A 56,671-nucleotide genomic window follows, 5' to 3' on the forward strand; every position below is an offset into this window, starting at 1 on the left:
TGTGCATGATTTAAAATTTATACTAAGTAGGACTTCGTTGATATTTTACGTAATGAGTGGAGTGTTGCTTTGTTTTGATATGAAATTTGCGCTTTTGTCGTTTGTTGTTGCGGCACTTTGTTTTATACTAGAGGCTCTTTTGATACTTAAAAAGCGTGTAAGAAAGGCATTTGATTATTGGAATATTAATGTTTTTATATCGCTTGTAGCATTTGTGTTCTTTTGCGCTTTCATAAATTCTACGCGGATTGATATTGCGGTATTTTTTCTATTTTTTGGATTTTTGTATGCTTTTATAGTTGCGCATTTATATAAGATCGCTCCATTTTTGATCTGGTATCATTATATAGCACCGTTTGTCGGTAAAACAAAAGTCCCTTTATTGGACGATATGGTGGTTAAAAAACCTGCATATATTGCGATATTTTTTAATGTAGCAGCTTTGGTGGCATATGTGTTTGATATCAAATATATCGCACTTGTTTGTTTGCTAATTAGTACTACTTTGGTTGCGTTTAATGTAGTGCATATTTTTAAATTTATAAAATTTGGAGTAAACCATGAAAGATAAAATTTATAAAGAGCTTTCGACGATAGTTGATCCTGAGGTCGGGTTTAACATAGTTTCTTTGGGGTTGATATACGATGTTGTGGTGGATGAGGATAAAGCAAAAGTTATAATGACGCTTTCAACTCGCTCTTGTCCTCTTCATGAGCTTATACTTGGCTGGGTAAATGACGCAGTTCTTAGAGTAGATGGTATAAAAGAGTGCGACATAGATCTTGTATGGGAGCCCGTGTGGACGATACAGATGGCTAGCGACGAGGTCAAAAAGGCTTTAGGAGCTTAAGTTATTTACGAGTGTTTACTTCTATAGGCAAACAAGTTGGCAGTTGAAAATAAAATTAACTCCCAACTTTTCAATGCAAACCTTGTGTCTAGTTAGTATTTATTTTTATAAATTTCACTGATTTTGTATATTAATAAACTGCTTTGCGTGGTTGTCGAATATCTTAATAAATATAAATTTAAATAAAACTAACCCTAGTTACTTGCTATAAGTTTTGGCTATAACTACAAACGATGATCTAAGCATAAAAACAATATAAAGTAGAATGAAGCGATATAAAATGCGATTTTAAAAAATGGCGCTTGCTTGAGTGGGCTATATGAAATTTAAAAGGAGATAAACCCCTTTTAAATTTATTAAGAAGAATTTTATGTGTTTTTTAGTCCATTTGATGACGCATATATGATGGAACGTCAAGTTGCGCCATGTAGTCTTCGCTATTGTATCCGCCGCTTACTTTTTGAAGTCTTAGGATCCTCTCCTTTTTTATGGCTTCATTTAGGCTTTCGACTTCCTTTTTTTCTTCTATCTCTTCTTTGGCTGACTGAAAGCCTGTTGCAACTATTGTAACTTGGACTTTATTGTTTGCCGCATCTTCGTCAGTTGTAGTACCAAATACGATATCGGCATCTTCATCAGCCGCATCTTGTATGATAGCCATAGCTTCATGAATGTCGCTTAGAGGGCAAGTAGGATTGATCCTAAAGTGCACTAGAACACCCATGGCGCCGTTTATACTCATATTGTCAAGAAGAGGTGATTGGATAGCGTTTTTCATAGCCTCTTGAGCAGCATCTTCGCCCTCTGCCTCGCCTACGCCCATTAGCGCCATACCTCTATGGCTCATAACAGTTCTAACATCGGCAAAGTCAAGGTTGATATCGCTTTTGCCTGAGTCTAGGACTATGGTACTCATGCCACTAACGGCACGTGCTAACACGTTATCAACTATTTCAAAGCTTTCTTTTATGCCAGCTTTTTTATCTATCAAAGTTAGAAGTTTATCATTAGGTATAACAACTATCGAGTCGCTTTCTTTACGAAGTTCACTTAGTCCTATTTCGGCTAGTTTGCGACGCTTTTTGCCCTCAAACATAAAAGGTATAGTGACCACTGCTACCGTTAGAGCACCAACTTCTTTTGCGGCCTGTGCTACAATAGGAGCGGCTCCGGTTCCTGTACCGCCACCAAGACCAGAAGCAATAAAGACGATATCTGAAGTTTCAAGTGCGCTTTTTATCTCGTCGTAGCTCTCTTGAGCGGCTTCTTTGCCAACCTCAGGTCTCATGCCGGCTCCTAGCCCTTTTGTTTTTTTCTCGCCAAGCTGGATTGTAGTGTGTGCAGGAGAATTTTCAAGTGCTTGAGCGTCCGTATTTGCCACTATCAAATCAATATTTAAAGCGCTATTTTCTCTTATCATATGATTTATCATATTTCCGCCGCCGCCGCCTACACCTATAACTTTTATCTTAGCGCCATATATGCTTTTATTTTCTTCTACTGTAAAGCTGCTCATTTTAGAAATTCTCCTTAAAATAATTGTGTAAGTCGTTGCCAAAATTTGGTAAAGATATTTGGCTGTTTATCTTGTTTGCTTATATCAGCAATATTAGCAAGTTCGTTTTTAACAACTCTTTGCTCCAAATCCTTTTGTTCATTGCCGATTATTTCCACACCTTCATCTTCAAACGGATTAAAAGTTTTATTTCTTAAATTTATATCTTCTTTTACGTTTTCTTCTTCAAAAATTTTATTAAAGCTATTTTTTGGTTTTGAGATAATTTCCCCGTGGTATCTCATGCGCTTTTCAGAGTCTATCTCGTATGATGTAAATTCGCCAGCTCCATACATACAAAGACCTATAGCGCAAGAGTTGGCAGGCTCTCTAAGTATCTCATAGAGTCCTTCAGTCTCTTTTGGTTTTGCTATGCGAACAGGCATTTTGTCAAATATAGCAGACGCAAGATCTCTTAATCCTTCAAGTTTTGTCATACCGCCGGTGATAACTACTCCAGCACCTATAAGATCTTTATAGCCACTATCTTCTAAAATTTTAGCAAGTATCATAAGTGTCTCTTCGGCTCTTGCATAAATTACGTTTGATATGATATCAAGTGAAACCTCGTGAGTTTTACTTTCATCTCCAAGAATAGGAAGCTCGATAAGGTCTACGGATTTATTTATCAATGCGCCGTAATTTATCTTTATCTCCTCGGCTTTTGGTAAAGGAGTATGTAGCGCCATAGATAGGTCGTTTGTTATATTTGCTGAGCCCACACCTAAAAATTCATTATATCTAATAGAATTTCCAGAGTGAATAACCATGTTGCAAGTGGCACCACCCATGTCGATAAGCACCACCCCGAGCTCTTTTTCATCTTCGGTAAGTGTTGCAATGGCTGAAGCGTATCCTGATAAGACGATATTATCTATTTGAATTCCTGCAGAGCTGATTGCTTTTCTTAGGTTGCTTAGTGCTGATTTTTGCACGGTTACGATATGTGTTTGAGCTTCAAGTCTAGTTCCGTTCATACCTATTGGGTCTTCAATATGCTCTTGTCCGTCTACTTTAAAATTATAAGGCAAGACATGGAGTTTTTCGTATTCACTAGGTATATTTGCCGTATGGTCAGCCATTTGCATGGCTCTTTCTATCTCTCGTATGCCTATTTCATGATTTGGTACATTTACCACACCGCTACTATCTACGCTTTTAGTGTATGCACCAGATAGTGAAACTATAACTTTTTCATACTGTGTGCCGGCTACTCTTTGTGCTTCTTGAAGTGCATTTTTTATTGATTTTGATGCAAGTTCTATATTTGTAATGACGCCTTTTTTGATACCTTGTGTCTTTTCTGTGCCTATGCCTATAACCCGAATTCCGTTTTCATCATGCTGAGCTATAACAGCACATATCTGAAACGAGCCGACATCTATACCTAAAATTCTAGTACTCAAAACAATTACCTTTTGATGTATTCTTTAACTACATAACGCTTTTGCAGTTCGTTTGTCAAATCTTGCATAAGCTCACTATTTTTAAGATTCGCAATATTTTGTTCAACAAGCTGTTTGTAGTTGTTATTTATATCGTTAGTAAGCAACTTTTGTTCCAAAATCTCGTAAATAACAGCTTTATCATCTAATACAATGTAGCCTTTTTTGTTTGGCGACTCTAACAGTTGACTAACAAAAGCTTGTGCTTCATGTATCTCTAAACCATCTATAGTTTGGTTTAAATCTCTGCTAATAAAGCCAATATCTTTGCCTTTGAAATTTGCTAATGCTGCTTTTGTTTTGCTCTCAAGTATCTCTTTTGATTTGTCAAATTTATAAATTTCTAGCACTTGCTCTCTAGCTGCTTCAAAGCTCATAGGTTGAGGAGGCGTGATGCTTTTGATCTTTGTTATAAGGTAGCCGTTTTGATAGATAAAAGGCTTGATTGTCTCGCCAAGATTTGCCTCTTTGATCTCTTGCATATCAAAAGTTGCGTTATTTTCAGTTACATATATCTCGCTGTCTGTTGAAATTTCACCTTTTTTTACGGCAATGTATTTTTCTAGCGCTTGTGTTTTGTTTTTTTCTAGGCTGTAGTCTTTCAAAACTTGCTCTTTTGCATTTTCAAAAGCGATGATTTTGTCATCACTATCTTTGTATTTATCTTTGTTATCGTTATAGTAAGCTGTTAGTTCTGTTGCATTTACATCAATGTCATTTGACTCGATATATAGAGTTTGTAAGCCGTAAAGAGTGTCGGTCATATAGTTGTTTTTGTTATTTTCCCACAGTTGTTTTAGCTCATTTTCATTGACTGTGATTTCATTTTTGTCAGATTTGATTATCTCAACGGCAACTCTGTCTTGCATAAAAAACGCTGCATTCATAAGTTCGATATCTTTTTGTGTTGCTGTTGTTTTTAGTATGAAATTTATCTTATCCATTAGTATTTGGCGTTTTAAATTCTTTTCATAGTCGTTTGGATTAATCCTTGCACGCCTTAATACATCGTAGTATAAATTTTTATTAAATGCTCCGTCTGTTTGAAAAGATGGATCAGCAACGATGTATTTTAAAACATTTTCATCGCTAACACTAAGGCCAATATCATCGGCAAAATTTAGTAGCAAGTTATCTTGTATGACAGCTTGCATAGCTATATTTTCAAGACCTATCTCTTCGGCTTTTTCTTGAGTAAATTGACCGTCAAATATGTTGCTGTAATAGTTATAAATTTGATTATACTTTTGTTGAAGTTCTTGAACGCTAATGTTTCTATGGCCAACGGTTGCCACTGATGTCGCTCTGTTGTTGTTTAGGTCGTAAGCACCCCAGCCTACAAAGCCTGCTCCGACAAAAGCGATAACGCTTATCCATATTGTTACAACTAAATATTTTTTATTTTTTTGCATCCAAGTTATCATGAATTTTAATCCTTTTTAATCACTAACGAAAATTATGTGCTATTTTACTAAAAATAGTCTTAAGTAACCTTAAAAACGAGCTTTTAATGCGGTTTATATTGCCAAAAATTACTAACATTTTCAAAGAGTGTTAGTATAATTCGTTTGAAAATTTTTCGTAGTAATTTGACAAATATAAAAGTTTGCAGCTATTTTCTAGTATCGCTATTTCTTTTGCTAGCTGCTGTGGTGTGCGACTAAAAGCGTAAATTCCATATCCTTTTATAACTACGATGTTTGTATTTTTTTCAAGCATGTAACGATAAATTTCGGTTTCTGCTCGTTCATACCAGTCTTCAAATTGCTTTGGCGCATAAACATGAATTTGATGAAATTTCATATACCCAAAATAGTCTTTTGGCTCGATTTTGTCATGTTTCATGGCATAGGCTGTTGTGTAAGGAGGCATAGCGTAGCATATAAATTTTGCTTCGTTTATGTTTTTATATATGTTTAGATGTATATATGCATCCATGCTTGCTTCATTCCAACGATAGTCCTTCTTTGAAAATAGTAGCGTCAAATCACTATCTTTAATGTCGTCAAATATTGCATTTTGTTTATTGATAAGAAATTGATTTCTCTCTACTCTTGCCGAGATAGAGCCATGAAAAACGCCTAGGAAATTTTTTCTAAACATCGAAAGTGAAATCTTTTTTAGCTCATTTATGGAGTGCTGGAGTTCCATTTTTATCCTTTTTTGGCTTAATTATAATAAAACTACATAAAATTTTACATAAAATTACTTTTTAAGTAAAGATTAGATAAATTTATAATTAAATTTAAAGGAAGAAAATATTTTGCAAAGCCCACATGTTAGCGTTTTACTAGGAGAAGTTTTGGATGTTTTTAAGGATACTAAAGGTAATTTTATAGATTGCACTTTAGGATATGGAGGACATTCGTCGGCACTACTAAAAGCAAATTCAAATTTAAACCTTATAGCTTGCGATAGAGATGATGAGGCGATAGAATTTTCCAAAAAAAAACTATCTGAATTTGGTGAGCGAGTTAGAATTTATAAGAGTAAATTTTCTGAATTAATTCAAATTCTTGATCAAAATGACAAAAAAAATGTTAAAGGACTGCTTGCTGATATAGGAGTTAGCTCTCTTCAGCTTGATAAAAACGATCGAGGCTTTAGTATAAATTCCGACACTCTTGATATGCGCATGAATCAATCTGACGGACTAAGTGCATATGATGTTATAAATAGTTATGATAAAGAAAAACTAGCTGAAATTTTATACAAATACGCAGAGCTTACAAATGCAAATTTTATAGCCCAAAAAATCATTGAAGCTAGAAAAACAAAAGCCATAACAAGCGCAAAAGAGTTGGCCGGTATAGTTGGCACAAGACCGATAAAAGGAAGAAGCGTAAGCCCTGCTATACTTGTTTGTCAAGCAATTAGGATAGAGGTAAATAACGAGCTAGGTGAGCTTGAAATGCTTCTTGAAAGCATTAAAAACGCTAAGTTTAATGGTTGCAAAGTAGCGATAATTAGCTTTCATTCTCTTGAAGATAGGATTGTAAAAAATACATTTAAAGAGTGGGCAAAGGAGTGCATATGTCCATCTTTTGCTATAAGATGTGAGTGTGGGGGCAACCATGCTTTGGGTAAAATTTTAACCAAAAAAGCCATAACGCCAAGCAAGGAAGAGATAGCTGTTAATTCTCGTAGTAGTTGTGCTAAAATGCGTGTTTTTGAGTTTAAAGGGTAGATAATGGATGAAAAAGTAGAACTACTTGAGCTTCATGACGAAGAGCAAAAGCACGAACAAAATTTAAGCTTTAAAACACTAGTAATGGTCTATCTTGCGATGTTTGTTGCACTTGGATTGTTGTTACCTAAAATTTATATAGCAAATCAAATTTATTATTTGAGTCGCGATATAGCCGAGATAAGCGGAAAACGCGATGTTTTATTAGAAGAGTATAAGGCTTTAAATACCAGGCTTGAAAACCTTCGCTACAAAAATCAAATTCTAAACCCACTGCAAGATCCGCAATGGAAGTAGTTATTCGGCGCTTTCCTTTTGTAAGATAAGTTTTTCAAGAACGTATTGCTCAAGCTCTTTTTTAGGTATGTCATTTTTTATCGCTTCGTTATAAATTTCTTCTACTTTTGTTGAGTATTTCTCATAAGTAAAGTATGGAAAATGCACCGCCCAAGCTTTTTTGATAAGTTCGCGGCTTTTTTCTTTTCTCGCCCAAACCTTAAACATATCAAAACCTATAAAAACAACGGATGTAACCGCAACGGTAACTAAAATAGAAATATGCGTATCGATATTTGATAAAAAATGATGGGTTAACACAAGTAATGGGAAAAGAAACAATATGCATATGAGTGCATAAATTTTATATGTTTTAGAGTGTCTGAATTTGAAATTTAGTTTTGCGCCGTCTACTAACATGCCTTCGTTAAAAAGGCAGTTTGCTTCAAGTAAATCCCTAAAAAGAACTGGTTGTTTTGATACGACAAAGATGCTATCTAGTATGTATTTTTTTAAATTTTCTTTCATTTTGTTCCAATATTTTATTAAAATTTAACGCAATTATATCAAAAAACCCTAAAATGGAGTAAAATTTGCTACAATTTTACTAAAATTTAAAGGAGCAAAGATGGCGGGAAGTAACATGGAAATAGTTTTTTTAAATGGAGAATTTTGCAAAGCATCGGAAGCTAAAGTAAGTGCTTTTGACAGAGGTTTTGTCTTTGGAGACGGGATTTACGAGGTAGTTCCTGTTATAAATTCTCGTCTTGTTGATAGAGAGGATTTCTGGCTTAGGTTCGAACGAAGCCTTAAAGAGATAGAGCTAAAACTTCCTTATAATAAGGAAAAATTTGAAGAAATTTTATATGAAATAATCACAAAAAACAACCTAAAAGAGGGCGGTGTATATATGCAGATTACGCGTGGCGCCGCTCCTAGGGATTTTTATTTTATCGAGAATTTAACTCCAAGTGTGTTTGTTTTTTGCTATGAAGCAGAAATTTTAAGTAATCCGCTAGCAACAACAGGCATAGAAGTAGCAAGTGTAGATGACATACGTTGGAAACGACGCGACATCAAGTCTATATCGCTTTTGGCTCAGTGCTATGCGAAAAATGAAGCCCATAAAAAGGGCGCACATGAGGGATTTATGGTTGAAGATGGCTTCGTGACAGAGGGTTGTAGTTCAAGTGCATTTATCATAAAAGATGGTGTTTTAATAACAAAACCACTTTCAAATGAAATTTTGCCAGGAATTCGCCGTAAGCGTCTTTTGAGATTAGCCGATCAGGCAGGATTAAAAGTTGAGCAGAGAAAATTTAGCATGAGTGAAGTTTATGAGGCGGACGAGGTGTTTATATCGGCTGCTACGCTTATATTACTTCCTGTGATAAAGGCTGACGGAAGAGCTATAAACGGCGGAAAGATAGGTAAATTTTCAATGGCTTTAAGAGAACTTTATGTGCAGGAATTTTTAAAAGAGGCGCTTAAATAAAGTGGAAAAAATCCTAATCAGCGCTTGCCTGCTTGGGCAAAATTGCAAATACGACGGCACAAATAATAGTAGTGATGCTTTAAATTTAAAATTAGCAAAACTTGCACAAAAATACGAGCTTATAAAAATTTGTCCCGAAGAGCTTGGAGGACTTAAAACTCCGCGTGAGGCGGCTGAAATTTTAAACGATAGAGTTGTGACTAAATTTTCTGGCTTAGATGTTACGGATGAGTTTATTTTTGGTGCTAGAGTTTGTTTAGACTTGGCTAGGTTAAACGAATGTAAGATCGCCGTATTAAAAGCAAGAAGCCCAAGTTGTAGGAGTGATGAAATTTATGATGGAAATTTTACAAAAACCTTGATAAAAGGCGATGGCGTATGCGCAAAAGAGCTTAAAAGTGGCGGTATCAAAATATATAGCGAAGAAAATTTTGATCAGCTTTTAGATGATTAGATCGTTTAAAATCTGCTATAAAATCAGGTGGAATTTTTATAATTTTTGTTAAAATCTCGGCTCAATCTATAATGTAAGGAAAATTTTTGAAAAATAAAATTTTATCGGTTTTTTTTCTTTTGTTTTTACTTGGTTGTTCTCAAAAAGTGCCTCAAGTTAGTTTAGACCAAACTTTTAAAGGTCGTATCACGCTTTTGGATTTTGAATTACCTCAAGATGCAAATTTTCTTCCACAGAGCATGCTTAGCGCTAGTTTTAGTGGTGACGATCTTTTGAAAAATCGCTTTAGTGTCTATGATATAAATGTTAAAAATGTAAAACAGGATGAGGCGTTTTGGGCATTTAACACATATAAATTTTCAGAGAAAAAAAGCTATTTTGGATCAAATTTTAGACCGGTAAAAAAGGCTTGGTTTGACAAGCAAAGACAAAATGCAAATTTTAATGAATTTGGCAAATTATCAGCACATGCCATAACTACCGCAAATACTGCTCTAAGAAATTTCCCAAGCAGCGACCCTCTTTTTTACAACCCACAACTTCCGGGAGAAGGTTATCCTTTTGACTATGCTCAGTCTTCTACCTTAAGCATAGCTCATCCACTTTTTGTATCGCATTTTTCACTTGATAAAGCTTGGGTATTCGTTAAGGATGATACGGTTTGGGGCTGGATAAAGTCAGAAGATATAAAAATTTTAACCAAACAAGAAAGCAGTAAGTATAAAAAGCAAAATTTCTTAGCTGTAAAGATAGATAATACGCCTGTTTATGACCTAGAGGGCGGGTTTTTATTTTATGCAAGAGTAGGGGTGCTGCTTGGTTTCAACGCCGAGGATAAAGAGAATTTTTATGGAGAAGTGATAACAAGAGCAGGGGTTAGAAAATATAAAATTTCAAAGCATGTTTCCGGTAAATTTCCCCTTGCTTTTGATGATGAAAATATAAGAATTTTATCCCAGTCTCTACTAAATCAGCCTTATGGCTGGGGTGGGGTAAACAACCTTCGCGACTGCTCATTATTTTTAAAAGATCTCATGAGTAGCTTTGGCTTTTGGCTTCCTAGAAATTCTGGCGCGCAGGCTAAAATGGGAAAAAAGATAGAGCTGCAAAATTTAAATGCTAAAGAAAAGATCAAGCTCATAAAAGAGCAGGGCGTGCCGTATATGACACTTTTTCATCTTCCAGGTCACATTATGCTTTATGTGGGAACTAGCAACGAAGGAGTGCTTGCTTTGCATGATGCGTGGGGTGTTAGGACAAAAGATAACGGACGTGCTCTTATGGGCGGCGTGGTGCTAACAACGCTTGAGATAGGCAAAGGTAGAGGTGATATAGATGATAAGAATTTGCTACTTTCAAAGGTGATTTCTATGAATATCTTGCAAACCCCAAGTGGCAAAAAACCTGAAATTTTGCCTTTAAATTCCAAAATAGATATGAAAGAAAAGATATCAAAACTACAAGATGCTTATGGGGTTAGGATCGAGGATAATTTAGTTTATTTTAGCGATGAAAGTCATATAGTGTTTAATGATTTTATAAAAAAAGACTCCGAGTGTAGTGTTGGCGCTGATGTGCAAGATATGAACGCTTTGCCGTATGCCGCTCTTATGCCCTTAAATGCGCCCTTAAACGATAGTGGACGATGTAGGAACTACGAGCTTTTGGGTAAAATTTACGGAGATAACAAAGAGGCTGTAAGAGAAAATTTAACAGACGTTGTGTGGCTTAAGGATTTTTTAGGTTTAAAGCTAAAATTTAACTCAAAAAACGGTGCAGCTAAGGCTTTAAATGCCGTTAGTCAGGAGCTAAACGAGCTTGTTAAACAAGACCCGTCTTTGCTTGAGTTTCTAAAAGATCCCGCTGGGACTTTTAATTGGCGTGTTATAGCTGGCACAAATAGACCGAGTGCACATAGTTACGGTATCGCAATAGATGTAAATGTTAAACAAAGCCACTACTGGCGCTGGCATAAAGTGTATAAAAATCAAATTCCAGAAGCTATAGTTCATACCTTTGAGAAGCATAAATTTATCTGGGGCGGTAGATGGGAACATTTTGACACTATACACTTTGAGTATCGTCCGGAGATGTTTTGATAGATGTTAGAGCAAATTTTAAAACTGCTTGAAAACTCAAATATCTTTTTAACAGGAGGCGGAGGGGTTGGCAAGAGCTACCTTACGCAAGCTGTTATCAAGCACTACCGAAGCAACCTTAAAAATGTCGTCATACTAGGCTCAACGGGCATAAGCGCCGTCGGGATCGGTGGTGTGAGTGTGCATAGTTTTTTTAAATTTGGAATTTGTAAAAACTATGAAGAGTTAAGGCTTCTTGATAGGCGTCAAAAGAGTAAATTAAACTCATTAAGAGCCATGCTTGATAGTTGTGATTTGCTTGTGATCGATGAAATTTCAATGATAAGCTCTGATCTTATGGAGATGATAAGGTATCGCTTGCAAGCTTCTAAATTTAACGGGAGGTTACTTTTTGTTGGTGACTTTTATCAACTTCCGCCTGTGCAAAAAGAGCAAGGCAAAAATGACCTTTTTAGCTTTACATACGCTTTTAGTTCGCATGCATGGAGTGAATTTAAACTAAAAAACATTGAGCTTCTCATTTCAAAACGCACACAGGATTTACAATTTTACAAAATTTTATCTCATCTTAGAGTTGGCGAGCTAAATGATGAAGTTATAGACTATATAAATTCGCTTAGAAGCGATAAATTTGAGATAAATGACGATATGAGTGTGCTTTACGGCACTAACCGCGAAGCTGATGTCTTAAATGAAAGATGCTTAAAAGAGCTACAAACTCCGCTTGAAGTTTGCACGGCGGATATTAAAATTTTTGATGAAAAGCTACATGAAAAAACTCTTGAAAGTTGGATAAACGCACTAAATTCTCCATTAAATTTAAACATGAAAATCGGAGCAAAGATAATATTTACCACAAATAAATGGGGCGAGTATTATAACGGAGAACAGGGCAAAATCGTTCAGATTTTAAAAGAAAATGGCGAATACTCCGGTGTTATTGTCCAAAAAAACGACGGCGAGATAATAGAAGTAGTCAAAAATTCCTTTGAGCTTAGTGAATTTGTTTCAGAAGACGGCGAGATAGCACAAAAAAGCATGGCTAGTTTTTTACAGTTTCCATTTAAGCTAGCTTATGCGCTAACGATACACAAATCACAAGGCATGAGCATAAATTTTTTAATGTGCAACCTTAATCAAATTTTTGCTAACGGTCAGCTTTATGTTGCGCTTTCTCGTGCTAAAAATCCAAAAAATTTAAAGCTTTTTTATGATAGAGGGGTTGATTTTAGGCAGTATTTAAGAAAAGTCGTTAAAATTGACAATGAAGTTAAAAAATTTTATAGTGAAAATATTTTTGAGAACATTAAGGAGATAGAGATATGAAGGAGCTGTTTTTGATTATGATTTTTTCGGCATTTGCCTTTTGTGATGTTTTAAGGGTAAGCGACTTTCAAACTGACATTTACTCAAAATCCGGAGTAAATATAACTAAAAAAATAAACTTAAATTTAGAAGTGGTTGGGCGCGATATGAATGACAATGAGTCTTATGTGCTTGACGCTTTAAATATCATAATCGGAAGCTTTTATGTTGAAGATATCTTAACTTCAATGGGAAAAGAAAAATTTAAAGAGACTTTTATCAAATACGCCGCTAAAAAACATACTCTTGATATTGATGATGTGCTTATTTTAAATATCAAAGTTATAAACAACCTAGAACTTAACGAGATCATAAATGCTATAAAATCACAAAATTTATGTCAAAGTCCACTGCCTCAAGATGCCCTTGAGAATAGACGAAAGAAAACAAACGAGATCGTTATAGCGCCTGACTCAAATACAATAAACCAACGACCGATCGACTTAAATAGCATTCAAGGTTTTGGCAAGGATTTTGAGTAATTTTATCAAATTTATTGGTTGATTATATCGTATCCTTGCGGTATAACCGGTGTTAAAATTTCCTCTGAAATTTGTTTGTTTGCGACTTGATTTTTTAATGTGATTTTTATTTTATTATCAAGTCTGTCTTTATAGTCAATCATCGTTGGAAGATCGTTTTTGACGGTGATAAAATACTCCACACCGTCATAAATGGCCTTATAAAGTGTTGGTTGGATTTGCATTGCATGGGTTAAAATTTGAGTTAAATTCGGAGTTTCGTCAAGTCTTGAAATAATGGCTTGTTCTAACTCGTCCTCTACGATAACAACTCGTTGCTTGTCAAAATATATCTTTTTTGGTGTGGGTGACTCATATATCCAAAGCGCGACATTATCATTTCTCGCATAAAATTTACCGCTATAAGATATGCTTTGGTTTTGACTGTTTACCGTTTGCGCAAAGTCGCTTTGTAGACTTTTGAAATTTAACCCCGCACAAAAACCAGGCAATGCTAGTAAAAAAACAATTAGAATTTTTCTCATCTACTCCCCTTTTTTTACGCTATTCTAGCCCAGTTTAAATAAATAAATAGTAAAACTATGATAGAATGAGAACTTTTAAAATTTAAGGAAGGCACAAGTATGGTTTCAGCGGTATTTAGAAAAATTTTTGGAACAAAAAATGACCGAGAGATAAAACAATACGCAAAAAGAGTAAAATTTATAAATGCGCTTGAAGACAAATATCAGGCAATGAGCGACGACGAGCTTAAGGCTGCTTTTGAAGCTTTAAGAGTGCAAGTCAAGGAGCAAAAAGTAAGTCTTGACGATATTTTAAACGATGTCTTTGCCATCGTTAGGGAGGCTAGTAAGAGAACGCTTGGCATGCGTCATTTTGATGTTCAGCTTATCGGCGGCATGGTGCTTCATGAGGGCAGGATCGCCGAGATGAAAACAGGTGAAGGTAAAACATTGGTTGCTACTCTTCCTGTTGTTTTAAACGCGATGAGCGGTAAAGGCGTGCATGTAGTTACAGTCAATGACTATTTGGCAAAACGTGACGCAACTCAGATGGGCGAGCTTTATAAATTTTTAGGCTTTAGCGTAGACGTTATACTAAGTGGAGTTTATGATGATAGTGTAAGACAGGCTGCATATAATGCCGATATAACTTACGGAACAAACTCTGAATTTGGCTTTGACTATCTTAGGGACAATATGAAATTTGACGCAAAAGATAAAGTTCAAAGAGAGCATAACTTTGTTATAGTGGACGAAGTGGATAGTATCTTGATAGATGAGGCAAGAACTCCGCTTATCATCTCAGGACCTACTAATCGCACTCTTGACGGCTACATAAAGGCGAATGAGGTAGCTCAAAAGCTAACTCGCGGGGAAGCTGCAGACCCTAATATCCCAAATTCAAAGCCTAGCGGCGACTTTGTCGTAGATGAGAAAAACCGCACGATAATGATAACCGAAGAGGGTATAAATAAAGCAGAAAAGTTATTTGGTGTTGAGAATTTATACAACCTAGAAAACGCCATCCTTAGCCATCATTTGGATCAGGCATTAAAGGCACATAACCTTTTTGAGAAAGATGTTCATTATGTGGTGCGAGATAACGAGATAGTTATCGTTGATGAATTTACGGGCAGACTAAGTGAAGGCAGACGCTTTAGCGAAGGGCTTCATCAAGCTCTTGAAGCTAAAGAGAAGGTAAAAATTCAAGAAGAGAGTCAAACTCTAGCCGATACAACCTATCAAAACTACTTTAGGATGTATGACAAACTAGCAGGCATGACGGGAACTGCGCAAACAGAAGCTACGGAGTTTTCTCAAATTTATAAGCTAGATGTTATTAGTATACCTACAAATGTTGCGGTTAAAAGAATTGACGGCAACGACCTGATCTATAAAACTCAAGAAGAAAAATTTAAGGCAGTTATTGAAGAGATAAAAAAGGCTCACGACAAAGGTCAGCCGGTACTTGTCGGTACTGCAAGTATCGAGCGTAGCGAAAAGCTACACGAGATGCTTGTAAAGGCTAAAATTCCTCACTCTGTGTTAAATGCTAAAAATCACGAAAAAGAGGCGCAGATTATCGCTGAAGCCGGCGCAAAAGGTGCAGTAACTATAGCTACAAATATGGCTGGTCGTGGTGTTGATATAAGAATAAATGATGAAGTTAGAAGTCTTGGTGGACTTTATATAATCGGCACTGAAAGACACGAAAGCCGCAGGATAGACAACCAATTGCGCGGGCGTGCAGGACGTCAAGGTGACCCTGGTCAGAGTAGGTTTTACTTAAGCCTTGAAGATAACTTGCTTAGAATTTTTGGCTCTGATAGGATAAAGGCGATAATGGATCGTCTTGGTATAGAAGAGGGCGAAAGCATAGAGAGCCGAATGGTAACAAGAGCCGTAGAAAACGCACAAAAAAAGGTTGAAAGTCTACACTTTGAAGCTAGAAAGCATCTTCTTGAGTATGACGATGTGGCAAATGAGCAAAGAAAGACGATATATAACTACCGTAATGAGCTACTTGATAAAGAATTTGACATGAGCGAGAAGATACTGCAAAACAGACAAGAGTATGTTGCAAGCATGCTTGAAAATGCGGAAATCTTCCATGGTGGTCTTAAAGATGATTATGATATCGCAAATTTATGCAAGATCATAGCAAACGACTGTGGTGAGCTGATAGATGAAAGCGGCCTTGCTGGACTTGAATATGATGAAATTTTGCAAAAAGCAACTCAAATTTTAACCGATAGATACGAAGAGCGCATGAGCGTGCTTCAAAGCGAGCAAAAGCATGATATAGAAAAGGTTCTTTACTTGCAAGTGCTTGATAATGCGTGGAGAGAGCATTTGTATCAAATGGATATATTAAAAACAGGTATCGGACTTCGCGGATATAACCAAAAAGACCCTCTAACTGAGTATAAAAAAGAGAGTTACAATCTTTTCATGGAGCTTGTTGTTCGTTTAAAGACCGAAAGTATAAAAATGCTTCAGAACTTGCGCCTAAGAAATCGTGACGAAGAAGAAGAGCAGGCTGCAGCTATGCGTGAACGTATGCAGCAAGATCAAGATAGAAGCTTAAATTTCAACCAAGATCAAGCTCAAACATCTACTAAAAAAATACCTCGCAACTCACCGTGCCCTTGCGGAAGCGGTAAAAAATACAAAGAGTGTTGCGGCAAAAGCGGTCCTAAAAAGGGCATTTTCGCTTAAATTTATCCTCAAAATAAGCCTTGTGGTTTATCCATAAGGCTTTGCTAATACTAAAAGGAAATCAATGACAAGTCTTCCTAAATACTTGCTTTTTAAATACCTTAGATTTGACAAATCACAGCCATTTATAACCCTAAGTGCGGTTCTTGCCTTCTTGGGAGTTAGTATCGGACTTATGGTACTTATAGTTGCCATGGCGATAATGAACGGTTTTGATAAAGAATTTGAGCGTAAGCTTTTTACTATGAACTATCCAATAACGATAATGAGTGCTTTTAAAGCTGATATAGACGACACTTTAACTTCACAGCTTAAAGAAAAATTTCCGGAGCTAAAATTTAGTCCGTTTATAAGCTCTCAAGTCATCTATCGCGGGTCAAATTCTTTAGAGGGCGGCATACTTTTTGGGGTAAATTCAGCTGATGAAAAGCAAATTAATTCGATTGTAAATGAAGGACTGAAAGAAAAAGAGCTTAATGGATATGATATCTTGATCGGCAAAGGGATAAAAGACCAGTTTAGGCTAAATGAAAACGACAAGATAACGCTCATATTTACAAAGGCGGATCCTGGAGGATTTTCGCTTATACCAAAAATGAAAAGGTTTGATGTTGCTTCTAGTTTTGAGTCAGGACTTGTAGCTTACGATAAAGCTTATGCATACACGTCAGCCGAGGCTTTGCGTAAAATTTTAGAGTATCCTGACGGCGTTTATGATGGGGTGCATGTGTATTCTTTGAAGCCATTTGATGATATAAAGCGCATACAAGAGGCACTTCCTGTTGGGCTAAAAGCGATAGGCTGGTGGCAACAAAACGGAAATTTCTTCTCTGCTTTGGCGCTTGAAAAACGTGCTCTTTTTATAGTCTTGATGCTTATTATACTTGTTGCTTCACTAAACATCGTAAGCTCTCTTTTAATGACTGTTATGAATCGTCGCCAAGAGATAGCGCTTTTGTTGGCGCTTGGAGCTAGTAAAAATGAGATAAAAAAGAGTTTTTTTTACCAAGGTTTGGTTATCGGTGGTGGTGGGATAGTTTTTGGTCTTATTTTGGGGCTTTTTGGAATTTGGCTACTTGGAAATTTCAACATTATAAATTTACCGGCAGATGTTTATGGTAGCTCAAAACTTCCTATGGAGCTTTCGCTTTTTGATTTTGGTATGATTATCGTTGGAGCGATCATTATAGTAGCGATCTCATCGTATTATCCGGCTAAAAAAGCCACCCAGATAGACGTTTTACAAACTCTTAGAAACGAGTAAATTTAAGATAGCCATGCTTGTGCTATCTTAAATTCTTGCCGCATCTTTATCTATCTTGCACAAAAGAGCCTCATGCACTAAAGTCCTAGCAACGGCTCTTTCTTCTCTTACTAAATGAAAGTTGTTACCAAGGTCCGAAAATAGATCCTTTTCGTCATGTCCGTTAAATCTTATGACGGTTTGTATGGTTGGATTATAGTTTTTGATATTTTGCGCGATAAGCTCAAGTCGTTGTTCGTTGCTAACAGTTATGATAACCGCAGCCGCACTGCTGATACAAGCGTTGTCATAAGTTTGCTTTTTTAAGACGTTTCCTAAAAATACATTTTCACCGCGACTTCTACCAAGCTCAACCAAGCTTAGATCGCTCTCAAGCGCAAGGTGGAGAATTTTTTGCTCTTTTAAGCGCAAAACAACCTCTTGTCCAAGTCTTCCATATCCAAAGATAACTATATGGTTTTTGATCTTTTGTGGTTTTATCATCTCGTTTGGCTCTACTGCAACCTCTTTTTGCACTAAATTTGCTAGGCGATTTAAATTTTTAAGGATAAAAGGCGTGACAAACATCGAAACCACGGCAACGGCTATGAAAATTTGAGCTGTTTGGTTTGAGATCAAACCTCTTGAACTCATAAGTCCAAAGACAGCGAGTGCAAATTCGCCTATCTGACATAAGCTAAGGGCTGTTTTTATAGCAACTCTTCGCTTTGCATAAAGTAAGAGCATGCCAAAAACGACAAGGGCTTTTATGAACATGGTTGCTATAATTAAGAATGCTATAATAAATATATTATCAAATACAATACTAAAATTTATCTGCATACCGACAGTTATAAAAAACAGTCCAAGAAGTAGGTCTCTAAATGGTATGAGGTCTGATTCTATCTGGTGCTTATACTGCGTTTCAGCCATCATCATGCCAGCTAAAAATGCTCCAAGCGAGTAAGAAAATCCAAACGAATAAGCAAGCTCGCTAGAGCCGATAACTAAAAGCAGTATCATGGCGATAAAAATTTCTTGCGAATTTGTTTGCACGACTTTATAAAATATCCAGTTTATAGTGTATTTGCCTATTAAATAGATCGTTATGATAAGTATTATCGCACTAATAAATGTTTGAATTAAAAGCTCGTCAATAGAGCTGTTTGCCGAGCTAAATATATCAATCATAAGCAAAATAGGGATAACTGCTATATCTTGAAATAGTAAAATTCCAAGAGCTTTTCTTCCGTAAATTTGAGATATATCGCCAGTGTCATTTAGGGTTTTTAATACTATCGCAGTTGATGAAAGTGCAAGGGCTAGACCGATGATGATAGCGCTCTTATCAACCACATTCATGGTGTAAAGAACTAAAATTCCAAGTATAAACCCCGAGATGCTAACCTGAAAAGTTCCGTTTAAAAATACCTCTCTTTTCATTGTCATGAGGTGTTTAAAGCTAAATTCAAGCCCTATGGTAAACATCAAAAACACAATGCCAAATTCGGCTAGGTGCATTATCTCTTCGTTGCTTTTTATGTTCATAAATCCGGATATTATCGTGCCTGTGACGATATATCCGATGATTGTAGGTATGGCAAATTTTTTAAAAACGACATTTAAGACTATGGAGAGTGCGGTTGCTAGTAGGAATGCTAAGAGAATTTTTTCCATTTATTTTAATTTTTCATCATAAAATATAATATCAAAACTATTTTTGCGTTTAACTAGGGATTTTTTGGCCGGTATGCCACCTTTTTTGAATTCATCAAGCTCATCTCGTAGCTGGTCGATAGTTGTTTCAAATTCGTCCATTTTTTCTTTAAGTTGCAAGATAACATCAACTCCTGCTAAATTTACTCCAAGATCTCTGGTTAGTCTAAGTATCATTTTGACCTTATCAACATCACGTTGCGAGTAAAGTCTCATCCTTCCATCAGTTCTTGAAGGCTCTATAAGACCTTCGCGTTCGTATTGGCGAAGCGTTTGAGGATGTATGCTAAGCACTTTTGCCACAACGCTAATTAAAAATAGCGGTTCATCATAATCTTTCATGTCTTACTCCGGTAAATTTTCTTTTAAAGTTTTAACAAATTTCGCATCGAGGCTGTTTATATCAGGAAGTTTCACTCTTGCTCTTAGGTATAAATCGCCGTAAATTCCGCTTTTTCTGTTTTGAACACCATAGCCTTTTAGACGAATTTTAGTTCCTGTTTTTGAGTTTTCGGCGATCTTTATCGTAACGTCTTTTTTAAATGTGCTAACCTCTATCTTGCCGCCAAACATCATTGTTTTTAAAGGGATTTCGATATCTTTATAAAGATCATCACCGTCTCTTTCGTATTCGCTACTTGGCTCGATATTTACGGTTAATATAAGGTCGCCAACCTGTCTTGATGCACTTTTTCCTTTGCCTTTTATACGCAACTTTTCGCCGTTATTTATGCCGCTTGGAATTTTTATCTTAAGGCTATCACCGTTAAGGTTTATCCTATGCTCTCCTCCGATAACGGCTACTTCAAACGGGATATTGACTTTTGCGTTTATATCAAGATCTAAGCCACCAAATCCGCCAAATCCATCACTTGAAAATCCGCCAAATCCACCACTAAAGCTAGATCCGCCAAATCCTCCGGAGAAGATATTCTTTAAAATTTCGTTTAGATCCGCACTATTTGCCGAACCTCTAGCAAAGTCGTGGAAATTTTGTCCGCCAAACATACTGTCGCCGTATTGGTCGTATTGAGCGCGTTTTTTATCATCACTTAAAATTTCATAAGCAGCATTTATCTCTTTAAATTTATCTTCTGCACCAGGATCTTTGTTTATGTCCGGGTGGTATTTTCTAGCTAGTCTTCTGTATGATTTTTTAATTTCATCACTAGATGCATTTTTAGAAACACCTAGTGTCTCGTATAAGCTCTCACTCATTGCATTACCTCTTTATTTTTTGATAGATATTGTAGCATAAAACTTTAGTCTAAGTCAATCAAGTTTTATCTCATTTACTTATATCTTGGAAGTATTAAAATTTTATTATTAAGTAGAATTTATAATACTCAAAATTAATCATAAGGAGTATTGATGAAAAAAATGATATTTATTTCCCTTGTGGCAGCGACTTCTATCTTTGCAAGCAATATTGCATTTAATGAAGCACAGACAGAGGTTAGCAGAATTTCGCCATTGCAAGAGGGTAAAAATATAATACTTTCATACCATGACTCGATATCAGGTGCTAAAAAATCAGTCGTAAATATCTCTACAACAAAGATTATAACAGTGCAAAATGGCGTTGAGCAGATGTTTAATGATCCGTTTTTTAAAGAATTTTTTGGTTTTAACTTTGGTATCCCAAAAGATCGCGAAAAAAGCACATCTTTAGGCTCCGGAGTTATCATCTCTCAAGATGGTTACATAGTGACAAACAACCACGTCATAGAAGATAGTGATCAGATCGTAGTCACCATGACAAAAGGCGGAAAAGAGTATAAAGCAAAAGTCGTAGGCAGCGATCCTAAGACTGACCTTGCTGTTATAAAGATAGAGGCAACCGATCTTGATGCGATATATTTTGCAGACTCCTCAAAACTGCTTGACGGGGATATCGTCTTTGCTATAGGTAATCCCTTTGGTGTTGGAGAGAGTGTGACAAAGGGTATAATTTCCGCTTTAAATAAAGACAATATCGGCTTAAATCAATACGAGAATTTTATCCAAACAGACGCTTCGATAAATCCAGGCAACTCAGGTGGTGCGTTGGTTGATAGTAGAGGCGCGCTTGTCGGCATCAACTCAGCCATACTTTCACGTGGTGGAGATAGCAGTGGTATAGGGTTTGCGATACCTTCAAATATGGTAAAAGAGATAGCTAAAAAGCTAATTACCGACGGTAAAATAGAACGTGGATACATCGGCGTGATGATAGCAAATTTAACTGATGATCAAAAAGAAATTTATAAAAATAAATCAGGCGCATTAATCAGCAGTGTAGAAAAAGGACTACCGGCTGACGAGGCTGGGCTAAAGCGAGGCGACTTAGTTATAGAAGCCGATGGGAAACCTATAACTAATGCAAATGATCTTAAAAATTTCATCGGTTCGCTCGCTCCAAACAGCACATTAAAATTAACTTACGAGCGCTCAGGTAAACTATCAAGCGTTCAGATCAAGCTTACAAATATGGACATAAGCGTAAAAGCCCATAATGATAATTCTGTGATTGAAGGGCTTGGGGTTACAAATTTAACTGATGATGCAAGATATAAATTTAAACTCGGTGCAGATAGCATGGGAGTTTTGGTAAGTAGTGTAAAGCAAGGCTCAAAGGCTGAAGAATTTGGCTTTGAAAGAGGCGATATCATAGTGCAAGTCGGCGAAGAGATAATTAAAGACGTCGCGTCGTTTGTGCAGATAATGAAACAAAATAGCGGCAAAAAGACGCTTGTGTGGGTTAATAGAAAAGGTATCATGCAGGGATTGGTTGTAAAATAATAAGGCTTTAGCCCGTATTTACGGGCTTTATCGTTTTAAATTTTAAAATTTTTGATATAATGAATATCACAAAGATTTAAAAAAGGGCTTTTTATGATACGAATTCTTATGATTGAAGATGATTTTGAATTAGCTGAAATTTTAAGCGAATATTTACATAATTACGACATGGAAGTTACGATAGCCGAAGAGCCTTATATCGGACTTTCCACTCTTAATACAAATTCCTTTGACCTTGTTATACTTGATCTTACTCTGCCCGGACTTGACGGACTTGAAGTTTGCAAAGAGATAAGAAAACAACATAATATCCCGATCATAATCTCAAGCGCTCGCCATGATATAACAGATAAAGTCAATGCGCTAGATAACGGAGCGGATGATTATTTGCCAAAGCCTTATGATCCGCAAGAGCTACTTGCCCGCATAAAAAGTCATCTTAGAAGACAAAATGCTAGTTTAAATGAAGAAAACAACAAAGAGACACCAAAAGATCTTGTTCTAAAAGAGTATGAGCATGAGATATTATTTAAGGGAAGTGTTGTAAATTTAACAGCTGCCGAGTATGATATCTTGAGATATTTGATGTTAAAAGAGGGTGGTGCGGTTACTAGAGAAGAGCTGATTTATAACTGTGAAAGCATCAATGAAGATAGCACTAACAAAAGTATAGACGTTATAATCGGACGCATACGTGCAAAAATTGGCGAAAATCCAAAAGAGCCAAGATATATACATGCTATACGTGGCGTCGGATACAAGTTAACTTTATGATGCCTCGTTCTTCTGTTTTTATCACGATTACTTTTATATTTGCTCTTGCGCTTAGTTCGATATTTCTTGCTTTTTTATGGTTGATGGAATATGACAAACAAAACTATACAAGAGAGCTAAATACTAAATACTCAAATGTGGCTAGAACAAATTTATTTTACATGAGTGGTATTATCGACAAGGATGAATTTGATAGACAACTTAGTAATGTTGATATGCCTGAGATAGTAAATGAAAATTTAAAGTCGCAAATTTTATCTCAAGCAAGTGTGATTGAAGAAATTTCTGATGACATCGGTTCGAGTGCGATCTTGCTTTATGAAAAACACCACTATCTTATGATGCGACATCTTGATGAAACCAAACTTTTGATGGACAAGGAATTTCAGCCATATAGATATCAGGTTATAAAGGCTGTTTTTATCGTTGTTGCTATGATTTTGCTTGGCGCTTATATATTTGTTATTTACAAGATAAAACCGCTAAGAAAGCTAAAACGACAAATAACAAAATTTGCCGCCGGAGATCTCAGCGCTGTGCAAAATGTTAGTAGCGGAAATGATGAAATTTCAGAAGTTTCAGAAGCATTTTATAATGCAGTTAGTCAGATAAAAGCTCTAAATGACTCAAGGCATTTGTTTTTAAGAAATATCATGCACGAGCTAAAAACCCCTATAACCAAAGGTTTAATCGCTGCTCAAATGATAGAAAAAGGTAAAAATCAAGATCGCTTGATCTCGGTTTTTCATAAGCTAGAAAGTCTTATAAACGAACTAGCCGCGATCGAACAGACGACCTCTAAAATAGCACTTACAAATAAAAATGTCTGCTTGATGCAAGATCTTATCGACGAGGCTTTAGATATAGCGATGGTTGAAAAAGATAGCGTTAGTATAAATTTTATTGATGATGTAAGGCTTGTGGTTGACTTTAAGCTTTTTTCGGTTGCTATAAAAAATATGGTCGATAACGGGCTTAAATACTCTCCCGAAAAGCACGTAAATATCGTTGTTAGTAAAGAGCATATCAAATTTATCACAAAAGGTGAAGCTTTAAAAAATGATCTAAATTTTTATATCCAGCCTTTTATAAAAGGCGAAAATGCTCAAAAAAGTTTTGGTCTTGGGCTTTATATAGTTAGCAATATCCTTGAGGCACATGGGTTAAAACTACACTACGAACATAAAAATGGATTAAATATTTTCTCATTTGAGAATTTAAAAGATATAATTAACTAAAAGAAAATAAATTTTAAAGGACACGGTATGGCGGCTAAAGAATTCGCCTCTATAGATATACTTTCGCTTGTTGATCTTGAGATCGCCATTATAGAAAGATATAACGACACCATGAATGGGTCAAATCAACTTTCCATTATATATTTTTGCATACCAAACGGTTATGAATACGGTGAAATTTTTGAAAAAATTTTAAGAAGAACAGATGTTGTCATAAAAGAGGGTGATCACTATATTGCAGTGCTTTATCATACTGACAAAAATGGTGCAGCTGTGGTTTTAAGCGGTATACAAGAATTTTTAAACTCAGAGCCAATTGACGTGATAATCACTTATCCAAAAGATGGCAAGACTGGCAAAGAGTTGATCGCTAAGCTTCAAGATGAGATAAAAGATAACTACGGGGTTATTTTAAAATGCCTAAATACCGAAGAGGCATTTGATATATTTGAAGAGAGATTATAAAATTTAAAGTCGGAGCGTAAATGGAAAATTTATTGTTATTTTTTGCGATCTTGCTGCTAGCAAGTATACTTATAAGTAAAATTTCTGATAAATTTGGCATACCCGCTCTTTTGGTTTTTTTAGGTGTCGGCATGCTTGCAGGTTCCGAAGGTTTGCTTGGTGTGCATTTTGATAATCAAATCATAGCCCAAAACGTAGGCATGCTTGCTCTTATATTTATACTTTATGCAGGAGGGCTTGATACAAATTTTTCCTCTATAAAGCCGGTATTTTCAAGAGGACTTACTCTTGCTACGATTGGTGTCATACTTACTGCTTTTGCAGTAGCGCCGATGGCTAAAATTCTGCTTGGATTTAGTTGGTTTGAGTCTCTTTTGCTGGGAGCCGTCATATCATCAACTGACGCAGCTGCGGTGTTTGCTATACTTCGTGCAAAGAAAATTTCACTTAAAAATAACCTGGCACCTCTTATAGAATTTGAGTCTGGTTCAAACGATCCGATGGCGATATTTTTAACGATGAACATTATCCAGATAATATCCATTTCACAAATTCCTTCTCCGGTTGATTGGTTAAGTGTTTTGGGTATGCAGTTTGGTATAGGTATAGCTCTTGGGTATTTGTTCGGACTAGCGTTACCTTCGATATTTAACAGACTGAGACTAAGCAACTGGGGTATGTATCCGGTATTTTCGATGGCTTGGATACTGCTTTTGTATACGCTTTGCTTTAAGATAGGCGGCAATGGTTACTTGGCGGTTTATATCGCGGGTATTTTTATAAACAAAAGGGATTTTGTCCATAAGAAAAATTTGATCGGTTTTCATGACGGTATAGCGTGGGCTATGCAGATAGTGGTATTTTTAACACTAGGTCTTCTTGTATTTCCTTCGCAGCTTCCAGAAATAGCGCTTATGGCGTTTGTGCTATCTTTATGGCTGACTTTTATAGCTCGTCCGGTAGGTGTTTTTGTATCGCTTATCGGCTCTAAATTTAACTTTAATGAAAAGCTTTTTGTTTCATGGGTGGGGCTTAGAGGAGTTGTGCCTATCATCCTTGCTACATACACATATGTAGAAAATATCCCTAATGCAAACATTATATTTAACATCGTCTTTTTTATGGTGCTTACTTCTATTTGTATGCAAGGTATGTCCATAGGCTACGCTGCGACTAAATTTAATGTTAGGCTAGATGAGGCTCAAGAAGAAAACGCCAAAGTAGAAAACTCGCCTATCTTAACTTACGCACTTCGTCAATACACTATAAATTTAGGGGCAAAAGTTATAGGTAAAAACTTGGCGGAGGTTAGTTTGCCAAGTGAATTTTTGATCATCCTTGTTAAGCGTAAAAATGAGTATTTAAAGCCTACTGGTTCTTATATATTTAACGAGGGGGATTTGTTGTTGGTTCAGTGTGAAAATCACGCTTTATATCAAGACACCATAAAGTCTCTTGTCGGATAAGGGTCAAAAAGACCCTTTGAAATTTATGCGTTACCTAAGGCCTGCTTTAGATCTTCTATTAAGTCATTGGCATCTTCTATGCCTATGCTTAGGCGTATACTTCCTGCTCCTACACCTACTTTTTCAAGCTCCTCCTCGCTAAGTTGCGAGTGTGTAGTGCTTGCTGGGTGGGTGATTAGTGATTTAGTATCGCCGATATTTACGACTATACTAAAAATTTTGGTGCTGTTTATAACGCGAGTGGCAGCTTCTTTACTGCTAAGGTCAAAGCTTATAAGACCGCTTGCAAGCCCGTCTTTTAGATATCTTTGTGCTTTATCGTAAAACGGATCATTTTTAAGACCAGGGTAATTTACTGACTTTACTTTTGGATGTGTATTTAAAAATTCTGCGATCTTTTGTGCATTTTGACAGTGTTTTTGCATTCTTATGCTTAACGTTTCAAGACCTTGTATAAGCCCGTAAGCGCTACTTGGTGAAAGTGTTGCTCCGATATCTCTCATCAATGAAAGCCTAATACGTAATGTAAAAATATCAAAATTTGCAGCCAATGTGCCATAAACAAGACCATGATAGCTTTCGTCCGGTTCGTTAAAGTGCGGGTATCTTGGATTGTTTACAAGTAGGCTATTTAGCTCTTTTGAACTAACTATCATGCCGCCCATTACATTTCCTTGACCACCTATGTATTTTGTGGTGCTATAAAGTGTCACGTCTACGCCATGCTTGAAAGCTTCAAATAAAACCGGAGTGGCAACCGTATTATCGGCAATGGTTACGATTTTGTGTTTTTTTGCGATTTTTGTTATTTTCTCGATATCTGGTATGGCTATTTGTGGGTTTGAAAGACTTTCAAAAAATATAGCTCTAGTATTTTCGTCTATTAAACTTTCAAGTTCGTCTGCGTTATCAGAGTCAAAAAGTCTAGCGTTTATACCAAAGCGTTTCATCGTATGAGTGATAAGTGTGCTTGAGCCACCATAGATCTTTTTTGCTACTATGACGTTATCTCCAACTTGTGCTAAATTTGCTAATGCAAAAAAAGTAGCCGCTTGTCCGCTTGAGGTGCTAATGGCAGCCGCTCCCTTATCAAGAGTAGCAAAACGTGTCTCTAGTATATCAAGAGTAGGGTTTGTAAGACGCGAATAAATGGGTCCAAGCTCCGCTAGACAAAAACGATTTGCCGCGGTTTGAGCCGTGCCAAAGTCAAATGCCGTAGCTGAATATATCGGTACTGACATAGCTCCAACGCCTGTTTTTGTATCATATCCCGCATGTATAGCAATGGTTTCTTGATTCATTGACTCTCCTTTTTGATTTAATTTTGTCGATTTTATAAGACAATAATAAATAAAATAGTAATAAAGTAAACATTGTATAAATTTTATAAAATTTTTGCAAAAACCTTGCTATAATCACACAAATTTAAAGAGGAAATATGAATTTTATAGATGAAAAAGCAAAGCGTGTAAAATATCTGCGAGCATTGGAGAAATTTGCTAAATTTGCAACATCTTCATTAAAAAGAGATGATTTTGATGAAGAAGCCTTTCGTGCTAGAGTGGCTAAAAATGCCGAGATTATCTCAAAAGTTGAGAGTGTTTATCTTGATCAGCCATACACAAAAGCGCTTGAAGAATTTATAAATTTACTTATAACAAATGCAAAAAAAGATGAACTTCTAAAAAGTGCAAATGCTCTTGATAGGCTTAGAAAGTCAAAAACATATAAAAAAGATAAACATAAAAATAAATTTAAGGATGAGGATTGAAGACGATAATATTTGATATGGACGGCACGATAATAGACAGCTCTATCGCCATAGAAAAAACAGTAAACGAAGTAAGAGAGCAGATGAATTTGGCGCCTCTTGAAGCAGACTTTATTATAAAAGCCATAAATGAACCAGGTAGAAATTTAGGACTTGATTTTTACGGCATAGATAGACCAAGTGCGAGTTTAAAAGAGGGATTTGAGGAGAAATTTAAAAAGTATTACGACCTTTATGCGGTCTGTTACAATGGCATAGACGAGCTTTTAAATTTATGTAAGAATGAAAATTTTAAAGTTGTTCTAGCGTCTAATGCACCTCAAAATACTCTTGAAGCCATCCTTAAAAAATGTGAAATTTATGAAATTTTTGATGAAATTATAGGGGCTAGTGAGTATATACCGCAAAAGCCTGACCCTACTATGCTTCTTCTTGCTTGCGAGCGCGTTGGTGCTAGTCGTGCGATGTTTGTCGGCGATAGCATGAAAGATGAACTTGCCGCAAAAAACGCTAAAATGCCATACATGCAAGTTAGCTGGGGATTTGGTAAAAAAAGTCAAAGCGCAGAATTTAATGCTTCAAGCATAAAAGAGGCATGGGCGCTTATATCGGAGTTTTAAGCGTATTAATCAAATTTTTTTTAGCTTTATTTGGCTATAATTAAGTATTTTAAATAGAAAGAAGTGTATGCAAGATATATTTAATGGTTCTTTGAGAGATAAATTTTTTGAAATTTTATTTTATGCTGATAAAAATATTGTTTCAAATGAACTTGATAAAATTTTTGAAGAGTTGATCGCTATGCGTGAAATTTGCGAACAAAAAGGTATCTCAAACACTGAAATTCTATCTTTCAAATCAACAAATCCACAAGGCTTGCAAGATGGATTAAATGACCTTTATATCGGGTTAAGTGGAGAAATTTTAAGTCAAAATGAATAAAATTTTTCTTGGATTGTTTGTTTTTATAAATTTTGCTTTTGCCGGTGTTGCGAATTTTAACCCAACTTATGAATTTGAACTCAAAAAAGATCAGTGGGCACGTGTTTTTATAACAGAAAAAGCCACTCAAAAAAGAGATAGTTTTGACTTTCGTTGGACTCTTTTTGATAGCACAAATATCATCGTGCAAAGCTTTTTTCGAAGATATCCGCGTCATATGACGATGTCGCTTAGGCACGGACATGATACATATATGCAGCGCATTATACCTGACTTTACAAGACCGACGAATGATAGTGTAAAGCTGTATCTTTCGTTTATAAAATTTGAAAATAAAAAAGCAACGTTTAAAGTAAACATACTTGATGAAGAGAAGCGCATAGATGTCGAATTTATCGACCCTTTGCAATCACAACAATAAGGCGAATAATGGATAAAATAGATAAAATAATGGCAGAATTTATACAAGAGCTGGGATACGAAAAGGCTATGGAGATGTTTAAATGTGTCAGCTCTGGCAAAAAACTCCGCTCCAAGTTACTTTTAAAGATAGCAAACGAAGATGAAAATGTCTTAAAACTTTGTGCAATAATTGAACTTATTCACCTTGCTAGTTTACTACATGATGACGTTATAGACGATGCGGATACAAGACGCGGTAAACCAAGTATAAATTCGCTTTTTGGAGTTAAAAATTCAATAATGCTAGGCGATATATTTTACTCAAAAGGCTTTTACGAGCTTAGCAATTTTAGTCCCAACATTGCCAAAGAAGTTTCATTTGCTGTAAGCAGACTAAGTATAGGTGAGCTTATGGATGTTGAACTTGGCGGTAAATTTAACTTTGAAAAACAAAAATACATGGATATGATTTACTATAAAACCGCTGTTTTGATAGAAGCGACTGCAGCTTGCGGGGCGATGATGGCTGGTCTTAATGTGGATAAATTTAGAATTTACGGCAAAAATTTAGGTCTTGCCTTTCAGATAATAGACGACGTGCTTGATATAACACAAGATAGCGCCACACTCGGCAAGCCCGCTATGAATGACTATAAAGAGGGTAAAACTACGCTACCTTATATTTATCTTTACGAAAATTTAAATAGCCAAGATAAAGAGTATCTAAAGTCGCTTCACGGCAAGGATTTGAATGAAAAAGAAAATTCTTGGATAAAAGATAAATTTAACGAATTTGGCTGTATAAAACGTGCCATAGATGAGGCTAAAACACTCTGTCAAGAGGCACTCGAAGCGATCAGTGAGTATAAAAATTTCGAGCTTGAAGGTATTATAAAAAGTATGATAGATAGGGAATTTTGATGCATTATTTAAGTATAAGCTTTACACATAAAAATACCGATATCGAAGTTAGAGAGAAGTTAGCCTTTGATAATGACGAGAAAAAAGAGCAAATTTTAAGACTTATAAAATCAAGCAAAGATATCGATGAGTGCATGGTCTTAAGCACATGTAATAGGGTTGAGGCACTAGCTTATGTAACTGATACAAAAACCGCAACAAACCACATCATAAGATGTATAGCCGTATTTTCGGGTGTTTTTGAAGATGAGCTTTTTGAAAGAGCCGATATTTATGAAGATAGTGGCGCGATACATCATCTTTTTTCAGTTGCTAGTTCGCTTGATAGCCTGGTTGTTGGTGAAACACAGATAGTAGGTCAGCTAAAAGCTGCCTTTAAATTCGCCGTTGATAAACAAATGTGCTCAAACGGTATAAGCAAGGCGATACATTATGCTTGTAAATGCGCGGCAAAAGTTAGAAATGAAACACAAATTTCTAAAAATCCAATATCAGTTTCATCGGTCGCCGTCGCTAAAGCAAAGGAAATTTTTACAACACTAGAAGGCAAAACCGCTATAGTCGTTGGCGCAGGAGAGATGGGAGAGCTTGCCGCAAAACATCTTATAGCAAATGGTGCAAATGTTATAATCATAAACCGCAGTACCGAGCGTGTAGAGGAGCTTGTTGATGAGCTTGGTGATAAGGCTAGTTGGGATAGCATACTAAAACTAAAAGAGTATATAAACAAATACGACCTGATCTTTTCAAGCACTTCGGCGCCACATGCGGTCATAACGGGTGCTCTTATCGAGCCTTGTGAATTTAGAAGATATTTCTTTGATATAGCCGTTCCCAGAGATATAGATCTGGTAAATACCGACAAGATAAATGTCTACACGGTTGATAACCTAGAAGAGATCGTGATGAAAAATTTAGCTCTTCGTGAAGAGCAAGCGCAACTTGCTTACTCTATCGTTGGGCAAAGCACAAATGAATTTTTAAAATTTCTAAAAGATAACATAAGCATACCTGTTATCAAAGCTGTGCGCGAGCAAGCAAAAAATTGTGCTAAAAACGAGCTTGAAAAGGCGATAAAAAAAGGCTATTTGAAAAATAGCGATCACGATGAAGCACAACGCCTTATACATCAAGTATTTAAGGCGTTTTTGCATCTGCCTACAGTAAATTTAAAAACGATTTCAACCAGAAAAGACGCTCAAGATATTGCCGATGCTATGAAATTTGTCTTTGGTATCACTTCTGACGAGAACGAAAGTTTAAAAATAGATATGGAGAAAAATAATGAGATTTTCTAAATTTTATGCACCAACTACCAAAGAAGCGCCAAAAGACGCCAGCTTGCCAAGCCATGTATTTTTAGTTCGCGGTGGATTTGTCGAGCAAAATGGAGCAGGGCTTTACAACTATCTTCCTTTGGCACAACGTGTACTTAAGAAGATCGAATATGTAGTAAGAGAAGAGATGGATGCGGCAGGTGCATTAGAGATGACTTTTAGTGCAGTTACTAATGCCGAGCTTTGGAAGCAAAGCGGAAGATATGCAGTTTATGGCAAAGAGCTTTTGCGTTTTAAAGACAGAAAGGACAATGACTTTGTTATAAGTCCTACAAACGAAGAATCAGCCGTAGCAACAATGCGTGGAAAGCTAAACAGCTATAAAGACATGCCAAAAAATATCTATCAGATAAATACCAAATTTCGCGATGAAGCACGTCCTAGATTTGGAATTTTAAGAGGACGCGAATTTATAATGAAAGATGCGTATAGTTTTCATGCCGATACGCAAGATCTAAAGCGCGAATTTGACCTGATGGAGCGCACTTATTCTAAAATTTTTACCAGACTTGGTTTAAATTTCCGTGCAGTAGATGCCGATAGTGGCGCGATAGGTGGTAGCGGCAGTAAAGAATTTATGGTGCTTGCAAAAAACGGCGAGGATGATATACTTTGTTGTAAAGAGTGCTCTTATGCCGCAAACGTTGAGGCTGCGACTCGTGCACCAAAAACAACAAAAGCACACTTGCCGCAAGCTGATGCCGATAAATTTTATACTCCTGATACAAAAACCATAAAAGATATAGCGGAATTTTTTAAAGTAGATGAGTTTTATACGATAAAAGCAGTCATAAAAAAGGCTGTATATGAAGATAACTCAAAAATTGTCGTGTTTTTTATACGTGGCAATGACGAACTTCAGGATGTAAAGGCTCAAAACGCTTGTGGCGCACTTGAGATAGTTGACGCAAATGAAGACGAGATAGCCAATGCGGGTATTGTAGCTGGCTTTTGCGGACCTGTTGGCCTAAAAAATGTAGACTTTTACATAGATAATGAGCTTAGAGATAACACGCAGATGATTTGTGGTGCAAACGAAAAAGACTACCATTTTATAGGTGTTAGTGTTAGTAGCTTTAACGAAGATAGATTTAAAGACCTAGCAAGTGTTAGTGCAGGAGATAGATGTCCTCATTGTGGTGGTGAGCTTGAGCTTAGCAAAGGCATAGAGGTAGGACATATATTTCAACTAGGGGATAAGTACTCAAGCGCTATGAATGCTACATTTTTAGATCCTAATGGTAAAGCAAAGCCTTATGTTATGGGTTGCTATGGTATAGGCGTATCAAGACTCATGGCTGTAATGATAGAGCAAAGCCATGATGATAGGGGTTGTGTTTGGAAGAAAGAATGCGCTCCTTTTGATGCTGTTATAGTGCTTTCAAATTTTAAAGACGAAAGAGCTAGCCAGTATGCGAATGAGCTTTATGAAAGCGCTAAAAATGCAGGTATAGACGTTCTTTTTGATGATAGAAATGAGCGTTTTGGTGTTAAAATGAACGATTATGAGCTTATAGGTTGCCCGTTTGCGATAGTTGTTGGTAAAGGGCTTGAAAACGGAAAAGTAGAATTTATAGAGCGTAATGAACTTATTAAAACAGAGATAGAAGCCAAAGACGCGCTTGGGATGTTAAAAGAAAGATTATGCTAAGGATTACTTTTTTACCGTATTTGATAATAGAGCTTATTTTGGCTTATCTTTTTATCATTGCTTATGGTTTCTTTGCATTTTTTAGTGAGGTTATGATAAGTGGATTTATCGGGATATTGCTGATGTTTAGACTAGGCTTTGGCAATATCTTTTCTCAAAACAATATGCAAGATATGTTTGGCGGGTTAAAAATTTTTAACGCCATTAGTTTGGGGCTTGGCGGACTTTTGCTGTTTTTGCCGGGTCTTTTGACAGACGCGATAGGAATTTGTGTTATTATAGCCTCCTTTTTCTTTAAATCAAAGGTAGATAATACACAAAATTTTACGCATAATTATACGTATTATGAATTTAGTACCAAAAGCGAAGATAAAAATAACAGTGAAATAATTGATGTTGAAGTTGTTGACGAGCCTAAGTCTGTTCGCTAATCTTGCATTTGCAAGTGAAGCTTTGGAATTTATAAAGGCAAACTATCAGGCAAATGATAAAATTTTCGTAAAGTCAGTAAAAACGGCAAAGATTATAGAGCTTAGGGGTGGTTTTGAGGCTCATGTTTTTAATGTAAAATTCGAGTTTATACCGCTTAAAAAAGAGATGGAAAAAAGAGAAATTTTATTTATAAAAGATGGAATTTTTACGACAGATATTATAAATTTAAATACAAAAACAAGTATGAGAGACGAACTTTTGGGAGAAAAAGTAAGCATAACATACGAAAGGTTAAAAGATGAAAACACTCAAGATTGCAACTAGAAAAAGCATCCTTGCGATGTGGCAAAGCGAGCATATCAAAGACAGGTTAACTACGCAACATAAAGACTTAAACGTAGAGCTTGTCGGAATGAAAACAAAAGGTGACGTGATACTTGATACCCCGCTTGCTAAGATAGGCGGCAAAGGGCTTTTTACAAAAGAGCTTGAGGAGAGCATGTTACGTGGCGAGAGTGATATAGCTGTTCATAGCCTAAAAGATGTTCCGGTTGAATTTCCACAAGGTCTTGTTTTGGCGGCGATTTGTTCGCGTGAAGACGTAAGAGATGCGATGATAAGTGAAAAATACGCTACTTTCGATGAGCTTCCAAAAGGTGCAAAAGTCGGTACGACAAGCCTTCGCCGTCGCATGCAACTTCTTATAATGCGTCCTGATTTAGAGATCATTTCGCTTCGTGGAAACGTGCAAACAAGACTTAGAAAGCTAAAAGAGGGCGAATTTGATGCGATTATTTTGGCGATGGCGGGGATAAATCGCCTAAATATAAAAGACGAAGTAAAACATATCTATCCGTTTAGTTTATCTCAAATGATACCTGCCATGGGTCAAGGTGCACTAGGTATCGAGAGTGTGGAGAAAGATGAAATTTTAAAAGAGATAGAATTTTTAAACGATAAAAATTCTGTAATAGAAACAACTATCGAGCGTGCTTTTGTAGCTAGACTAAATGGTGGTTGTCAAGCTCCTATAGGCATTAGCGCAAAACTAAAAAATGATGAAATTTTTATAGAAGCTATCCTTGGAATGCCTGATGGAAGCGAGTTTTTAAGAGAAAAAATAGTCGTTAATAAAGATGAATACAAAAGCGTAGGAGAAAATTTTGCAAACGAATTTATAAAGCGTGGCGCAAAAGAGCTTCTAATGCGTGCTGAGGCTATGGCAAACGCCTTATAAATTTAAGTAAAGGGCTATCATGGAGAGTAATTACATTGAAATTTTAAGAAAAAACGACCTTTTAAGAGAGATAAGTGATTCTGTGGATATTGATCTTGAGATAGCGCATATTAGCTATATAGAGGTTAAAAAGCCAGACAGTAAAGCACTTCTTTTTACAAATGTAACTGATAAAAATGGCAAAAAATACCCACCGGTGCTTACAAATATCTTTGGCTCAAAGCGTGCGGTAGAGCTTATCTTAAAAGCACATCCGGATGCGATAGCAGATGAAATTTCAGCCCTTTTAAAACCCAAAAAACCAAAGAATTTTATGGAGAAGATTGACTTCATGAGTTATCTTTTTGGTTTAAGAAATGTCTTTACTAAAAGACTAAAAGAGCGCGGAGAGTGTCAAGATGTAGCGTATTTTGACGATGCGGTAAATTTAAATGATCTACCGGCTTTAAAGACTTGGGAGCTTGATGGCGGTGCTTTTATAACCATGGGACAGGTTTATACTCAAAGCTTAGACGGAGAGCTTCAAAATTTGGGTATGTATCGCTTGCAAGTTTATGATAAAAATCGTCTTGGTATGCACTGGCAGATACATAAAGACGGTGCAAATTTTTTTAATGAGTATAAGCGTGCCGGACGCAAAATGCCTGTATCTATAGCGATCGGAGGCGATCCTCTTTATATATGGTGCGGTCAGGCGCCGCTTCCAAAGGGGATCTTTGAGCTACTTCTTTACGGTTTTATCCGTAAAAGTCCCGCAAGACTAGTCAAAAGCCTGACAAATGAAATTTATGTCCCACACGATGCAGATTTTGTGATCGAAGGGTTTGTGGATACGGATAAATTTGAGCTTGAAGGGCCTTTTGGCGACCATACGGGTTTTTACACACCGATCGAGCCATTTCCGGTGATGGATGTAACAGCGATAACGCACAAAAAAGAGCCTGTATTTCACGCAACGGTTGTTGGTAAGCCACCTTTGGAAGATAAGTATATGGGCTGGGCGACCGAGCGTATATTTTTACCGCTTTTGCGCACGACAGTTCCTGAGCTCATAGACTATAACATGCCTGAAAATGGTGTTTTTCATAATCTTATCTTAGCAAAACTTAATGCGATATATCCAGGACATGCCAAACAAGCTATGCACGCTTTTTGGGGAGTGGGACAGATGAGCTTTGTAAAGCATGCTATTTTTGTGGATCAAAACGCGCCCGGACTTGGAGATTATGAAGCGATTAGTGATCTTGTGTTAAACCGTTTTGGAGTAAAAAGCATTCTTATAAGCGAGGGAGTTTGCGACCAGCTTGATCACGCCTCACCAAATTCGTGCTATGGTGGAAAGCTTGGCATAGATGCGACAGTTGATTGTAGTGCTAACGCTCCAGTACTTTTAAGCGATAAAGAACTTTTGGATAAATTTCAAAGCGTGAGTAAGAAAATTTTAGAGCTAAAACAGTATAAAACAAACACTAAAAATCCGATCTGCGTTATAAAATTTGGTAAAAACGAGAACGTTTCGTCTATTTTCGAAAAGCTGCTTAAATTTAAAGAAAACTTTAGAATCCTTATCTTTGTTGGGGTTGAAAATCGCATAGAAAATGCCTATATGTTACTTTGGCGCGTTGTTAACAATATCGATGCCATGCGTGATATTTATATCAAAGATGGTGTTTTTTGTGTTGATGCAACAAGTAAAAATGAGCTTGAAGGCTATACAAGAGAGTGGCCAAAGCAGACGGATTGCACCAAAGATATTGTTTATGATCTTATAAAACGTGGCGTGATCAAGGATGAGCCGGAGTTATTTGAGAAATTTGAAATTTTTGGCTAAATTCTTTAAGTATGAATAAAGAGCAAGCGATAATCGATAAATTTACCAATTCCTATCTTGGTGATGACGGCGCTGTGGTCGGCAAATGGGTGTATAGTAAGGATTTGTTCGTAGAGGGCTCGCATTTTAAACGTGGTTGGCTAGAACTTGACGAAATAGCCTATAAAGCAATGATCGCAAATATCTCGGACGCTGTTGTCATGAATGCCGTGCCAAAGTTCGCACTTATCGGACTTGGTGTCCCAAAGAGCCTAAAAATGGAGCAAATTTCGCTTTTAAGGGACGGCTTTAAAAGAGCGTGCGATGGGTTTGGAGTAACGATAATCGGCGGCGATACGATAAGCTCGGATAAGATCATCATAAGCGTTACGATTATCTCGGAGTTAAACCCTCGGGCAGTGCTGCGAAGCGGCGCTAAAGCGGGCGATCTGCTTGCATTTACGGGTAAGCTTGGAGATAGCCTAAAGGGGCTAAAAGCCTTACTAAGAGGCGGGAGCGTGGCTAGGAATTCTCGCTTTAAAAAGCCTGTTTTAAAAGATAGGTTTTTTTATCGCTCGGCTAAGTTTTTAAGTGCCGCGATGGATATCTCAGACGGGCTTGGCACCGATCTAGCTAAGCTTTGTAAAGCAAGTGGGCTTGGCGTGAAATTTAGCAAAAAGCTAAGCAAAAATGAGCTAAAAAGCGGGGAAGAGTATGAAATTTTATTCGCATTTGCCGCTAAAAATCGCAAAAAGATAGAAAATCTAGCCAAAAAGAGCCGAACTAAGATAACGATTTTTGCAAAAACAACAAAAGGAAGATATAAAAACAATGCAAGAGAACACCATTTTTAAGCCACTTTATGCGCTTACACATACGCCGATAAATGCCTATTTTAGCAAGAATTCAGATGATTTTGTCGTGCGTGAAATTCCACTTTATGACTTTAGCGGCGAGGGTGAACATCTAGTCATCGAAATCTCTAAAAAAGATATGACGACACAAGAAGCCCTGCGTGCGCTTAGCGACTTTTCGGGTGTAAAAATCAGGGAATTTGGCTATGCGGGGCTAAAGGATAAACAAGGAATGACTACGCAGTTTATCAGCCTACCACGTAAATTTGAGGAAAAAATCTCAAATTTTAGCCATGAAAAGATGAAAATTTTAAGCGCAAACGCACATAATAATAAGCTTAGAATTGGGCATTTAAAAGGCAATAGTTTTTTCATAAGGCTTAAAAAAGTTATGCCAAGCGAGGCGTCTAAGCTTGCTCAAGTGATAGATGCGATAGATAAAATGGGCTATGCGAACTACTTTGGCTATCAGCGTTTTGGCAAATTTGGCGATAATGCGGCGGGTGGGCTTGAGCTACTAAAGCACGGCACACTGGAGGGCAAGAAGTTAAAAAATCCAAAGATGAGCGATTTTTTGATCTCAGCTTTTCAAAGTGATCTTTTTAACCGCTGGCTTAGCAAACGTGTTGAAATTTCAAGGTTTGTGCAGGATTTTAGTCTAAAGGAGTTGGCTGAAATATATAAATTTATGAACGTGGATGAGTTAAAAAGTCTAAAAGAGCAAAAGCAATTTTTTAAGCTAATAAAGGGTGAGGTTTTAGGACATTATCCATTTGGCAAGTGCTTTTTGTGTGAGGATTTAGAGGCTGAGACGGTTAGGTTTAACGCAAGAGATATTACAAGCTGCGGGCTGATAATCGGGCAAAAAGCCTATAAAAGCGAAGGCATGGCTAAAACTATCGAAGATGAAATCTTTGGCGAAGCGATGGAATTTGAAAACAAAATGAGCGGATCAAGGCGCTTTGCGTGGAGTTATTTAGAAAATGTAAGCCATAGATATAATGAAGAGAAGGCGCACTATACGATAGATTTTACTTTGCAAAAAGGGTCGTATGCGACAGTGGTGTTAGAAGAAATTCTTCATAAAAATATCTTTGAGTGATAATGGCTTGTTTTGTGAGTATTTTTCTTGTTTTTCAGACTCTGTAAAAAATGAGTTTGAATTTTTTGCTCTGTAACAGGCTACTTGCCTAGTCTTGATGTAAAAATTTTTGCATTTCTGCTTTTTGTCATGAGTGTAGCAAAGCGGAGCATTTAAAGCTATCTCACGATACTTTATCGTTTATTTTTTTATTCATGCCTGCTAAATTTATGTCAACCATACGCGATCCATCTTAAAAGGTTGCTGTAGATATATGTTTATAAAATTTGCCAAGCCTTATTGCTGGCTTTTATCTAGTGTTTTAAATTTATCAACATTAAAATCATGCTTTAACTCTTGTTGGCTACATAAGTAGAGCGCTGGTTTTAGAGTATAAATTTATCGATCGTATTTTGCGTCAAGATAAAATTTATATTTATGTTATAAAATTTAACTGTCAGTCAAAACAGTTTGCGCTTAACTTTTAGCATAAATTTGCAAATGACAAAACCAAATAATAATTTTTTAAAGCCTTTTGGTTATAATTTCGCTTGGCACGGTAAGCGATCGCTTGTAAAAGAGGAAAGTCCGAGCTGCAATAAGACAGAGTTCCATCTAACGGATGGCTAGGGTAACCTAAGGGAAAGTGTAACAGAGAGCAGACTTCCGCGAAAGCGGTAAAGGTGAAACGGCGGAGTAAGAGCCCACCGGTACGCTTGGCAACTTGCGTAGCCATATAAACCCAACTCGCAGCAAGAAGGGGTGGTTTTGGTCTTATGATAAAACCCTTCGCTAGAGCTTGTATGTAAATGCAAGATGAGATAAATGATCGCTCAAGACAGAACTCGGCTTATCACCGTGCCTCTATCTATCGCTTATGTATTTTTGTGCATTTTTTAGTTTTGAGATCTCATTTTTGATATGAACGGCTTTTTTGTTAAAAATTTCTTTTGCTTGTAAGATAAGTGCTTCAACCTCTTGTAGTTCACTTAAATTTTTAAAATTTTGCTCATTAAATTTTTGAGATAACTTCTCTAGTTTTGATGCGTCTTGGTTTACTAGAGCTGATTTATACTGGTTTATCCACTCGTTCATTACGCTGTTACCTCTCGCCAAGCTTCAGATAGCTGTTTTACGACATTTGTTACTTCGTTTAGTGCATTTATATCGTTATTGATATTTGCTATGGCTAGAAGTTGTATCTGTCTCGCGTATAGTCCGCTAAGGTAGTGTGCAACCTCTCCTTGTGAGTAGTCAAGCGAATTTAACAATTCAACAAATATTGCATTAGCTCTATTTATATAATATACCTTTTTTTCTACGTCGCCGACTTCTATGGCTTTTTTGGTGCGAAATATAAATTTTAAAATTCCGTCATAAAGCATCTCTATAAGCTTAGTCGGAGACTCTATGCCTCCAAAGCTTGACTGTGCGTATGCGTTATATGCTGCTGAGTTATTCATGTTCTTCTCTTACTTGTTTTTATTAAGTTCTGCTTCGATCATGTTTTTGATCGTAGAGAGTTGATTTTCAAGCTCTGCTAGGATCTTGTTATACTGTAAAAATCTCTCTTCCATTATAGAGTATTTTGAGTCCAAACTCTCTTGTGTTCTTGTTTTTTCATCAGTTAGCGACTTGCCTTCGTTTTGAAGTCTTGTTGCAAGCGTGGTTAATGAGCCGTTAGTTCCGATAAAAGTTTGGATCCTATCTGTTAAATTTGTAAACAAACCGCTTGTTGTTATGCTGCTAGGATTTATTGTCGTTGCGCTCATGCCAAGTTTAGCTAAGACATCGCTATCTCCGCCTATGCTTATTTCAGAGCCGTCATTTCTTTTTAGAACGATCCTTTCTTCGCTTGGATCAAGACTGGCTGTAAGACCACTTATGCCGGCGTTATTTATGGCTTCCATTAGAGCGGTTGCATTTTGTTTTGCGGTTGCATTTTCGTCAGTACTAAATGATATGGCTGTGCCATTTATGTTGATATCTCCTACCTTGACTTCAAGCTTACTTGCACTGATGCTTGAATTTCCGGTATATGTTATGGTTTGCTGAGTAGTGCTTCCCATAAAGAATTCTTTGACTGCGTTTGGATTTGAATTTAGCGCTGAAAGCAAGCTTGTTTGGTTAAATTCAAGCTGTCCGTCTTCGTTCATGCTAACGCCGAGCCGATTTATATCTAGACCATTTTTATCTTGAGACATTAAAAGACGACTTATACTTGATCTTATGCCGGTTACTTCACTTGTGCCTTGGAAAGAGCCTGTAGAATCGGTATCTTCATCATAGCTTGTCGCTATGGCTAGGTTTTCCGCCATTAGGTTGTAGTCGTTTAAAAATTCTGTCAATGCCTCTACGATTTGCGTGGTATCTTGCGAGATATTAAAAGTAGATCTGCCTGTATCATTAAGCGTTATCGTTACACCAGGGCGAAGGTCGTCAAAGCTGTTTGTATTTCTAGTGACGCTCACGCCATTATAGGTAAAGATAGCGTCTTGCGCCTTTAAAAGTCTGTTTTTCTCTAAATCTGAAGTCATTTTTGGCGTGCCGTCATCATTTAAAACAGCACTTCCGTCTTCGTTTGTTACGGCATATTCTTCATTATCCCATCCAAGAGCTTTTAAAACACCTGAAGTGTCGTTTGAAATTTTAATCTCCTGAGATGCTCCTGTGTCTGCGGATTGTAGTAAAATTTGATATGGATTTGTAGAGCCACCGACGTTTATAATACGAGCTTCTAGCTTGCCGCCACTTACTTCATTTATCTTGTCTATAATATCTTGATATGTGCTTGACTCTTTTACTGATATTGAAAATTTGTCATTGCCGATTTCTATATCAAAAGAGCCGTTTGCAGTTGCTCCGGCTAAACTTGTAGCACTGTAAATTCTGTTACTTTGATAAGTATCTTTTTGTGCTACTTGTTGCACGTCAAGGGTGAAATTTTGTATGCTTACGCCCGCACTTGCAGTTATGCTAGCACTTGTTCCGCTTGAACTAACAGAGCGTTGCAGATAAAGTGTTTCGTTTGTTAGAGCTTTTGCACTAACGTTTACGTTGCTAACTAACGTTCTAATAGCCGAAAGGTCGCTTTTTCTTGTTTGGTTTGTTTCTATTTGTTTTGTTAGCGGGTCTATCTGTGCGGCTTCGTCGGCGGCTTTTAGCTTATCTATAAGTTCGCTATTAAGTATGCCGTCTGTTGTTCCAAAACCTAAATTTGTTACGCTTCCTACTGCCATTTTTTAACTCTCCTTGTCAAAAAGCATACCAATGCTCTCTTTAAAATATTCACTTATTTTAATGGCTTGTTTGCTTGGTATTTGCGCTATATCTTCGCCTGTTTTAGCGTCTTTTACCTGAACTACCATCATGTTTAGTTTATCATTGTATTCAAACCTGACTTTGGCGTCAAGCTGTTCCATTTGGAAATTTAACTTCTCCGTGCTCTCTTTTGTCTTTTTTACAAGATCTTCTTCGCTAAGCTTATCTATCTCTTCCTCGATAACCTCACTTAGCTTTTTACTTGGCTCTTTGTTTACTAAATTCTCTTGAATTTGCGTATCTTCTACCTGCCTTGTTTCTTGTTTGGATTGCGAGATCGAAGCGGTAGAGTCCATGACTTGGTTTGCCGCTACCTTAAAAATTTCCATATCCTCTCCTTGAAATATCCATGATTACAATTTATATCGGGAAAAAACAAAAAACCTTTATAGTGTTTATCTGTTTTTTTGAAAAATTTAGTTAAAATCACAAAAAGGACGGATATGAAAATTTCATTTGAATGCGAATGCATTTTACTTCAAAAGACGCTTCTTATGTTTTGTAAGGATTTTATAGCCGAGCATAAAGATTGCGATTTTGTTGTTTCTGATAGAAAGATTGCAACTCAAAAGCCTCTTTTTTTGATAGGCTCACATATAAATTTGCCTTTTACAAAGCAAAATCTATTAAATTTATTAGAGGAATTTTACTCTGCGATCCAGATAAAACCAAGTGTGCAAGAAAATTTGGAGAAAGACAGTTTGGAAAAAGAGGTTTTGGCTTTGATAGAAGAGTTTAAAAAAGACGTCATCTCGCTTATAAGGTCAAGAAGTTGAGTAAAATTTTTACAACCATTTCAAGCGGTAAATTTAAAGGTAAAAAACTTGAGCTTCCTAGTTTAAAAACAACAAGAAGCACGAAAAGTATCGTCAAAGGTTCATTTTTTGATACTCTTAGAAATGACTTGCGAGATAAGGTTTTTATCGAGGGTTTTGGTGGAAGTGCAGTTATGGCGTGTGAAGCTCTTAGCAACGGCGCTTTATCGGCAGTAGCTATAGAAAAAGATAAAGCGGCTTTTACCCTTACTAGAAAAAATATGCAAAGTATCGATGAGATAAATTTAAAAGCAGTAAATGCTGATAGCTTTTTGGTTTTACCGGATATCATTGCCTCGCAAAAAAGTCCAGTGCTTTTGTATCTTGATCCGCCTTTTGATATTAGAGACGGTTTTGATGATATCTACGATAAGCTCTTAACTCTTATAAATAGAGTTCAAAAAGATAAAATTTTCATGATAGTTTTTGAGCATATTAGTTCGTTTAAATTTCCTGAAAATATCGGTGACTTTGCTCTTTTAAAAACCAAAAAATTCGGAGCGACAACTCTTTCGTATTTTGGATAATTTATCTTAAATGTGGAACAATTTTTGCTTTTCTTAGCTTAAATCCTAAAATTTAAGCAGGAAATGCAATGAAAAAATTACTTACTTTTGCTGTTTGTCTGTCTTGTAGCACTTTGGCTTTTGCGGCGCAAGTTAAAGATATAGCAAGTGTTGTGGGCGTTAGAGATAACCAGCTTATAGGTTATGGCTTGGTTGTAGGACTAAGCGGAACAGGCGATGGAAGTACCTCTGAATTTACGATCCAGTCGCTTTCAAACATGCTTCAAACAGTCAATGTAAAAATAAACCCAGATGATATAAAATCAAAAAATACCGCTGCCGTTATCGTTACCGCAAAGCTTCCTGCTTTTGCAAGACACGGAGATAAGCTTGATGTTACTATTTCTTCTATCGGAGATGCAAAAAGCTTGCAGGGCGGAACGCTTCTTATGACTCCATTAAAAGGAGTAGACGGTGATATATATGCACTTGCGCAAGGCTCACTGACACTTGGAGGCAAAAGCTCCGGTAGAGCAGGAGCTAGCTCAAATCACCTAACTGCAGGAAGTATTTTTGGCGGTGCGCTTGTGGAACGTGAGGTAACATATGACTTTTACAATCAAAACAATATAAATTTAAGCCTAAAAAATACAAACTTTAAAACCGCTCTTGATATACAAAACGCTATAAATGCAAACATCGGAGATGATATAGCTATAGCGCTTGATCCTAGAACGATCTTGCTTAGAAGACCGCAAGATGCAAATATAATAGAGATAGTAAGTAGTGTTCTTGATCTTGAGATCGACTACAAGGCTGATGAGAAGATAGTTATAGACGAGCGAACAGGAACCGTGGTGAGTGGTATAAATGCCGTTGTAGACCCAGTTGTTGTTACACATGGAGATATCACGATCAAGATTGAGCCAAATTCTTATGAAAATATCGAAGAGGCCGATGTAAATTTACAAAGTGATACAGCTATCTCACCAAATGCAGGACTGCTTAAAATTTCAGGTGAAAAGACAACTGTTGCTAATGTAACTCGTGCATTAAACAGACTTGGCGCTAGTCCTAGCGATATCATAGCGATACTTGAAAATTTAAAAAGAGTTGGCGCGATACATGTTGATTTGGAGGTTTTATAATGCAAATTGATAATACCTTGGCATTAAATTCATACAACAATATAAATGTTGATCAAAAAATTTTAGATAGAAAAAATGATGAACTCTTAAAAGAACAAACTGATGCTTTTGAGGCTTTTATGATAAAGGCTGTTCTTGATATAGCATTAAAAGAGCAAGAAGACGAGAAATCTTTGTTTCCAAAAGAGGCTGGATCTGATATATATAAGTCGATGTATAATGACACAATGAGCCGTGCTTTAAGCGGTGGGCTTGGGTTTAGTGAGCTTTTATTTAATTTTTTAAAGAGAGACTCTTAAGAAATTTAAATTTATGCCGATGTAATGCGTAAGAAACCTAAAAAAGGATACAAAATGATAAGTTCATTAGGCACAAACATCGGCTTTGGTGCAAATTCAGGCATTAAAACGCCTGAAGCTAGAAAAGAGCAGGAGCTATCTACTACTAACGTAGATAAAAATAGCAAAGTTGCTCAGATCGCAGCTGCTATCGCCGACGGAAGTTATGAGATAGATATTTCTAAAACGGCAAAGGCTGTAGCTGACGCGATAGCTTAAGTTAAAGGAAGTAGATGTTAAAGAGGTATTTGGACGAGGCGATAGCAAGTCTTGAAGAGCTTATAAAGGCAACAGTGCAAGACATAGAAAATATAAAAGAGGCAAAGCACTCAACTGTTGATGAGAGTGTGAAGAAAAAGCTATCTTTGGTTCGTGAATTTGAAACAACAAAAAAGGCTTTAGATAAAGAGCTGGTTAAAGTTTCAAAAGAAAATAACACGACCGCGCTTGCTAACGTACTTGACGATGAAGTTAAGTCTAAGCTCGTCCTTATGCGTTCAAAACTTGAAGAGCTACATGTTAAAAATAAAGAATACGCAAGACACGTTGTTGTTGTAAAAGAATTTTTCGACTCTTTAAATAAACAAATTTTTGGTCAAAATTCAAACGAATACGGCTCTACGAATAATTCAAATAATTTATATAAGACAAGGGTTTAGTCATGGCAAATATATTTATGTCTTTAAATACAGGAATTTCAGGACTAAACGCTGCCCAGCTTCAGATAAGCACAACCGGAAATAACATATCAAACGCAGATAGTAACTACTACACAAGACAGCGTGTCGTGCAGTCGGCTGCACCAGCTATGAACACTGTTCCCGGTGGTGTTGGCATGGGAACACAAGTAGATACCATAACTCGTATACATGATGAATTTACCTATTCAAGGCTAAAACTCGCCTCTTCAAATTCAGAAAGCACAGGCTACAAACAAAGAATTCTTCAAGAGATAGCACAAAATTTTCCAGACCTTGATGATAGAGGCATAGTAAGAGATATACAAAACTACTTTGGTGCATGGAATGATTTTGCGTCAAATCCAGACGAAGGCTCACAAAAGGTAAATTTACTAAATTTATCAAGTGTTTTATCTTCAAATTTAAATCAAGCGGCAAAGACGCTAGATAAGATCCAATATGAGATCGACGATATGATAAAGATAAATATCGAAGAGATAAACGATCTTGCCAAGCAAATATCAAATATAAATAAAGAAATTTTGCGCGTAGAAAGTGGCAGAGATGCCGGCATAAAAATAAACGCCAACGATCTTAGAGATAAACGCGACGAGCTTGAGCTTGCCATCTCAAGACTTGTAAATGTTTCAACTTACAAAAGCGATCTTTCTAGCAATTCACAAATCAATACCGGCATAACCGATCAGGGCAGATACTACTCGTTAAATATAGGTGGTGTTAGTATCATAGACGGTGTAAATTTCCACCCACTCTCTATCGATGAGACGGCAAACGGCGGATTTTCACAAATTTATTATGAGCGAGAAGACGGTAAAAGAATTCCGATGGAAAACTATATACAAAACGGTAAAGTCGACGCTGCTCTTGATCTTCGAGGAAGAAATTACGATACTTCAAGGATGAAATTTACCGACGGCACGGTTCAAAAATACATCGATAACCTTGATACGTTTGCTAAAACTTTGATAGATAATACAAATAATATTTATGCACAGTCGGCAGTTGAAGTTGCCGCAACAGATGAATTTAGCTTTTTGGAAGATTCTAAGACGCTTATGAATTATAATGAAGGCATAAGACAGGGCAGTTTTGATGTTATTGTTTATAATAATCAAGGCGAAGAGATAGCTAGAAAGACGATAAAGATCGACGGAACGACAACTATGAACGACACCACTTACGGTAACTCTATAGTTAGCGACTTTAACTCAAATTCCGACGATAATAACGACAACAACATGACAAACGATGTTAATGACTACTTTTCTGCATCTTATGCGTATGATAAAAACTCAAACAAAGGTTTATTTGCGGTTACGCCAAAATTTGCACAAGGCACGTATAGTATCGCCTTTGTCGATAACGGGACAAATTTCCCAGGAGTGATTGGAGTAAATAAATTTTTTACAGGCGATAATGCGAAAAATATCGATATAAATGATGAATTTAAAACAGACCATACCAAGATAAGAGCTTACTCAAAACCTGTTACGGGCAATAACTCCGTAGCTAACGGCATGGTTCAACTCCAATACAGCAAGCTTACATTCTACTCTAACGGTATTGCAATGGATAGAGAAGAGACGATAGAGGGTTTTTACCGATATGTGACTACGGATATCGCAAGTGACACCGAAAGCAATAACTTGCTAAACGAAACAAACACAAGTCTTATAAAGACGGCTGAGAGTGAATTTCAGTCTATAAGCGGAGTTGATACGAACGAAGAGCTTACAAATTTGATCCGCTTTCAAGCAAGTTACGGTGCCGCAGCTAAGATTATTACGACTGTAGATCAGATGCTTGATACTTTGTTGTCGCTTAAACAATGACTATTAAAGAAGTTCTTAATGCTCATGTTGCTAGTAAAAACAGCGATGATGAGCTTTTCTCTTACGCTGATCCACTTCAAGTAGCAACAAAATTTAAAGAGCCTCATATCGCACTTATCTGCGCTCTTTTTGCTTATGGTAACGCTAAGCTTATAGTGAAATTTCTAAATTCTCTTGATTTTAGTTTACTTGATGAAAATGAAGAGTATATAAAGAAAAATTTGACAAATCACAAATACCGCTTTCAAACCACAGAAGATGTAAAACAAATTTTTATAACTCTTTCAAGACTTAAAAGGCAAGGTGATATAGAGGAGATTTTTAGGCGAGGATTTGATAAAAATCACGCAATGATAGACGCTATAAACGAATTTATTAAATTTATTTACTCGCTAAACTCTTATCGTTCGCAAGGTTATGAGTTCTTCTTTTCAAAACCGTTTGATAAATCCCCAAGCTCTCCTTATAAAAGATATAACATGTATCTTCGCTGGATGGTTAGAGATAGCGATATCGATCTAGGACTATTTAAAAATTTAAACAAAAAAGATCTTTTGCTGCCACTTGATGTGCACACGCATCGAATTTCTCTTGCGCTTGGTCTTTGCACAAGAAAGAGCTATGACTTTCAAACAGTTTTGCAAATCACGCAAAAACTCATAGATTTTGATGAAAATGACCCCATAAAGTATGATTTTTCGCTTTATCGTATAGGACAAAAGTCTGAGCTTAACGAAATTTTTTCAAATATACGATAATTTTATCTTTTTAATAATTTTTATTTACAAATTTAAGTTACTATTTTCTTACTTTATTAAAAAGGAGAGTAGATGAAAAAGATACTTTTAGCAGGCGCTTTGGCTTGTACGGCTTTGTTTGCAAACGAGGTTGTGTTTGACCCAAAATCTCAAGATCACGTTGTTATCAACATGGAGCAACTTGGCGAAAAAGGTAATGTTGCCGTAGGCGAAGTTGTTGCTATTGATACTAGTCACGGCGTAGCGTTTTTCCCAAATTTAAAGGGTATCGCAAGCGGAATTCATGGCTTTCACGTGCATGAAAATCCAGATTGCGGTGCAACCGAAAAAGGTCTTGGCATGAAAGCCGGAGGACATTGGGATCCGGAAGGCACTAAGAAACACTCATTTGCATGGGATGACAAAGGACATAAAGGCGATCTACCTGTTTTGATAGTTGATGTTGAAGGTAACGCTCTATATCCTGTGCTAGCACCAAAAATTAAAAGCATAAGCGAGCTAAAAGGTCACTCCTTGATGATACATGTAGGCGGAGATAACCACCATGATCATCCAAAGCCTCTTGGCGGTGGTGGTGCTAGAATGATCTGCGGTGTTATAAAATAACGCGCTTTTTTGAGTTCCTAAACGGAACTCACTCTCTTTCTTTTCTTAAATTTTTCTTTTGCAATTAAATTTTTATATTAAAAACTGTAAAATAAACTCTTTATTTCATAAATGAGGTTAGTATGGAGTTTGATCTTATAGCTTATTGTGTATTTTTTGCCGCTGCATTTTTGGGTGGTTTTGTTGATGCTATCGCAGGTGGCGGAGGTCTTATAACCTTACCGGCCATCATGGCGATGGGTGTTCCTCCTCATGTCGCCCTTGCAACAAACAAACTCCAAGGAAGTTTCGGAAGTTTTACTGCCGCATTAAATTTTAGCTTAAAAGGCATGGTTGATTATAAAGAAATTTGGATCGGTATTGTTTTTGCTTTTATAGGGGCATGTATCGGCACGGCTCTTATTTTGGTGCTTGATGCTAAATTTTTGCAAGTAATCATACCGTTTTTACTGATCGCGATATTTATATACACTCTTTTTGCTCCAAAAGTCGGCGAAGAGGACAGAAAAGCAAGGATGAATATCCGCGCGTTTTATATATCCTTTGGTCTTGCACTTGGTTTTTACGATGGATTTTTCGGACCAGGAGCAGGGTCGTTTTGGACATTTGCCATAGTAGTCTTAATAGGCGCAAACATGAAACGAGCCGTTGCACATACAAAAGTTTTAAATTTTGTTAGTAATATCGTATCTTTAGGTGTATTTATCATCGGCGGACATGTGCTTTGGATAGTTGGCGTATTGATGGGTATTGGACAAATTTTAGGTGCATACATTGGGTCAAATATGGTTATAAAAAAAGAGGTAAAATTTATACGAACGATGTTTTTGATAGTCGTCGGTGCTACAATTTTAAAGCTCATTTATAGTTATTTTATGGGTTGATGCGATTAAATTTTAGCTAAAAGACCAAAAATAGCCTAAAAATTTAAAAGCTTAAAAAACTTTTAACAATATTTTTGATAAAATCACGACAAAAATTTTCAATAAGGTTGATGAATGAAAGATATTTTTCTTTTTTCGGATTTGATTTATCATAGCCATGCATTTGTGTATGCTTTTCACTTTTGTTTGGTTGCTATCATTGTAGTTTTAGTGGCTAAACTTGCAACAGCTAAAATGCAATTAGTTCCACGCGGTCTTCAAAATATAGTAGAGGCTTATATTGAGGGCGTTGTGTCAATGGGTAAAGATACTCTAGGTAGTGAAGAACTTGCTCGCAAATATCTTCCGCTTGTTGCAACTATCGGTTTTATCGTATTTTTCTCAAATGCTATCGGTATAATTCCTGGTTTTGAGTCTCCGACATCAAGTCTAAATTTAACTCTAACTCTTGCTCTTGTTGTTTTTGTTTATTACAACTATCAAGGTATAAAAAAGAATGGTTTCTTTAAATACTTCGCACATTTTATGGGACCAAGTAAGGTGCTTGCTCCACTTATGTTTGTGGTTGAGATTATTTCACACTTATCACGTATTGTTTCGCTTTCTTTCCGTCTTTTCGGTAACATAAAAGGCGATGATCTTTTCTTATTGGTTATGCTAACTCTTGCTCCTTGGTTTGCTCCGCTTCCGGCTTATGCGTTACTTACGCTTATGGCTGTGCTTCAAACCTTTATCTTTATGATGCTAACTTATGTTTATTTAGCTGGCGCTGTAGCTATAGAAGAGCATTAAAATTTTAAGCCACTTTTTGTGGCTTTTCTTCTTTTTTACTTAAATTTTTTACCTTAAAAACTCGATTTTTAGATATTTTAAAAGAAATAACTGATACAATACACTCTAATTTTTTTGCATAAATTACGCTAATAAAGGTTTATTATGTTTGAAGTCGTTATCGGACTTGAAGTTCATACTCAATTAAATACAAAAACAAAAATTTTCTGCTCTTGTTCAACAAGTTTTGGAGATGAGGCTAATACTCACGTTTGCCCAACTTGTCTAGCTCTGCCAGGAGCATTACCTGTTTTAAATAAAGAAGCCGTAAAAAAGGCTATAAGTTTTGGCACGGCGGTCAATGCAACCATAAATAAAAAATCTGTCTTTAATAGAAAAAACTATTTCTATCCAGATCTTCCAAAAGCTTATCAAATTTCGCAGTTTGAAATTCCTATAGTTGAAGGCGGAGAACTGTTTATAGATGTTAATGGTAAAAAAAAACGTATCGGTATAACAAGAGCGCACCTTGAAGAAGACGCAGGTAAAAACATTCATGAGGACGGCAGAAGTTTAGTCGATCTAAATCGTGCTGGAACACCTCTTCTTGAGATAGTAAGCGAGCCTGATCTTAGAAGCTCGGACGAGGCTGTGGCATATCTTAAAAAGCTTCATTCTATTTTGAGATTTTTAAATATAAGCGATGCGAATATGCAAGAGGGTTCGTTTCGTTGTGACGCAAACGTTAGTATCCGTCCAAAAGGCGATACAAAACTTTATACGCGCGTTGAGATCAAAAACCTAAACTCTTTTAAATTTATACAAAAAGCGATTGATTACGAAGTAGAGCGCCAAAGTATAGCTTGGGAAGATGGCAAATATGACGAGGAGGTTTACCAAGAAACACGTCTTTTTGATACAAATAATTTAGTTACACGCTCAATGCGAGGCAAAGAAGATAGCGCAGAGTATCGTTATTTCCCAGACCCTGATTTGCTTCCTGTAGAAGTTAGCGATGAGATGTATAATGAAGCTATTAAAATTCCTGAACTAGCAGATGAGAAAGTCGCAAGATACCAAAGTGAATTTGGCATAAAAGAAGATGATGCACTAAATTTAGTTAGCACAATCGAGATGGCTAGGTATTTTGAAGAGCTTGTTGGAGCTAAAATTTCGCCAAAACTTTGTGTAACTTGGTTACTGGTTGAGCTTAGTGGACGTCTAAAAAACGGTGTGACTATCGAGACCAGCCCCATAAATAGTGCAAAAATGATAGAATTTTTAACTCGCATAGAAGACGGCACTATAAGCGGCAAAGCGGGAAAAGAAGTACTTGACTATCTAATGGAAAACCCAAGCGAAAAAGTAGATGAGATAATCGAAAAACTAGGCTTAAAACAAGTTAGCGATGACGGTGCGATACTTGAGATAATAGACAGAATTTTAGGCGCTAACGGCGATAAAGTTGCCGAATACAAAGCAGGAAAAGAAAAGATGTTTGGCTTTTTTGTCGGACAGGTCATGAAAGAGGGCAAGGGTGCGTTTAACCCTGGCAAAGTAAACGAGCTTTTAAAGTCAAAATTAGCTTAATGGTATAGTATCGCCCTTGTTCTAAAAAATTTGATCACGAGAGCTAATGATAAATAGTTATTTTGGTCTTGGGTCAAATTTTTACTTATTTTAAAATACGCCTTTTGTTTATGCTTGGTGTTTGAAATTTTATTAAAAGAGAGATTATGAAGATAGCAGTTATTGGAGCCGGTAAATGGGGAAGTGCGCTTTTTCACGCTCTTAGTGAGAAAAATGAATGTGTCATAAGCTCTAGAACGCCTCGTGATATTAAAAATTTTGTAAGCTTAAAAGAGGCGCTTGAATGCAAATATCTTGTTTTTACTATACCAACTCAAGCTATTGCGCAGTGGCTTGAGCAAAATTTTAAATACAATGGTCAAAAAATTTTAGTTGCCAGTAAGGGCATCGAGACCAAAAGTTCAAGCTTTTTAAATGAAATTTATCAACGATATGTTCCAAAGGAAAATTTAGCTTTTCTATCCGGACCTACTTTTGCAAAAGAGGTTGAAAAGAAGCTTCCATGCGCTCTTGTGATAAGCTCGGTTAATCAAAACCTGGCTCTTGAATTTGCAGGATTTTTTCCTAGCTACATAAAGGCTTATGCCTCAGATGATGTTATAGGTGCTGAAATTTGTGGCGCTTATAAAAACGTGATCGCTATCGCAGGAGGAATTTGTGACGGACTTGGACTTGGCAATAATGCTCGCGCTAGTCTTATCTCAAGAGGTCTTGTCGAGATGGCTAGATTTGGCAAATTTTTTGGTGCAAAAGACGAGACATTCTTGGGTCTTAGCGGAGCGGGAGATCTTTTCTTGACAGCATCAAGCGTTTTATCAAGAAACTACCGTGTAGGTATCGGACTGGCTAAAAATGAGAGCTTGGAGAAAATTTTAAACGAGCTTGGAGAGGTTGCTGAGGGCGTAGAAACGGCTAGGGCTATTTTAAAGATAGCTAAAGAAAATGACATCTACACTCCTATCGCATGCGAAGTAGTTAAAATGCTTGATGGAAAAGACGTTTACGAAAGTGTTCGATCTCTTTTAGAAAAACGATAAATTTGAGATAAAGTATGAAATTTTTATATTTGTTATTTGCGCTTTTTAGCGTGCATTTGTGGGCAAATGAAGTTAGTCTTAGAGCTATGGCAACGCAAATGGTTATGGTCGGTTTTCACGGTTCAAATTTAAAAGATACTAATGTTAAAGCCATGTTAAGCGATGCCGGTTACGGACGCTTTGGCGGAGTTATGCTTTTAGCTAGAAATGTTAGTGATAAAGAAAATTTAAAGGCTTTAACAAAAGCCATAAAAGAAAAAAATGGTAAAATTTTCATAGCCATTGACGAAGAGGGTGGCAACATCAGTCGTTTAAAGTCACTTGGTTTTACCTACCCGAGTGCGTTTGAAGTGGCTCAAACTCTTAATATTAACCAGACTTATGAGATGTATGTCAAGATGGCTAGAAATTTAAAAGAACTTGGTATTAATCTAAATTTTGCTCCCGTTCTTGATCTACATGATGTAAATTCTCCGATAATTGGAGCAAAAGAGCGTGCTTATAGTCAAAATGCAACAAAGGTAAGTTTTTATGCCAATTCTTTTTTAAAGGCATTTGCTAAAGAGAAAGTTTTAACAACTTTAAAACATTTTCCCGGTCATGGCAGCTCTGCGCATGACTCTCATAAAGACAAGACTGTTGTTACGCTAGATAATGCTGCACTTTTGCCTTATGAAGATGCTATAAATAAAAATTTAGCCGATATCGTTATGGTCGGACACTTGTATGTTGATGGTTTAGATGTAACTCAGCCTGCCACCTTTTCAAGAAAAGTTATAAATGATCTACTTCGCAAACAGCTTGGCTTTAAGGGTGTTGTTATAAGCGATGACATGCTTATGAAAGGCGTTGGAGAAGGCGCACTTAAAGATAAGATAGTTAAATTTATAAATGCAGGAGGCGATATCTTGCTTTTTAGTGAATTTAAAATTTCAAAACAACGCACTGCCGAGATCGTTGTGCAGCATATAATTGACGGCGTAAATGAAAAAAAGATAAGCAAGGAGCGTATAAAAGCCTCTTATGATCGCATAATGGCTCTAAAAAAGAAAATTTAACAAGAAGCTTGTCTTGTTAAATTTATCTTATAAATTTTCAAAGTGTTTTTCTAAATTTAGCCTTGTTCGATCATTTATTGCTTGTGCTTCTTTGAAATTTTCATCTACCAAAACCTCTATCCTGTTTAGAATTTCAAACAGTTGGGCTTCCCATTGTTGCGCATCTTTGTTTGCATTCATGGTTTGGATAAATGTTAGTTTTTTACTGATATTGCTTAGCTCTTCTAAAAATTTATCTCTATTTTCTTCGTTTTTTAAGATATCGTTATTTAGTGCATCTTGCCTTAATAAGCGAATTTCATTATCTATAGCGTCACAAAAACCTTGATAATTTTTAGAATTTTGTTTGTTTGTGTTATTTGCTGTGCCACTACCGCTAATGGGTTTTAAAGCTTCTTCTTTGTCGAGTTTTCTTGTTAGTTTTTGTATCTGAAAAAACAAAAACATAGCCGCCGCTATAGCCAAAAATAGATAAAAACCTATATCGTCATTCATTTGTGTCCTTTTTTGTATTTGTAAAATCCTTCAAGCGTTATTATAGCAAGTGCGACCCAGATTAGGCAAAAAGAGATGATTTTATAAATTCCTACACTTTCGCCGTATAAAAATATCGCCAAAAGTATGGAAATGCTGGGATTTATATACTGCAAATACCCCATGGTGCTTAAATTTATACGTGTGGTTGCTGCACTAAAAAGCAGCAAGGGCACAACTGTAACAGGACCGCAAAGTATCAGTAAAAAGCCGTTTAAATCAGCCATAAAATGACTTTGAGAACTATGCAAAAGATATAAAAAGTAAGTCATGGCAATTGGCGTAATCAGTAAATTTTCTACAAAAAGTCCCTCAAGTGCTGCAACCCTTATCTTTTTCTTGATGAGCCCGTAAATTGCAACTATAGTTGCTAAAAGAATGGAGAGAACAGGCAAGGAGCCAAGTGTTAAGCTTTGGATCAAGATAGCTAAAACCACAAAAAAGACGGCAACTTTTGCACCGTTTGTTATATTTTCTTTAAGAGCAAAGCAGCCAATAAGTATAGAAAGCAAGGGGCTTATGAAATTTCCAAAACCTGCTTCTAAAACAAGCCCTGCATCTACGGCATAAACAAATATACACCAGCTTGAGCTAAGTAAAAGCCCGCTGATAAACAGCCAAAATGTTACATTGAAATTTAGTAAAATTTTAATCAAAGATGAAATACGTTTTAGATATACCAAAACTAAAAGTAGCACTAAAACTGACCAGAGCACTCTGTGAGCTACTATCTCATATGGATTAACTCCATTAAATTGTTTAAAAAATACAACCAAAAAGCCCCATAGGCAAAATGCGCTAATGCCAAAAATAAGACCTAGTCGTTCTTCTTTCATGACTTTGACTTTGTGTTTATCATAGTACTAAAACCACTTAAAAATAGTGCGATCCATATAAGAACAAATGAAATCCCTCTGTAGAATCCAAGCTCTTCATGAAATAAAAACACACCGCATAGCATAGAGAGGGTGGGAGAAAGATACTGTATATAGCCGATCGTGCTTAAATTTATACGGGTAGTGGCAGCATTAAATGCCAGTAATGGCACGACGGTAGCGATACCTGAAATTATCATAATGGTTGTATTTGTGCCGTTTGTGAAGTGGTTTTGCGAGATCAAGGATAGATAAAAAACATATCCAAGTGCAAAAGGCAAAACAAGTAATGTTTCTATAAAAAGCCCTTCAAGCGCGGTGACTCTTATCTGCTTTCTAACAACTCCGTAAAGTGCAAATGTTATCGGCAAAAGCAGTGATATAACAGGAAGTGCTTTTAGGGCATAAATTTGAACCCCGATGGCAAATATCACGATAAATATCGCAATGGCTGAAATCTTACTTATCTTCTCTTTAAAGACTAAAAATCCAAATATAATGTTCATTAACGGGTTGATAAAATACCCCAAACTAGCCTCTAAAATTTTATCATTAGCTACTGCGTATACGTAAACTCCCCAGTTTGCACTAATCAATAAACCGCTTAAAAAAAGAGCCTTTCTTGTGCTTTTATTTTGAAGTAAAATTTTAATATTTTGAAGTTTTTTGATAAACAAAAGAACGATCGACATGAAAAATACAGACCAAATTATACGGTGAGCTAAAATTTCATATGCGCTTACACTTTCGTCAAAAAGCTTAAAAAATATCGGAAAAAATCCCCAAACAACAAACGAACTTACGGCATAGAAGAAGCCCTGTGTTTTTTGATTTTTAATGTCCATTTGTTACCTTGAGAGTGTTAATGTTTTTGGTTTAAGTGCGAGATTATAGGGCTTTTATGTTTAAGAGTTGATTAATGTAAAATTTAGAATTTACTTTAAGTTTTAAGTGCTATAATCGTGAGATTAAATTTAATCAATAAAGGTTTTTTATGAGTTGGAGTCGTGACAGTTGGAGGAAATACAGGGCTTTACAGCAGCCTGTTTATTCGAATTTAGATGAGTTGAGAGATGTTGAAAATAAACTTAAAACCCTTCCGCCGCTTGTTTTTGCGGGTGAGGCTAGAAAATTAAAAACAGAGCTTGCAAAAGCTTGCGATGGTAACGCATTTTTGCTTCAAGGCGGGGATTGTGCCGAGAGCTTTTTAAATTTAGGCGCAAATAACATAAGAGATATGTTTAAGCTTTTGCTTCAAATGGCTATTGTTTTGACATTTGCAGGAGGCTGTCCTATCGTCAAAGTAGGGCGTATGGCAGGACAGTTTGCAAAGCCTAGAAGTAGTG

The 56,671-nt window shown here is 36.5% G+C and carries 61 protein-coding genes and 1 other RNA gene (2 of these 62 only partly in view); 45 read left to right on the top strand and 17 right to left on the bottom strand.

What is annotated here, in order from left to right; genetic code table 11:
* Both CCAL9328_RS03775 and CCAL9328_RS03780 read left to right on the top strand, forming a co-directional pair.
* On the top strand, positions 1-571 hold the 3' end of the coding sequence (locus CCAL9328_RS03775; RefSeq protein ID WP_169971633.1) for a peptidase M50. Its footprint begins 611 nt before the window's first position; the window shows 571 of its 1,182 coding nt (coding positions 612-1,182); its start codon lies off the left edge, out of view; it ends in the stop codon at positions 569-571.
* Positions 561-851 carry a metal-sulfur cluster assembly factor gene (locus CCAL9328_RS03780; protein WP_170000038.1) on the top strand — a complete coding sequence of 97 codons (291 nt, stop codon included), beginning with the start codon at positions 561-563 and terminating at the stop codon, positions 849-851. Before CCAL9328_RS03775 ends, CCAL9328_RS03780 begins: the two co-directional genes overlap by 11 nt.
* Before the next feature lie 379 nt (positions 852-1,230).
* Here CCAL9328_RS03780 and ftsZ read toward each other — a convergent pair whose 3' ends face one another.
* From ftsZ to CCAL9328_RS03800, 4 genes are all read right to left on the bottom strand, one after another.
* On the bottom strand, positions 1,231-2,367 hold the full coding sequence (gene ftsZ, locus CCAL9328_RS03785; protein ID WP_169971635.1) for a cell division protein FtsZ: 1,137 nt from the start codon (positions 2,365-2,367) through the stop codon (positions 1,231-1,233).
* Between the two features lie 14 nt (positions 2,368-2,381).
* Complete coding sequence (ftsA, locus tag CCAL9328_RS03790; protein WP_170000039.1) at positions 2,382-3,812, bottom strand: cell division protein FtsA; 1,431 nt, start codon at positions 3,810-3,812, stop codon at positions 2,382-2,384.
* Positions 3,813-3,817: 5 nt separating this feature from the next.
* Positions 3,818-5,275 (bottom strand): peptidylprolyl isomerase, encoded by a 1,458-nt coding sequence (locus CCAL9328_RS03795; protein WP_170000040.1) that lies wholly within the window; start codon positions 5,273-5,275, stop codon positions 3,818-3,820.
* A gap of 130 nt (positions 5,276-5,405) precedes the next feature.
* Positions 5,406-6,002 carry a class II aldolase and adducin N-terminal domain-containing protein gene (locus CCAL9328_RS03800; RefSeq protein ID WP_169935642.1) on the bottom strand — a complete coding sequence of 199 codons (597 nt, stop codon included), beginning with the start codon at positions 6,000-6,002 and terminating at the stop codon, positions 5,406-5,408.
* A 112-nt stretch (positions 6,003-6,114) separates the two neighbouring features.
* Between CCAL9328_RS03800 and rsmH the strand changes: the two genes are divergently transcribed.
* Positions 6,115-7,038, top strand: coding sequence for a 16S rRNA (cytosine(1402)-N(4))-methyltransferase RsmH (gene rsmH, locus CCAL9328_RS03805; protein WP_170000041.1), 924 nt, complete (start codon positions 6,115-6,117; stop codon positions 7,036-7,038).
* Between the two features lie 3 nt (positions 7,039-7,041).
* Positions 7,042-7,335: a hypothetical protein gene (locus CCAL9328_RS03810; protein WP_169935646.1), complete on the top strand. Its 294-nt coding sequence runs from the start codon at positions 7,042-7,044 to the stop codon at positions 7,333-7,335.
* Here the strand turns inward: CCAL9328_RS03810 and CCAL9328_RS03815 are convergent, their stop codons facing one another.
* Positions 7,336-7,842 carry a hypothetical protein gene (locus tag CCAL9328_RS03815; protein WP_169935648.1) on the bottom strand — a complete coding sequence of 169 codons (507 nt, stop codon included), beginning with the start codon at positions 7,840-7,842 and terminating at the stop codon, positions 7,336-7,338. It abuts the gene before it with no gap.
* A 100-nt stretch (positions 7,843-7,942) separates the two neighbouring features.
* Here CCAL9328_RS03815 and CCAL9328_RS03820 point away from each other — a divergent pair, with 100 nt between their 5' ends.
* From CCAL9328_RS03820 to CCAL9328_RS03840, 5 genes are all read left to right on the top strand, one after another.
* Positions 7,943-8,809, top strand: a complete 867-nt coding sequence (locus tag CCAL9328_RS03820; RefSeq protein WP_169935650.1) for a D-amino acid aminotransferase — start codon at positions 7,943-7,945, stop codon at positions 8,807-8,809.
* A gap of 1 nt (position 8,810) precedes the next feature.
* The gene (locus CCAL9328_RS03825) at positions 8,811-9,263 is read left to right on the top strand and encodes a 2-thiouracil desulfurase family protein (protein WP_170000042.1); all 453 of its coding nucleotides are present in this window, start codon (positions 8,811-8,813) and stop codon (positions 9,261-9,263) included.
* A gap of 86 nt (positions 9,264-9,349) precedes the next feature.
* Positions 9,350-11,362: a bifunctional C40 family peptidase/M15 family metallopeptidase gene (locus tag CCAL9328_RS03830; protein WP_170000043.1), complete on the top strand. Its 2,013-nt coding sequence runs from the start codon at positions 9,350-9,352 to the stop codon at positions 11,360-11,362.
* Between the two features lie 3 nt (positions 11,363-11,365).
* Positions 11,366-12,688, top strand: coding sequence for an ATP-dependent DNA helicase (locus CCAL9328_RS03835; protein ID WP_170000044.1), 1,323 nt, complete (start codon positions 11,366-11,368; stop codon positions 12,686-12,688).
* 17 nt (positions 12,689-12,705) lie between these two features.
* Entirely contained in the window at positions 12,706-13,209 is a 504-nt protein-coding gene (locus tag CCAL9328_RS03840) for a hypothetical protein (protein ID WP_228026598.1), read from the top strand.
* A gap of 11 nt (positions 13,210-13,220) precedes the next feature.
* Here CCAL9328_RS03840 and lolA read toward each other — a convergent pair whose 3' ends face one another.
* Positions 13,221-13,733, bottom strand: coding sequence for a LolA-like outer membrane lipoprotein chaperone (lolA, locus tag CCAL9328_RS03845; protein ID WP_170000045.1), 513 nt, complete (start codon positions 13,731-13,733; stop codon positions 13,221-13,223).
* Positions 13,734-13,832: 99 nt separating this feature from the next.
* On the opposite strand from lolA, the gene secA reads away from it, so the two are divergent.
* Together secA and CCAL9328_RS03855 are read left to right on the top strand one after the other, a co-directional pair.
* Entirely contained in the window at positions 13,833-16,430 is a 2,598-nt protein-coding gene (secA, locus tag CCAL9328_RS03850; protein WP_170000046.1) for a preprotein translocase subunit SecA, read from the top strand.
* A 64-nt stretch (positions 16,431-16,494) separates the two neighbouring features.
* A complete protein-coding gene (locus CCAL9328_RS03855) occupies positions 16,495-17,694 on the top strand; it encodes an ABC transporter permease (protein WP_169971643.1) in 1,200 nt (399 codons plus the stop codon).
* A 27-nt stretch (positions 17,695-17,721) separates the two neighbouring features.
* Here the strand turns inward: CCAL9328_RS03855 and CCAL9328_RS03860 are convergent, their stop codons facing one another.
* The 3 genes from CCAL9328_RS03860 to CCAL9328_RS03870 are packed head-to-tail and all read right to left on the bottom strand — an operon-like array spanning position 17,722 to position 20,607.
* Positions 17,722-19,350, bottom strand: a complete 1,629-nt coding sequence (locus tag CCAL9328_RS03860; protein WP_170000047.1) for a cation:proton antiporter — start codon at positions 19,348-19,350, stop codon at positions 17,722-17,724.
* Positions 19,351-19,731 (bottom strand): heat shock protein transcriptional repressor HspR, encoded by a 381-nt coding sequence (locus CCAL9328_RS03865; protein ID WP_169935668.1) that lies wholly within the window; start codon positions 19,729-19,731, stop codon positions 19,351-19,353.
* 3 nt (positions 19,732-19,734) lie between these two features.
* The gene (locus CCAL9328_RS03870) at positions 19,735-20,607 is read right to left on the bottom strand and encodes a DnaJ C-terminal domain-containing protein (RefSeq protein WP_170000048.1); all 873 of its coding nucleotides are present in this window, start codon (positions 20,605-20,607) and stop codon (positions 19,735-19,737) included.
* Positions 20,608-20,760: 153 nt separating this feature from the next.
* Between CCAL9328_RS03870 and CCAL9328_RS03875 the strand changes: the two genes are divergently transcribed.
* The 5 genes from CCAL9328_RS03875 (at position 20,761) to CCAL9328_RS03895 (ending at position 26,113) form a co-directional block, all read left to right on the top strand.
* Positions 20,761-22,170, top strand: coding sequence for a Do family serine endopeptidase (locus CCAL9328_RS03875; protein WP_170000049.1), 1,410 nt, complete (start codon positions 20,761-20,763; stop codon positions 22,168-22,170).
* Between the two features lie 93 nt (positions 22,171-22,263).
* Positions 22,264-22,944 carry a response regulator transcription factor gene (locus CCAL9328_RS03880; RefSeq protein ID WP_170000050.1) on the top strand — a complete coding sequence of 227 codons (681 nt, stop codon included), beginning with the start codon at positions 22,264-22,266 and terminating at the stop codon, positions 22,942-22,944.
* Positions 22,944-24,182, top strand: a complete 1,239-nt coding sequence (locus CCAL9328_RS03885) for an ArsS family sensor histidine kinase (RefSeq protein WP_170000101.1) — start codon at positions 22,944-22,946, stop codon at positions 24,180-24,182. The genes CCAL9328_RS03880 and CCAL9328_RS03885 overlap by 1 nt, the downstream gene beginning before the upstream one ends.
* 27 nt (positions 24,183-24,209) lie before the next feature.
* Positions 24,210-24,647 carry a nucleotidyl cyclase domain-containing protein gene (locus CCAL9328_RS03890; protein ID WP_169935677.1) on the top strand — a complete coding sequence of 146 codons (438 nt, stop codon included), beginning with the start codon at positions 24,210-24,212 and terminating at the stop codon, positions 24,645-24,647.
* Between the two features lie 20 nt (positions 24,648-24,667).
* A complete protein-coding gene (locus tag CCAL9328_RS03895; RefSeq protein WP_170000051.1) occupies positions 24,668-26,113 on the top strand; it encodes a potassium/proton antiporter in 1,446 nt (481 codons plus the stop codon).
* Between the two features lie 23 nt (positions 26,114-26,136).
* Here the strand turns inward: CCAL9328_RS03895 and CCAL9328_RS03900 are convergent, their stop codons facing one another.
* Entirely contained in the window at positions 26,137-27,414 is a 1,278-nt protein-coding gene (locus CCAL9328_RS03900; RefSeq protein WP_170000052.1) for an O-acetylhomoserine aminocarboxypropyltransferase/cysteine synthase family protein, read from the bottom strand.
* Positions 27,415-27,551: 137 nt separating this feature from the next.
* On the opposite strand from CCAL9328_RS03900, the gene CCAL9328_RS03905 reads away from it, so the two are divergent.
* The 14 genes from CCAL9328_RS03905 to rnpB all read left to right on the top strand — a co-directional run bounded on the left by CCAL9328_RS03905 (position 27,552) and on the right by rnpB (position 39,420).
* Entirely contained in the window at positions 27,552-27,884 is a 333-nt protein-coding gene (locus tag CCAL9328_RS03905; RefSeq protein WP_169935683.1) for a hypothetical protein, read from the top strand.
* The gene (locus CCAL9328_RS03910; protein ID WP_169971651.1) at positions 27,881-28,504 is read left to right on the top strand and encodes an HAD family hydrolase; all 624 of its coding nucleotides are present in this window, start codon (positions 27,881-27,883) and stop codon (positions 28,502-28,504) included. The genes CCAL9328_RS03905 and CCAL9328_RS03910 overlap by 4 nt, the downstream gene beginning before the upstream one ends.
* Positions 28,505-28,571: 67 nt before the next feature.
* Positions 28,572-28,826, top strand: coding sequence for a DUF2018 family protein (locus CCAL9328_RS03915; RefSeq protein ID WP_170000053.1), 255 nt, complete (start codon positions 28,572-28,574; stop codon positions 28,824-28,826).
* The gene (locus tag CCAL9328_RS03920) at positions 28,819-29,247 is read left to right on the top strand and encodes a hypothetical protein (RefSeq protein ID WP_170000054.1); all 429 of its coding nucleotides are present in this window, start codon (positions 28,819-28,821) and stop codon (positions 29,245-29,247) included. The genes CCAL9328_RS03915 and CCAL9328_RS03920 overlap by 8 nt, the downstream gene beginning before the upstream one ends.
* A gap of 8 nt (positions 29,248-29,255) precedes the next feature.
* A complete protein-coding gene (locus tag CCAL9328_RS03925; RefSeq protein WP_169935691.1) occupies positions 29,256-30,149 on the top strand; it encodes a polyprenyl synthetase family protein in 894 nt (297 codons plus the stop codon).
* Positions 30,149-31,447: a glutamyl-tRNA reductase gene (hemA, locus tag CCAL9328_RS03930; protein ID WP_169935693.1), complete on the top strand. Its 1,299-nt coding sequence runs from the start codon at positions 30,149-30,151 to the stop codon at positions 31,445-31,447. Before CCAL9328_RS03925 ends, hemA begins: the two co-directional genes overlap by 1 nt.
* Positions 31,434-33,137: a proline--tRNA ligase gene (locus CCAL9328_RS03935; protein WP_170000055.1), complete on the top strand. Its 1,704-nt coding sequence runs from the start codon at positions 31,434-31,436 to the stop codon at positions 33,135-33,137. The genes hemA and CCAL9328_RS03935 overlap by 14 nt, the downstream gene beginning before the upstream one ends.
* Complete coding sequence (locus CCAL9328_RS03940) at positions 33,131-33,568, top strand: FxsA family protein (RefSeq protein ID WP_170000056.1); 438 nt, start codon at positions 33,131-33,133, stop codon at positions 33,566-33,568. Before CCAL9328_RS03935 ends, CCAL9328_RS03940 begins: the two co-directional genes overlap by 7 nt.
* Positions 33,531-33,893: a hypothetical protein gene (locus CCAL9328_RS03945; protein ID WP_170000057.1), complete on the top strand. Its 363-nt coding sequence runs from the start codon at positions 33,531-33,533 to the stop codon at positions 33,891-33,893. The genes CCAL9328_RS03940 and CCAL9328_RS03945 overlap by 38 nt, the downstream gene beginning before the upstream one ends.
* The gene (hemC, locus tag CCAL9328_RS03950; RefSeq protein ID WP_170000058.1) at positions 33,868-34,806 is read left to right on the top strand and encodes a hydroxymethylbilane synthase; all 939 of its coding nucleotides are present in this window, start codon (positions 33,868-33,870) and stop codon (positions 34,804-34,806) included. Before CCAL9328_RS03945 ends, hemC begins: the two co-directional genes overlap by 26 nt.
* A gap of 19 nt (positions 34,807-34,825) precedes the next feature.
* Positions 34,826-36,637 (top strand): menaquinone biosynthesis decarboxylase, encoded by a 1,812-nt coding sequence (locus CCAL9328_RS03955; RefSeq protein ID WP_170000059.1) that lies wholly within the window; start codon positions 34,826-34,828, stop codon positions 36,635-36,637.
* Between the two features lie 11 nt (positions 36,638-36,648).
* Positions 36,649-37,470, top strand: coding sequence for a thiamine-phosphate kinase (locus tag CCAL9328_RS03960; RefSeq protein WP_170000060.1), 822 nt, complete (start codon positions 36,649-36,651; stop codon positions 37,468-37,470).
* Positions 37,448-38,572, top strand: coding sequence for a tRNA pseudouridine(13) synthase TruD (gene truD, locus CCAL9328_RS03965; protein ID WP_170000061.1), 1,125 nt, complete (start codon positions 37,448-37,450; stop codon positions 38,570-38,572). The genes CCAL9328_RS03960 and truD overlap by 23 nt, the downstream gene beginning before the upstream one ends.
* Positions 38,573-39,102: 530 nt before the next feature.
* An RNA gene (gene rnpB, locus CCAL9328_RS03970) (RNase P RNA component class A) lies at positions 39,103-39,420 on the top strand.
* On the opposite strand, the gene CCAL9328_RS03975 is transcribed toward rnpB, so the two are convergent.
* The 4 genes from CCAL9328_RS03975 to flaG are packed head-to-tail and all read right to left on the bottom strand — an operon-like array spanning position 39,416 to position 42,201.
* Positions 39,416-39,646 carry a hypothetical protein gene (locus CCAL9328_RS03975; RefSeq protein ID WP_169935709.1) on the bottom strand — a complete coding sequence of 77 codons (231 nt, stop codon included), beginning with the start codon at positions 39,644-39,646 and terminating at the stop codon, positions 39,416-39,418. The two genes, rnpB and CCAL9328_RS03975, sit on opposite strands and share 5 nt — an antisense overlap.
* Positions 39,646-40,014, bottom strand: coding sequence for a flagellar export chaperone FliS (fliS, locus tag CCAL9328_RS03980; RefSeq protein ID WP_169935711.1), 369 nt, complete (start codon positions 40,012-40,014; stop codon positions 39,646-39,648). Before fliS ends, CCAL9328_RS03975 begins: the two co-directional genes overlap by 1 nt.
* A 9-nt stretch (positions 40,015-40,023) precedes the next feature.
* Positions 40,024-41,790 (bottom strand): flagellar filament capping protein FliD, encoded by a 1,767-nt coding sequence (gene fliD, locus CCAL9328_RS03985; RefSeq protein WP_170000062.1) that lies wholly within the window; start codon positions 41,788-41,790, stop codon positions 40,024-40,026.
* A gap of 3 nt (positions 41,791-41,793) precedes the next feature.
* Positions 41,794-42,201 (bottom strand): flagella length regulator FlaG, encoded by a 408-nt coding sequence (gene flaG, locus CCAL9328_RS03990; RefSeq protein ID WP_169935715.1) that lies wholly within the window; start codon positions 42,199-42,201, stop codon positions 41,794-41,796.
* A 114-nt stretch (positions 42,202-42,315) separates the two neighbouring features.
* On the opposite strand from flaG, the gene CCAL9328_RS03995 reads away from it, so the two are divergent.
* From CCAL9328_RS03995 to CCAL9328_RS04060, 14 genes are all read left to right on the top strand, one after another.
* On the top strand, positions 42,316-42,648 hold the full coding sequence (locus tag CCAL9328_RS03995; RefSeq protein WP_170000063.1) for an ornithine carbamoyltransferase: 333 nt from the start codon (positions 42,316-42,318) through the stop codon (positions 42,646-42,648).
* Positions 42,645-43,214, top strand: a complete 570-nt coding sequence (gene rsmD, locus CCAL9328_RS04000) for a 16S rRNA (guanine(966)-N(2))-methyltransferase RsmD (RefSeq protein WP_170000064.1) — start codon at positions 42,645-42,647, stop codon at positions 43,212-43,214. Before CCAL9328_RS03995 ends, rsmD begins: the two co-directional genes overlap by 4 nt.
* 68 nt (positions 43,215-43,282) lie before the next feature.
* Positions 43,283-44,341, top strand: a complete 1,059-nt coding sequence (locus CCAL9328_RS04005) for a flagellar basal body P-ring protein FlgI (protein ID WP_170000065.1) — start codon at positions 43,283-43,285, stop codon at positions 44,339-44,341.
* The gene (locus CCAL9328_RS04010) at positions 44,341-44,640 is read left to right on the top strand and encodes a rod-binding protein (RefSeq protein ID WP_169971663.1); all 300 of its coding nucleotides are present in this window, start codon (positions 44,341-44,343) and stop codon (positions 44,638-44,640) included. Before CCAL9328_RS04005 ends, CCAL9328_RS04010 begins: the two co-directional genes overlap by 1 nt.
* A gap of 54 nt (positions 44,641-44,694) precedes the next feature.
* On the top strand, positions 44,695-44,898 hold the full coding sequence (locus tag CCAL9328_RS04015) for a flagellar biosynthesis anti-sigma factor FlgM (protein WP_169935725.1): 204 nt from the start codon (positions 44,695-44,697) through the stop codon (positions 44,896-44,898).
* 14 nt (positions 44,899-44,912) lie between these two features.
* Positions 44,913-45,338 (top strand): flagellar export chaperone FlgN, encoded by a 426-nt coding sequence (locus CCAL9328_RS04020; RefSeq protein ID WP_169935727.1) that lies wholly within the window; start codon positions 44,913-44,915, stop codon positions 45,336-45,338.
* A gap of 2 nt (positions 45,339-45,340) precedes the next feature.
* Positions 45,341-47,212: a flagellar hook-associated protein FlgK gene (gene flgK / locus CCAL9328_RS04025; RefSeq protein WP_170000066.1), complete on the top strand. Its 1,872-nt coding sequence runs from the start codon at positions 45,341-45,343 to the stop codon at positions 47,210-47,212.
* A complete protein-coding gene (locus CCAL9328_RS04030) occupies positions 47,209-47,970 on the top strand; it encodes a TIGR02757 family protein (protein ID WP_169935731.1) in 762 nt (253 codons plus the stop codon). Before flgK ends, CCAL9328_RS04030 begins: the two co-directional genes overlap by 4 nt.
* Positions 47,971-48,042: 72 nt before the next feature.
* On the top strand, positions 48,043-48,576 hold the full coding sequence (locus tag CCAL9328_RS04035) for a superoxide dismutase family protein (RefSeq protein ID WP_169935733.1): 534 nt from the start codon (positions 48,043-48,045) through the stop codon (positions 48,574-48,576).
* Between the two features lie 122 nt (positions 48,577-48,698).
* Positions 48,699-49,460: a TSUP family transporter gene (locus CCAL9328_RS04040; protein WP_169935735.1), complete on the top strand. Its 762-nt coding sequence runs from the start codon at positions 48,699-48,701 to the stop codon at positions 49,458-49,460.
* Between the two features lie 114 nt (positions 49,461-49,574).
* The gene (locus tag CCAL9328_RS04045) at positions 49,575-50,252 is read left to right on the top strand and encodes a F0F1 ATP synthase subunit A (protein ID WP_170000067.1); all 678 of its coding nucleotides are present in this window, start codon (positions 49,575-49,577) and stop codon (positions 50,250-50,252) included.
* A 144-nt stretch (positions 50,253-50,396) separates the two neighbouring features.
* On the top strand, positions 50,397-51,821 hold the full coding sequence (gene gatB, locus CCAL9328_RS04050) for an Asp-tRNA(Asn)/Glu-tRNA(Gln) amidotransferase subunit GatB (RefSeq protein WP_169971668.1): 1,425 nt from the start codon (positions 50,397-50,399) through the stop codon (positions 51,819-51,821).
* A gap of 146 nt (positions 51,822-51,967) precedes the next feature.
* Positions 51,968-52,858: an NAD(P)H-dependent glycerol-3-phosphate dehydrogenase gene (locus CCAL9328_RS04055; RefSeq protein ID WP_169971669.1), complete on the top strand. Its 891-nt coding sequence runs from the start codon at positions 51,968-51,970 to the stop codon at positions 52,856-52,858.
* A gap of 14 nt (positions 52,859-52,872) precedes the next feature.
* Positions 52,873-53,916, top strand: coding sequence for a glycoside hydrolase family 3 N-terminal domain-containing protein (locus tag CCAL9328_RS04060; RefSeq protein ID WP_170000068.1), 1,044 nt, complete (start codon positions 52,873-52,875; stop codon positions 53,914-53,916).
* 27 nt (positions 53,917-53,943) lie between these two features.
* On the opposite strand, the gene CCAL9328_RS04065 is transcribed toward CCAL9328_RS04060, so the two are convergent.
* The 3 genes from CCAL9328_RS04065 to rarD (CCAL9328_RS04075) are packed head-to-tail and all read right to left on the bottom strand — an operon-like array spanning position 53,944 to position 56,170.
* Positions 53,944-54,411, bottom strand: coding sequence for a hypothetical protein (locus CCAL9328_RS04065; protein ID WP_169935745.1), 468 nt, complete (start codon positions 54,409-54,411; stop codon positions 53,944-53,946).
* A complete protein-coding gene (gene rarD / locus CCAL9328_RS04070) occupies positions 54,408-55,286 on the bottom strand; it encodes an EamA family transporter RarD (RefSeq protein WP_170000069.1) in 879 nt (292 codons plus the stop codon). The genes CCAL9328_RS04065 and rarD (CCAL9328_RS04070) overlap by 4 nt, the downstream gene beginning before the upstream one ends.
* The gene (rarD, locus tag CCAL9328_RS04075) at positions 55,283-56,170 is read right to left on the bottom strand and encodes an EamA family transporter RarD (RefSeq protein ID WP_170000070.1); all 888 of its coding nucleotides are present in this window, start codon (positions 56,168-56,170) and stop codon (positions 55,283-55,285) included. The genes rarD (CCAL9328_RS04070) and rarD (CCAL9328_RS04075) overlap by 4 nt, the downstream gene beginning before the upstream one ends.
* Before the next feature lie 149 nt (positions 56,171-56,319).
* Between rarD (CCAL9328_RS04075) and CCAL9328_RS04080 the strand changes: the two genes are divergently transcribed.
* Positions 56,320-56,671, top strand: the start of a protein-coding gene (locus tag CCAL9328_RS04080) for a class II 3-deoxy-7-phosphoheptulonate synthase (protein WP_170000071.1). Its footprint extends 989 nt past the window's final position; only the first 352 of its 1,341 coding nucleotides appear in the window; the start codon lies at positions 56,320-56,322; the stop codon falls past the right edge of the window.

The sequence above is a fragment of the Campylobacter sp. RM9328 genome (assembly GCF_012978615.1).

Excerpts from the sequence above, each read along its gene's own strand:
- CCAL9328_RS03780 (WP_170000038.1), top strand. The coding sequence starts at position 561 with ATGAAAGATAAAATTTATAAAGAGCTTTCGACGATAGTTGATCCTGAG.
- ftsZ (WP_169971635.1), bottom strand. The coding sequence starts at position 2,367 with ATGAGCAGCTTTACAGTAGAAGAAAATAAAAGCATATATGGCGCTAAG.
- CCAL9328_RS03795 (WP_170000040.1), bottom strand. The coding sequence starts at position 5,275 with ATGATAACTTGGATGCAAAAAAATAAAAAATATTTAGTTGTAACAATA.
- CCAL9328_RS03800 (WP_169935642.1), bottom strand. The coding sequence starts at position 6,002 with ATGGAACTCCAGCACTCCATAAATGAGCTAAAAAAGATTTCACTTTCG.
- CCAL9328_RS03810 (WP_169935646.1), top strand. The coding sequence starts at position 7,042 with ATGGATGAAAAAGTAGAACTACTTGAGCTTCATGACGAAGAGCAAAAG.
- CCAL9328_RS03815 (WP_169935648.1), bottom strand. The coding sequence starts at position 7,842 with ATGAAAGAAAATTTAAAAAAATACATACTAGATAGCATCTTTGTCGTA.
- CCAL9328_RS03820 (WP_169935650.1), top strand. The coding sequence starts at position 7,943 with ATGGCGGGAAGTAACATGGAAATAGTTTTTTTAAATGGAGAATTTTGC.
- CCAL9328_RS03835 (WP_170000044.1), top strand. The coding sequence starts at position 11,366 with ATGTTAGAGCAAATTTTAAAACTGCTTGAAAACTCAAATATCTTTTTA.
- CCAL9328_RS03840 (WP_228026598.1), top strand. The coding sequence starts at position 12,706 with ATGATTTTTTCGGCATTTGCCTTTTGTGATGTTTTAAGGGTAAGCGAC.
- lolA (WP_170000045.1), bottom strand. The coding sequence starts at position 13,733 with ATGAGAAAAATTCTAATTGTTTTTTTACTAGCATTGCCTGGTTTTTGT.
- secA (WP_170000046.1), top strand. The coding sequence starts at position 13,833 with ATGGTTTCAGCGGTATTTAGAAAAATTTTTGGAACAAAAAATGACCGA.
- CCAL9328_RS03855 (WP_169971643.1), top strand. The coding sequence starts at position 16,495 with ATGACAAGTCTTCCTAAATACTTGCTTTTTAAATACCTTAGATTTGAC.
- CCAL9328_RS03860 (WP_170000047.1), bottom strand. The coding sequence starts at position 19,350 with ATGGAAAAAATTCTCTTAGCATTCCTACTAGCAACCGCACTCTCCATA.
- CCAL9328_RS03865 (WP_169935668.1), bottom strand. The coding sequence starts at position 19,731 with ATGAAAGATTATGATGAACCGCTATTTTTAATTAGCGTTGTGGCAAAA.
- CCAL9328_RS03870 (WP_170000048.1), bottom strand. The coding sequence starts at position 20,607 with ATGAGTGAGAGCTTATACGAGACACTAGGTGTTTCTAAAAATGCATCT.
- CCAL9328_RS03875 (WP_170000049.1), top strand. The coding sequence starts at position 20,761 with ATGAAAAAAATGATATTTATTTCCCTTGTGGCAGCGACTTCTATCTTT.
- CCAL9328_RS03880 (WP_170000050.1), top strand. The coding sequence starts at position 22,264 with ATGATACGAATTCTTATGATTGAAGATGATTTTGAATTAGCTGAAATT.
- CCAL9328_RS03885 (WP_170000101.1), top strand. The coding sequence starts at position 22,944 with ATGCCTCGTTCTTCTGTTTTTATCACGATTACTTTTATATTTGCTCTT.
- CCAL9328_RS03890 (WP_169935677.1), top strand. The coding sequence starts at position 24,210 with ATGGCGGCTAAAGAATTCGCCTCTATAGATATACTTTCGCTTGTTGAT.
- CCAL9328_RS03895 (WP_170000051.1), top strand. The coding sequence starts at position 24,668 with ATGGAAAATTTATTGTTATTTTTTGCGATCTTGCTGCTAGCAAGTATA.
- CCAL9328_RS03900 (WP_170000052.1), bottom strand. The coding sequence starts at position 27,414 with ATGAATCAAGAAACCATTGCTATACATGCGGGATATGATACAAAAACA.
- CCAL9328_RS03905 (WP_169935683.1), top strand. The coding sequence starts at position 27,552 with ATGAATTTTATAGATGAAAAAGCAAAGCGTGTAAAATATCTGCGAGCA.
- CCAL9328_RS03915 (WP_170000053.1), top strand. The coding sequence starts at position 28,572 with ATGCAAGATATATTTAATGGTTCTTTGAGAGATAAATTTTTTGAAATT.
- CCAL9328_RS03920 (WP_170000054.1), top strand. The coding sequence starts at position 28,819 with ATGAATAAAATTTTTCTTGGATTGTTTGTTTTTATAAATTTTGCTTTT.
- CCAL9328_RS03925 (WP_169935691.1), top strand. The coding sequence starts at position 29,256 with ATGGATAAAATAGATAAAATAATGGCAGAATTTATACAAGAGCTGGGA.
- hemA (WP_169935693.1), top strand. The coding sequence starts at position 30,149 with ATGCATTATTTAAGTATAAGCTTTACACATAAAAATACCGATATCGAA.
- CCAL9328_RS03935 (WP_170000055.1), top strand. The coding sequence starts at position 31,434 with ATGAGATTTTCTAAATTTTATGCACCAACTACCAAAGAAGCGCCAAAA.
- CCAL9328_RS03940 (WP_170000056.1), top strand. The coding sequence starts at position 33,131 with ATGCTAAGGATTACTTTTTTACCGTATTTGATAATAGAGCTTATTTTG.
- CCAL9328_RS03945 (WP_170000057.1), top strand. The coding sequence starts at position 33,531 with ATGTTGAAGTTGTTGACGAGCCTAAGTCTGTTCGCTAATCTTGCATTT.
- hemC (WP_170000058.1), top strand. The coding sequence starts at position 33,868 with ATGAAAACACTCAAGATTGCAACTAGAAAAAGCATCCTTGCGATGTGG.
- CCAL9328_RS03955 (WP_170000059.1), top strand. The coding sequence starts at position 34,826 with ATGGAGAGTAATTACATTGAAATTTTAAGAAAAAACGACCTTTTAAGA.
- CCAL9328_RS03960 (WP_170000060.1), top strand. The coding sequence starts at position 36,649 with ATGAATAAAGAGCAAGCGATAATCGATAAATTTACCAATTCCTATCTT.
- truD (WP_170000061.1), top strand. The coding sequence starts at position 37,448 with ATGCAAGAGAACACCATTTTTAAGCCACTTTATGCGCTTACACATACG.
- CCAL9328_RS03975 (WP_169935709.1), bottom strand. The coding sequence starts at position 39,646 with ATGAACGAGTGGATAAACCAGTATAAATCAGCTCTAGTAAACCAAGAC.
- fliS (WP_169935711.1), bottom strand. The coding sequence starts at position 40,014 with ATGAATAACTCAGCAGCATATAACGCATACGCACAGTCAAGCTTTGGA.
- fliD (WP_170000062.1), bottom strand. The coding sequence starts at position 41,790 with ATGGCAGTAGGAAGCGTAACAAATTTAGGTTTTGGAACAACAGACGGC.
- flaG (WP_169935715.1), bottom strand. The coding sequence starts at position 42,201 with ATGGAAATTTTTAAGGTAGCGGCAAACCAAGTCATGGACTCTACCGCT.
- CCAL9328_RS03995 (WP_170000063.1), top strand. The coding sequence starts at position 42,316 with ATGAAAATTTCATTTGAATGCGAATGCATTTTACTTCAAAAGACGCTT.
- CCAL9328_RS04005 (WP_170000065.1), top strand. The coding sequence starts at position 43,283 with ATGAAAAAATTACTTACTTTTGCTGTTTGTCTGTCTTGTAGCACTTTG.
- CCAL9328_RS04010 (WP_169971663.1), top strand. The coding sequence starts at position 44,341 with ATGCAAATTGATAATACCTTGGCATTAAATTCATACAACAATATAAAT.
- CCAL9328_RS04015 (WP_169935725.1), top strand. The coding sequence starts at position 44,695 with ATGATAAGTTCATTAGGCACAAACATCGGCTTTGGTGCAAATTCAGGC.
- CCAL9328_RS04020 (WP_169935727.1), top strand. The coding sequence starts at position 44,913 with ATGTTAAAGAGGTATTTGGACGAGGCGATAGCAAGTCTTGAAGAGCTT.
- flgK (WP_170000066.1), top strand. The coding sequence starts at position 45,341 with ATGGCAAATATATTTATGTCTTTAAATACAGGAATTTCAGGACTAAAC.
- CCAL9328_RS04030 (WP_169935731.1), top strand. The coding sequence starts at position 47,209 with ATGACTATTAAAGAAGTTCTTAATGCTCATGTTGCTAGTAAAAACAGC.
- CCAL9328_RS04035 (WP_169935733.1), top strand. The coding sequence starts at position 48,043 with ATGAAAAAGATACTTTTAGCAGGCGCTTTGGCTTGTACGGCTTTGTTT.
- CCAL9328_RS04040 (WP_169935735.1), top strand. The coding sequence starts at position 48,699 with ATGGAGTTTGATCTTATAGCTTATTGTGTATTTTTTGCCGCTGCATTT.
- CCAL9328_RS04045 (WP_170000067.1), top strand. The coding sequence starts at position 49,575 with ATGAAAGATATTTTTCTTTTTTCGGATTTGATTTATCATAGCCATGCA.
- gatB (WP_169971668.1), top strand. The coding sequence starts at position 50,397 with ATGTTTGAAGTCGTTATCGGACTTGAAGTTCATACTCAATTAAATACA.
- CCAL9328_RS04055 (WP_169971669.1), top strand. The coding sequence starts at position 51,968 with ATGAAGATAGCAGTTATTGGAGCCGGTAAATGGGGAAGTGCGCTTTTT.
- CCAL9328_RS04060 (WP_170000068.1), top strand. The coding sequence starts at position 52,873 with ATGAAATTTTTATATTTGTTATTTGCGCTTTTTAGCGTGCATTTGTGG.
- CCAL9328_RS04065 (WP_169935745.1), bottom strand. The coding sequence starts at position 54,411 with ATGAATGACGATATAGGTTTTTATCTATTTTTGGCTATAGCGGCGGCT.
- rarD (WP_170000069.1), bottom strand. The coding sequence starts at position 55,286 with ATGAAAGAAGAACGACTAGGTCTTATTTTTGGCATTAGCGCATTTTGC.
- rarD (WP_170000070.1), bottom strand. The coding sequence starts at position 56,170 with ATGGACATTAAAAATCAAAAAACACAGGGCTTCTTCTATGCCGTAAGT.